The following is a 43,610-nucleotide window of genomic DNA, read 5'->3' as shown; positions in this document are numbered from 1 at the left end:
TCGTTCGGCGCCTTCGTCGAAATCGAGCCGGGCATCGACGGCCTCATTCACATCTCCGACATGTCCTGGACCAAGCGTGTCCAGCACCCGTCGGAAGTCGTGAAGAAGGGCGACGCCGTGGACGTGGTGATCCTCAACATCGACAGCGAGAACAAGCGCATCTCGCTCGGTCTCAAGCAGGCCGAGGAAGATCCGTGGCTTCGCATCGGTGAGACCTACCCGGTGGGCACCGAGCTCCCGGCCAAGGTCGTGCGCCTCATGGATAAGGGCGTCGTCATCGATCTCGGCAACGACATCGAAGGCTTCGTGCCCGTGAGCCAGCTGAACCCGGAAGGCACGGTTACGAACCCCGCCGATTTCGCGTGGGAAACGATGAACCTGAACACGCGGGTGCTCGAGGTCGATCCGATCCACCGCCGCATCGTGCTCACGGTGACGTCGGTGCCGGAAGAGCAGCCGCCCAAGCCGGCCGAGCCGAGCAAGGTGCACAGCTCGGAAGACGAGCTGGGTCTGTAAGCTCGCTTTGTGACAGTGCTGAAAACGAAGGCCCCGACAGCGATGCCGGGGCCTTCGTGTTTCTGTGATCTTGTGGCGCGATCCTCACAGGCGTTTCGGCACGGCTGCGGATGGGATGAGATGCTCAGCTCAGTGCGATCACGACTCGCCGGGATCGTCAGCCGTGCCCGGAGACCGAAAGTGAGCCGACCACATGAAGGTTGCGGTCGGAGCACACGTGGCAGAGACACGAAGGCAATCCATCGTCCGCGGTTCGCCAGCGCATTGAGCTGCCACACAAATCCACTCCCGCTAAGGCTCGTCCGCGAAACATCGAGCATATGGCCAAAAGAGAAATCATTTCGCATCAGTGTTCACAACCTGCAATTCGGCACTCTTGGGGATGGGACGAAGCGAACGCGGGGAACCTCATCAGATCAGCGGTCTAGCCAAGCTGAGCCATCCGCTCTTGAGGCGAGTCATCGAAAAGGCTTCGCCTTAAAGAAGTCGACAAAGCGCTGTTGCGACCTCGGCTGTGTGATAAATCGCTCTTGACATAATTCAGACTAGGGCGAATGGTTGCGCCGCCGCGGCGAGAGGAAATGCCCCTGCTCGGAACGTTTTTTCCATTTCTCTTGGGAGGTTTGTATGAGAAGGAATCTCTTTCGCCTGTTCGGCCTCGGCATCATCGCGATGGCGGCAAGCACCTCTGACGCGTCAGCGAAGGCATCGACCACGGCGCTGACCCCCTGTACAGACGCGTGTTTCAACCAATACATCGAGTGCCTGCAGTGGCACTCTGCCGGAGAGTGTTCGCAGGTGTGGTCGATTTGCACGAAGCTTTGTGGAGATACGTGATCTTTGAATTGTGTTGCGAATCCGTGCCTAGACTCTTCGGCCAGCGCTAACGGATTCTAGACCAAGTACATCATGGCGGGATCGGCACATGTAGCCGGTCCCGCCGCGATATCGGCGAGTCAATTGACTATCTCCTGATGCGAGGGATGTGATCGTGCGTAGTCGACTCGAGAGTGCCACTAATGTGGTGCTGATCGCTGGCGTCATTGTCGCTATCTGGACGATGCTCAAACCAACTGGCGATCCTCTCAGGCTTGAACTGACGAAGGTGGACTCACCGCTATACGAGAAGGCGCTCGAACTCGCCGAGATTCCAGAGAGTTCGCATTCCAAGCTGCTCGTAGTCTCGGACTATCAGTGTCCAGGGTGTCGTGCGATCGAGCCGACGCTCGACTCAATCGCGCGTCGAGGTGCTACTAGCATTGGCGTTATCCATCTTCCACTCAATCAGCATCGGCGCGCCTTTGACGCGGCACGACTCGCGGAGTGCGCCAGGAACGCGGGGAGATTCCGCGAAGTGCACACTCGACTGTTCGAGAGACAGGCGGACCTAGATACGCTTGATCTGCTCTCGCTCCTGTCTCCTACTGACGAAGCGACGCGACATTGCTTTGAAGCAAATAGCAGTGCCGACGTTGTGAAGGCACATACGGACTTGGCTACTCAGCTTCACGTCTCGGCGACCCCTACGATAATCATCAACGGTCGGCGCCTAAGTCGACTGCCTTCGAAGGATGAGCTAATACGACTGTTAGCAGATTAAGTTTGCCCGGGATTCCGGGAAACATCACTTCGAGAGAAGCTGGAATCATGGAAACCGGCTCACGGTTCTCGCCAGATGTACACGAGCGGGCTGCCCAGGTGGTCCTCGAGCAGGCGGATGAGCATGGAGCCCAGTGGGCTGCGATTCGGTCGGTAGCGGGCAAGATCGGCTTCTCAGGGACGCGCCGCGAAAGTCGGTCCACCGGCGCGATCGGGATCTCGGTACCCAGCCGGGATTAACGACCTACGATCAGGCGCTGGAACGAGCGTAGACGCCCCCGTCGGGCACACCGTCGGAAACTAGATGGCAGCGTTGGTGGGTCTCGGGAGGAAGATCCGTTGCGGCAGGTTCCCGAGGCTTTCGTGCGACCGAGCGGTGTTGTATCCGTACCGCAACTTTTCGCTGACGACACGTACCCCTGCGAGTGAAATTAACAACCACATATCGAGCACCTCCTCCCGAAAGCTGCGGTTGAACCGCTCGATGTGGGCGTGCTGATTTGGTTTCCAGGGGCCGATGTAGGCGAGCGTGAGGCCGTGCACAGTACACCATGCTCGCACGGCTTCGCCGATACACCCCGGGCCGTTGTCGCCGCGCAACTGCCGCGGCGCGCCATGCTGTGCGACGAGATCGTTGAGAACGTCGACCACGCGAGTGACTTTGTTAATGATCGTCCGATTCTCCCCACCGGTGATTGGTTCAAAGTCCCTACTCCGTGAAGATCACCGCTCCTCGTGAGCCGTGACAGTCGACCGCACCAACCCGGCTTTGCGCTTCTCTCGGAGCCGGTACGAGTCGCCCTTGATGTGGATCGTGGTGGCGTGATGCAGGAGTCGGTCGAGGATGGCGCTGGCGATGACGGCATCGCCGAAGACATCACCCCACGCGCCGAGGCTCTGATTGCTGGTCGGGAGGATCGCCCCGCGCTCGGAGCGTCGGCTGACGAGCTGGAAGAAGAGATTCGCCACATGCCGATCAATCGGGATGTAGCCGATCTCATCGATGATCAGCAGCTTCGGTTGGGTGAGCAGCTTGAGCCGTTCGTCGAGGCGATTCTCGTAGAGCGCCTTGCCCAGCGTGGTGATGATCGCCGTCGCCGTCGCAAACATCACGCGGAGCCCGGACGACACGCTTCCAGACCGAGCGCGACGCTGAGGTGCGTTTTGCCGACGCCTAGGTGTAGATGCTAAGGAGGTTGTTCACAGGGGATAGCAGTTACAAGCTGAGGTTGTCGAGGCCGTCACTCACAACCGCCAGAGCCTCCATGAACACCCACAAAAATGCCCGCCTCATCGCGTGGGCGCGACAGGAGATCGTGACCCGCGTGGAGGCGGGCGAGACGCAGGGCGCCATCGCCGCGGCGCTGGGCGTCTCGCGCGAGACCGTGAACAAGTGGTACCGCCGCCTGTCCCAGGCCGCGGAGCCGGCGCAGGCGGCCCCGGATCGCTCCTCACGCCCACAGACGTCACCGACGCGACTGCGACGTACGAAGCGGCGTCAGATCCGCAAAGCCCGTGAGAAGCGCTGGAGCAACCCGCGCATCGCGCAGCACCATGACATTCCGCTGTCGACCGTCACGGCCGAACTGCGTCGCCAGGGGCTGAACACGCTCGCCGCCCTCGAGCTGCCACGGCAGGTCGTGCGGTATGAACGGCCGCGGCCCGGAGAGCTGGTCCATCTCGACATCAAGAAGCTGGGGAAGATCGGGCGCGTCGGCCACCGGATTCACGGCAATCGCCGCACGCGGGTGACGGGCATCGGGTGGGAGTTCCTGCACGTCGCCATCGCCGATCACTCGCGCCTGACGTACGCCGAGGTGTTGCCCGACGAACTGGGCGAAACGACGGCCGCGTTCTTCGTGCGGGCCGTCGCCTGGTTCGCCAGCCACGGCATCACGGTCGAGCGGCTCCTGACGGACAACGGCAGCGCGTACCGCTCGCTGACCTTCGCCACCACGTGTCTTGAGCTCGGGATCAGTCAACGCCTTACTCGCGCCTACCGGCCCCAAACCAACGGCAAAGCCGAACGTGTGATCGGTACCCTGCTCACCGATTGGGCCTACGCGCGGGCCTTCGGACGCTCGTACTTGCGCACCCGCGCCCTCGACGACTACCTGCTCTTCTACAACTTTCAACGACGTCACAGCGCGCTGTACTATCTTCCCCCAGCCTCACGCCTACCTGCTGCGCTGTGAACAACGTCCATAGCAATTACATCTAGAGCACGCAGCGCATGCATCGCACAGGCAACTAGACCTGGCGCACCCTATCGCGACTCTTTTGCGAGGTACGCCGACGCTTGTCTTAAAAATCGCTTTCTCTCGGTTGAGCACCTCGACCTCGCGCTCGAGCCGACGGTTCTCTTCATACAGCGTCTCGCTACTCGGCGCGGCGCCGCGCCTCCGGATCCCGCTCGCGCACCAACGCGCGCAACTGATCCACGGTTACGTCGAACTCGCGCCCGACCTGCGCGAGCGGCACGCCTGGCTCGCGCCTCTCGTCCATCCGGACCGCCTCACGCTTGAACTCGTCGCCAAAAGTCCGGCGTGACTGGCGACCGCCTTGCTGATTCCGTTTCGTGAACTGCCGCTCGATGTAAACTAGGGAGAGGTAGTAGTCCACGAAATCGCGTCAAATCCACCGCACGTAAACGTGGCCGGAGTCGACCTGTGTCTGCGCCCCGTGCGCGGTTATGGACGAGCGAGGTCGCTGTTTTCGTGCGCGTCACCTGCAGCAGTGCCACGGACCTATGAAATAGCACAATCCGGCGCAAAAGTGGCGCTCCAACGGCTCGTTCGCGCTAACGTTCCCACAATGCCTGGATGCCGGGTCGCAATCGTAAGAAATCAACTAGGCTCTACCTTAGCGACTCGCGCTCGTCGTTACCATCCTCGGAAAGCGTGGACAAGGCGAGAGATGCGACAAAGCACTTGTCGCGACAGCCGCGAAGGTTTGCAAAGCTGCAGAGATCCAGTAGCGTGATCCGCCGAGGCTCGACTTGGTGGCGATCGCTTTGCGAAGAGCCGATGCAGACGCGCAACCGCCGTTCCACTCGGCCCCTTCAGCGCTAACAGAGGGGAGGACTAACTGCGTATGCTTCCAAGTCGGTCACAATAGGAACTGAAGAATCACGTATCGGAAACAGGAGTCGGTCCACTCGCCTGAGACTTCGAAGGACGGCGAAGTGCACTTCCCATCTTGGAAAAGACGCGAAGGTCTACCGATAACTGTAGCGGCTGCGCGACACCTGAGGGGGCATCGCCTCCACCAAACAAGAGCGCAGGTACAGACGATGCCACTCTCGGTTCAAGAGGGCCGACGCCGACTAACGTCCGACGATAAGCCCTGGCGAATCATCAGCGGTAGCCGCCGAATCCCCACCCCGCGCCCGACGACTCGGTCCGCCAAGAGTTCGTTCGGAACGGGAGTGGGAGCGGAAGCCCGCCAACGCCAATACGAGGAAGGACATTACAAAGAGAACGGTAGTAGCAGCTACCCTCAACGCGGACGCCTTGAACTGCGCCTCCTGCTGCGTACTCACAATCGTTTTCAGTTGTAAGGCATCGAGCAGGAAAACCACGAATGATGCTGCCAGGACGGCTGCAAATATCCCCGAGAACACACCCACGGTTTTGGACATGCCGCCACTCTCTAGCGAGCGGGACATTACAAGCAAAAGTAGCAGGCCTAGGAACGGAAGTAGAAGCACCGCCGAGAGCGCTCCGGCGGCATAGAATCGCCACTGAATATTCGAGAACTGCAACGGCCACAGCTGGGAGCCGGCCTGCACGAACGGCACGACAATCAGCAGGATGGCGCCCAGGAACAGGACGCGACGCAGGGACGGATCGTCGTGCAGATCGAGGAAATCAGACATGGAGACTTGGGGGTGACGTCAGGAAGGAATGAAGACTCAATACCCGGGGACCATGCAAACGACGTTCCAGCGAGCTCAGCCGAAACAAGCTCAGCCTGCGGGGCCCGCGTGCCAGCAGTGTGACAATGTAGCAGGACGGCGTGAGGAACGCTTCAGCTCGAGCGGGTGGCGGCCGATACACGGCTTTGTCCCGTGTTTCGCCCGGCATGGTCCGAATTGGCCGGGAGCGAAGGACCTCCGACGCAGGAGGACGCGGCCACGCTTCATGTTCGTTGCTGAGGATTGAATCCCATATGATCAAGACGAGCCGTCTGACCCTGCTCGCCATCGCGTTTGCTGTCACTGGCCCCTTCGTCCGCACGGCTCAGGCCCAGGACGAGAAGGTCTACCCCATCGCTGAAGTCACCGACAAGCCGAAGTTCGCCTCGTCGATCCGCGCCGCGGAGCTGATCCAGCAGTCGTATCCGGCCGACCTCAAGTCGCGCGGTGTCGGCGGCATGGTCGAGCTCCAGTTCGTCGTGGACTCGAAGGGCAAGGTGGATCCGGCCTCGGTCGAAGTCGTGGATGCGACGCAGACGGCCCTGGGTGAAGCGGCCAAGCGCGTGGTGGCCAAGCTGGACTTCCAGCCGGGCAAGGTGAACGGCGCGGCGGTGAAGACGAAGGTGGTGCTGCCGATCATCTACAAGCCGCAGTAATCAACGCGGCAACGCATAGCCCGGAGGGATTCCTCCGCGGCGCTCCAAAACGCCGATCCGATTGGGTCGGCGTTTGGCGTTTCGGGGACGGCGACCGTCCCCCTGCGCCGTTCCACGTGCTAGCTTGTCGCGCCATGAGCCAGTCATCCACCATGCGCGACAAGCTCGATCGGCTGTCGCAGGCCCGCGAGGCCGCGGAACAGGGCGGGGGCGCCGCGCGCGTCGCCCAGCAACATGCCAAGGGCAAGCTCTCGGCGCGCGAGCGCCTGGACGTCCTGCTCGACGAAGGCTCCTTCGTGGAGATCGACCGCTTCGTCACCTCGCGCTCCCTCGCACCGGGCGAGGCCCCGATCTACGGCGATGGGGTCGTGACCGGGCACGGTCGCATCGAAGGGCGCATGGTCTATGTCTTCTCGCAAGACTTCACCGTATTCGGCGGGTCGCTGTCCGAAGCGCATGCGGCCAAGATCTGCAAGATCATGGATCTCGCGGTCAAGAACGGCGCCCCGGTGATCGGGCTCAATGACTCGGGCGGCGCGCGCATTCAAGAAGGCGTGGTCTCGCTCGGCGGCTATGCCGACATCTTCCTGCGCAACACGCTCGCGTCCGGCGTCATTCCGCAGATCTCGGCCATCCTGGGCCCGTGCGCCGGTGGCGCGGTGTACTCACCGGCCATCACCGACTTCATCTACATGGTGCGCGGCACGAGCTACATGTTCGTGACGGGTCCCAACGTCGTGAAGACGGTGACGCACGAAGACGTCACCATGGAGCAGCTCGGCGGCGCCGACACGCACGCCGGCACAAGCGGCGTCGCGCACTTCGCCTGCGACTCCGAGCTTGCCTGCCTCCAGCACATCCGGGACCTCTTCCGCTATGTGCCCAGCAACAACGTCGATGATCCACCGCGCGGTCGCGGCACCGATCCGCGCGACCGACGCGACGAGTCGCTCCTCAGCATCGTCCCCGACAATCCGAACAAGCCGTATGACATGCACGAAGTCATCGGCCGTATTGTCGACGACGGCCACTTCTACGAAGTGCAGCCGGATTATGCGCCGAACATTCTCGTCGGCTTCGCGCATCTCGGCGGCTTCAGCGTGGGCATCGTGGCCAATCAGCCGGCCGTGCTCGCCGGCGTGCTCGATATCAACGCGTCCATGAAGGCCGCCCGCTTCGTGCGCTTCTGCGACTGCTTCAACATCCCCATTCTCACCATTGAGGATGTGCCCGGGTTTCTCCCCGGCGTGGCGCAGGAACACAACGGCATCATCAAGCACGGCGCCAAGCTGCTGTATGCCTACTGCGAAGCGACCGTGCCCAAGCTCACCGTGATCACGCGCAAGGCCTACGGCGGCGCGTATGACGTCATGAGCTCCAAGCACATCCGCGGCGACTACAACATTGCGTGGCCGACGGCCGAAATCGCCGTCATGGGTCCGAAGGGCGCGGTGGAGATTCTCTACCGCAAGGAGATCGCCGAGGCCGAGGATCCACAGGCCGCGCTGGACGCCCGCGTGGCGGAGTACACCGAGAAGTTCGCGAATCCCTACATCGCCGCCGCGCGTGGCTACGTCGATGACGTGATCGACCCGCGCGACACGCGCCCGCGCCTCATCGAGGCGCTCGAATCGCTGCGCGGCAAGCGGGACAAGAATCCGCCCAAGAAGCACGGCAACCTTCCGCTCTGAGCCTGCCCATGTTCACGAAGGTGCTGGTTGCCAATCGCGGCGAGATCGCACTGCGCGTCATTCGCGCGTGCCAGGAGTTGGGCGTCAAGACGGTCGCTGTGTACTCCGAGGCTGACGCGCACGCGCCGCATGTGCGCGAAGCCGACGAGGCCGTGCTCGTGGGACCGCCGCCGTCGAGCCAGAGCTACCTGCTCGGCGACAACCTCATCGCGGTGGCCAAGCGCGTTGGCGCCGAGGCCATTCACCCCGGCTACGGCTTTCTCTCCGAGCGCGCGTGGTTTGCGCGCGCCGTCCGCGAAGCCGGGTTGGTCTTCATTGGCCCGCCGGCTGAGGCCATCGAAGCCATGGGCTCGAAGACGGCGGCGCGTCAGCTCGCGATCGCGGCCGGTGTCCCCGTCGTGCCCGGCAACACGGAGGGCGTGAAGGATGCCGACGAGGCCATCGCGATTGCCGAGACCTACGGCTTTCCCGTGCTGCTCAAGGCGGCGGCCGGCGGCGGCGGGAAGGGCATGCGCGTCGTTCGAAGCAAGGACGAGCTGTCCGCCGCCCTCGACAGTGCCCGCCGCGAAGCCAAGAACGCCTTTGGCGATGACGCGGTGTATCTCGAGAAGTACATCGAAGGCCCGCGACACGTCGAGATCCAGGTACTGGCCGACCAACACGGCACGGTGCTGCATCTCGGCGAACGCGAATGCTCGGTGCAGCGTCGGCATCAGAAGATGATCGAGGAAGCCCCAAGTGTTGCCGTCTCGCCGGAACTGCGCGCGCGCATGGGCGCGACCGCGGTGGCCGCCGCGAAAGCAGCCGGCTACGTCAATGCGGGCACCTGTGAGTTCCTCCTCGACAAGGACGGGCAGTTCTACTTCCTCGAGATGAACACGCGCATTCAGGTGGAGCATCCGGTCACCGAGCTCGTGATGGGGCTGGATTTGGTGCAGTGGCAGATCCGCATCGCGGCGGGGGAGAAACTGCCGTTCGCGCAGAAGGACTTCGCGCCGCGCGGATGGGCCATGGAGTGCCGGATCACCAGTGAGGACCCGACGAACGGCTTTCTGCCGAGCACCGGGCGGATCGAGTACCTCCACCTGCCCAGCGGCCCCGGCGTGCGATGGGACGGCGGCGTGGAGGCGGGGAGCACCATCGGGCTCCACTACGACCCCATGCTCGCCAAACTCATCGTGCATGCCCCCACGCGCGCGCTGGCGATCGCGCGCATGCGGCGCGCCCTGCTCGAACTCACGATCGACGGGATCGAGACATCGCGCGGCTTTCATCTGCGCGTGATGGATCACCCGGACTTTCAGCGCGGCGACATCAGCATTCAGTGGCTGGAGCAGAATCTGCCGGCGCTCACCGGGCCACGCGCCGACGCGTCCGCGCTCGAGCTCGCGGCCATCGCTGCGGCGCTGGTCGCGCACGAAGAGCGCACGAGCGGCCACAGCGCGGCACCTGTGGCCGGGGCGGCACCAGTCACGAGCGCGACGTCCGGTCCCTCGTGGGCCGCGGTCGCACGCCGTGAGGGGCTGCGCGCCACGTGAAGCGACGTCCGGCACGCGTGCCTCGCCGCACGGCCCAGCCAGCGCCCAGCGAAGAAGCCGTCGCCACGTTGACCATCGACCGCCTCGCGGCCGGTGGCGACGGCGTCGGACGCCTCGATGGCCTGGCGGTCTTCGTGCCGCGCACCGCCCCCGGCGATACCGTGCAAGTGGCATATCGGGTGCACGGGCGGCTGGGGCGGGGGCGCGTCCTCCAGACGCTCACGCCATCGGCAGACCGTATAGCGCCCGCCTGTCCGCATTACGTTGCCGACGCGTGCGGGGGCTGCCAGCTGCAGCATCTCAACGCCGATGCCCAGCGCACAGCACGCCGCCAGATCGTGCAGGAGACGCTCGCCCGGCTCGCGCGTCGTGACGTACCGCTGCCGACGCTCACGTCGGACATTCAGTGGGGCTATCGAGGGCGCCTGACGCTCACGATTCAGCAGCGTGGCGGCCGATGGATCGGCGGACTGCACGCGCACGACGATGCGAAGCGGATCTTTGCGTTGGAGCAGTGCCCGATCGCGCACCCGGACCTCGTCGCCGCCTGGCATCATGTGCGCTCCCGCCTGCGGCTGCAGGCCATGCCGCTCGCCAACACGTTGCGGCTAAGTCTCCGCCTCGATGCCGGCGACGACGGCCGCGGGGTGGCGGTCGTGGTGCAAGGCGGGCTGGCCTGGCCCTCCGCCGCCGCGTTTGCCGAAGCGGTGATGGTCACGCCGAAGGACGGTTCCGCGCCGCCCATCACGGCCGTGTGGTGGACGAATGAGGCGGGGCAGACCACCTGGTGCGGCGGTCGCGCTCGCACGGAGACGCCCCTGGCCGACGAGACCGCCGCCGACCCGACGTCGACGAGCGACGGCGCCGAGTTCGCCCCGAGTGCCACGGAAGCCCTGGCCTTTGCGCAGGTGAACCCGACCGTTGCCGACGCGCTGCGCGCGCGCGTGCTGGCCGCGGTGATGCAGTTCGCGCCGCGCCGCGTCCTCGATGCCTATGCCGGTACGGGGCCGCTGGCGGAGGCGCTGGCGCTCGCCGAGGTGGACGTCCTGGCGATCGAGGCCGACCGCGCGGGCGCGAAGGCGGCCGTGGCGCGACTCGAGCCGCACGACCTCGCGATCCGTAAGCGGGTCCGCGTCGTGTGCGATCTCGTGGAGCGGGCGCTGCCCGCGCCAACCGCGCGGGATCTGCCCGAGGTCGTCGTCGTCAATCCGCCTCGGCGCGGCGTGGATGCGCGAGTCACGACGTGGCTCGAGGCGGTGTCCGACACGGTGCGGGGCATTGTGTACATCAGTTGCAACCCGGCGACGCTAGCGCGCGATCTCGCGCGCCTCCCCGGATGGCGCATCGCCAGCGTCGAATGCTTTGACATGTTTCCGCAGACCGCACACGTGGAGACCGTGTGCGTCCTGCGCCGGACGACCGACCCAGAGGGTGCATGAAGTACATCGTGGACGTGAACGGCGAACGGATCACCGTGGACCTGGATGGCACGCACGCCGAGGTCAATGGCGTCCGGCACGAAGTGGCACTGTCGGCGGTGCCCGGGACACCGGTGCGCCTCGTGCGCCTCGGTGAGCAGGTCCACCGGGTCACTGCGCGCCGCGGCGCCGGTCGTGGACAATGGGTGCTCGATGTGGATGGGCAGCGCGTGGCCGCCGAGGCGCTGGACGAGCGGATGCGCGCGATTCGCGATCTCACCGCCGCGTCGGAGGCGGCGTCCGGTCCGGCGCCCCTCATTGCGCCGATGCCGGGGCTCGTGGTGCGAGTTGCCGTCGGGGTGGGCGACGAGGTGGCTGCCGGGCAGGGGCTCGTCGTGATCGAGGCGATGAAGATGGAGAACGAACTGCGCAGCCCGTCGGCCGGCGTGGTGACGGCGGTGAAGGCCGTGCCCGGTCAACCAGTGGAAAAGGGGGCCGTGCTCGTCGAGCTCGGCCCCCTGGCTGGCTGATCCATCGCTGGCGCCCCCGGCGGTCCCGGGGGTGTCGCCTTACGCGGCCGGCGCGTTCCGGCGCATGCGGTTCACACCCTTGATGACGAGGAACAGGGTGAAGGCCACGATCAGAAACGTGAGGATCTGATTGAGGAACGTGCCGTAGGCCAGGACCGGCGCGCCGGCCTTTTTGGCGTCGGCCAGGGTCGCAAACGGCCCGCCCGAGAGGGCGACGAAGCGGTTGGTGAAGTCGATGCCGCCGGTGAGCAGTCCGACCACCGGCATGATGATGTCATTCACCATGCTGTCGACGATCTTCTGAAAGGCCCCGCCGATGACCACGCCGATGGCGAGGTCCATGACGCTGCCCTTCATGGCGAATTCCTTGAACTCCGACATCATCGACATGGCCAATCCCTGGCTGAAAGGTGGAGAGTGGGCCCGCCGTCGGACCGACCCGTAGCGGCAGAGTGCGCCCCGGACCAGCGGTTGGCAAGGCATGGCGGGGTCCGGTGAGGTCGCCCCGCGGCCCCGCGGCTGGGCTGAGCCTGTGTCCCAGCTCCCGCGAGAAGGTCCAACCCTTGGATTGACAGCGACTTCAAGGCTGAGTAAGCTACGAGTCTGTCCCGTTTTCCCGGGATTTTTGCTTCTTTTTTCGCCGCTACCCGTCGGAGACCTGGCGACAGGTCGCACCGGCAGCCATTCGGCAGCCTTTTCATCACGCACCGCCACCCGGTTGCCGGGTCGGCGTAATTCGTACGGATCACGTCAGCATGAAGACCTACAGCGCGACCCCGAAGGATATCGACCGTCGGTGGTACATCGTCGACGCGGAAGGAATGGTCCTGGGCCGGCTCGCGTCGGAAGTCGCGAAGATCATCCGCGGCAAGCACAAGCCCATGTACACGCCGCACATGGACACGGGTGACTTCGTCATCGTGATCAATGCGTCCAAGGTGCAGGTCACCGGTCGCAAGGCGGAGCAGAAGACCTATTTCAGCCACACCGGCTACATGGGTCACGAAAAGCACACGCCGTTCGCGTCGGTGCTCGCCAAGCACCCGGAGCGCATCATCGAGAAGGCGGTCTACGGCATGCTGCCGAAGACGGCGCTGGGTCGTCAGGTGCTCCGCCGCAAACTGCGCGTGTTCGCCGGTGCCGAGCATCCGCATATCGCGCAGAACCCGGCCAAGCTCACCTTCGAAACCGCCGAGGCCAAGTAATGTCGGAACAGATTCAGGCCGTCGGCCGTCGCAAGGAGGCGGTGTGCCGCCTCTACCTCACGCCCGGCTCGGGCAAGTGGGATGTCAACGGCCGGACGCTGGGTGATTACTTCCCGCGCCCGACGCTCGTGTCGGCCATTCAGCAGCCGTTCACGCTCACCGACACGCTCGGCCGCTTCGATGTGAAGGCCGTGCTCGATGGCGGTGGCATGTCGGGTCAGGCGGGCGCGGTGCGGCTCGCCGTGGCGCGCGCCCTCGTCAAGCTCGACGAGAGCAACCGCAAGAAGCTTCGCGAGTTCGGCCTCCTCACGCGCGACGCGCGCGAGGTCGAGCGCAAGAAGCCGGGCCGCGCTGGCGCCCGCAAGCGCTTCCAGTTCTCCAAGCGCTAATCGACACCGCCCGGCGCCTCGTGCGCCGGGCCGTCGAGCAGCACCGGGCTTCGGCCCGCATCTCACACGCCGTCTGAGCCCTTCGCGGGTGCCGCGCTCCCCGAGCCGGTCGCGCAGGGCCACGACGACGGCGGACGAATTCTCAACCTCACGCACTACACCACATGTCGAGTCCGTCCCTCGAGCAGCTGCTCGCCGCGGGCGTCCACTTCGGGCACCAGACCCGTCGCTGGAACCCCAAGATGCGCCGGTTCATCTTCGCCGAGCGCAATGGCATTCACATCATCGACCTGCAGAAGACGCTCCGCCAGATCGAACTGGCGCAGAAGCTCGTCCGCGAGGTCGTCCTGCGCGGCGAAAACGTCCTCTTCGTCTGCACCAAGCGCCAGCTGGCCGCCATCGTCCGTGACGAGGCCGCGCGCTGCGGCGGCATGTTCGTCACCGAGCGCTGGCTCGGCGGCATGCTGACCAACTACCAGACGGTCAAGAAGCAGGTCAAGAAGCTCAAGGAGCTCGAGGCCGGCAGCGAAGACGGCTCGCTCGCGAACTACACGAAGAAGGAACAGCTCCTCATGTCGCGTCAGCGCGAGAAGCTGTCCAAGTACCTCTCGGGCATCAAGACGATGAACCGCCTCCCGGGGCTGCTGTTCATCATCGACTCGAAGAAGGAGCGCATCGCCGTCTCCGAGGCCAACAAGCTCGGTGTGCCGATCGTCGCCATCGTCGACACGAACGCCGATCCGGACCTCATCACGGTGCCGATCGCCGGTAACGACGACGCGATCCGTTCGGTGGAGCTGATCACGAAGGTCATCGCCGACACGATCGACGAGGCGCGCCGCGAGGCGCCGGCCCGTCCGTCGGAAGAAGAGCAGGAGACCTACACGTTCTCGAGCGATCGTGGCGCGGAGCGTGCCGACCGTGGCGATCGTCGCGATCGCGGCGGTGACCAGGGCGGCCGCGGTGGCGACCGTGGCGGAGACCGCGGCGGCCGTCCGCGCCGTCGTCGGGCCAAGCCCGAGGCGATCGCCGCCCGCCTGAAGCCCGGCGCTGATGCGCCCGCGGGCGACGAAGGCGAGCCGAGCGCCGAGTAAGGCCCGGCGGACCCCTCGCAGGAACGCGACGCCGCCGGGTTGATTCCGGCGGCGTTTGTGTAGGACGCAGTAGCTGACGCAGTACCTTTCGCAGGCATCCAGACACGTCCCGATAGACAGGAAGAATCGATGAGCACCCCGATCACGGCCAAGGCCGTCGCGGAACTCCGCCAGCGCACCGGCGCCGGCATGATGGATTGCAAGAAGGCGCTCGAAGAGAACAACGGCGATATGGACGCCGCGGTCGAGTACCTCCGCAAGAAGGGCATCGCGAAGGCCGAGAAGCGCGCCGACCGCTCCACCAGCGAAGGCATCGTCGGCGGTGAGGTGTTCAACAACGGCCAGTCGGCCGGCCTCGTCGAAGTCGCCTGCGAAACTGACTTCGTGGCGCGTAACGAAGACTTCGGCAAGATCGTCGCCTCGCTCGTCGCGCATCGCGTGGCGTCGACCGCGGCCGACATCGACGCGTTCCTCGCCGAGCCGATGACCGGCAGCCCGAACGAGTCGGTGGCCGAGTACGTGAAGGCCGCGGCCGCCAAGACGGGCGAAGCCGTCAACATCAAGCGCACCGTGCGCTTCGATGCGGGCGCGACCGGCCTCGTCGGCATGTACCGCCACCACAACGGCAAGCTCGCCACGCTCGTGCAGATCACCGCGTCCTCGGCCGAGGTCGCGCAGCATGAGGCGACGGCGGAGCTCGTGAAGTACATCGCCGAGCACGTCGCCGCGGCGGCCCCGATCGCCGTCGATCGCACCGGCGTTCCCGCCGAGAAGATCGAGAGCGAGCACCGCATCGGCCTCGAGCAGGCGCGCGAAGCGGGCAAGCCCGAAGCGATGCTCGAGAAGATCGCCACCGGCAAGGTCGAGGCGTTCCTCAAGGACGTCACGCTCTTGCCGCAGGCGTGGGTCCGCGACCCGGCCCAGACGATCGCGCAGCTCGTCGCCGAGCATGGCAAGAAGGCGGGCGGCACGATCACGGTCGACAAGTTCGCGCGCCTGCAGCTCGGCGCCGAGTGACCCCGATGAGCGCCAGCGAGGGCGAGCCCCTCAAGTTCCGGCGCATTCTCCTCAAGCTCTCCGGCGAAGCCCTCGCCGGGGAGCGTGGGGTGGGGTTCGATTTTGATCGCATCGGCTTCTTTGCCGATCAGATCGTGGATGTGGCGCGCATGGGCGTCGAACTCGGGCTCGTGATCGGCGGTGGCAACATCGTCCGCGGCTCGCAGCTCTCGCAGATGGGCATGGACCGCGTGGGCGCCGACTACATGGGCATGCTCGGCACCGTCATCAACGCGATGGCGCTGCAGGACGTGCTCGAGAAGAAGGGGCTCGATACCCGGGTCATGACGGCGATCCGCATGGAAGAACTGGCGGAGCCGTACATCCGCCGCCGGGCGCTGCGCCACTTCGAGAAGGGGCGCACCGTCATTTTTGCCGCCGGCACCGGGAACCCGTACTTTTCCACGGACACGGCCGCCGTCCTGCGGGCCATCCAGATCAAGGCCGACGTCATCATCAAGGCGACCAGCGTTGATGGCGTCTACTCGGCCGATCCCAAGAAGGACCCGAACGCCACGATGTACGAAACGATCAGCTACCGCGACGTCATGCTCGAGGAGCTGCGCGTGATGGACCAGACGGCCATCACGCTGTGCAAGGAGAACCAGTTGCCACTGGTTGTCCTCAACCTCCACCGCCCGGGCGCCATCGCACGTGCCGTCCGGGGCGAACGCGTAGGGACACTGGTTTCATGAGCACCATTGCGCAGTTTCTCAAGGACGCCAAGGGTCACATGGAGAAGGCCATCGAGAACTCGAAGCGTGAGTTCTCGGGCATTCGCTCGGGCAAGGCGTCGCCCAACATGCTCGACGTGGTGAAGGTCGAGGCGTACGGCTCGTTCGTACCGCTCAACCAGGTTGCGTCGGTCTCGGCGCCCGAGCCGCGCATCCTCCTCGTCACGCCGTTCGACAAGGGGCAGGCGAAGGCCATCGAGAAGGCGATCCGGGAATCGGATCTCGGCCTCGATCCGGCGCATCAGGGGGGCGTGATCCGCGTGCCGCTGCCCAGCATGAACGAGCAGCGTCGCAAGGAGCTGGTGAAGGTCCTCCACAAGCTCGCCGAAGACGGGCGCATCGCGATCCGTCATGCGCGCACCGAGGCGCGCGACAAGGTGAAGAAGCTCGATGGCGTGTCGGAAGACGACAAGAAGCACGCCGAGAAGGACCTGCAGAAGGCGCATGATGAGTTCATCGCCAAGCTGGACGGCCTCCTGAAGGCGAAGGAAGCCGAAATCATGGAGGTGTGAGCCTCCTCGTGGACGGACCGGTTCCGCGCCACATCGCCATCATCATGGATGGCAATGGCCGATGGGCTCGCGCGCGTCACATGCCGCGGCCCTTCGGCCATCGTGCTGGGATGAAGGCCGTCCGCGCCGTCGTGGAGGGCTGCCTGGAGGCGGGCGTCGAGTGGTTGTCGCTCTTCGCCTTCTCGCAGGAGAATTGGCAGCGCCCCGAGCAGGAAGTCTCGGCGTTGATGCTGCTGCTCGAGGAATACATCGCCCGCGAAGCCGCCGAATTGCGCGCGCAGGGCGTGTGCGTGCGGGTGCACGGCGATCTCGAGCGCCTGAGTCCGGCCGCGTCCAGTGCCGTGCAGCGCGTCATGCGCGACACCGCCGGCGGCACGAAGCTCGGGCTCAATCTGTTCATTTCGTATGGCGGGCGGGCTGAGCTGGTTCGGGCCACGCGCCTGATTGCGGCGGATGTGCAGGCCGGAACGCTCACCCCCGACGCCATCGACGAAGACACCATCCGGCGGCGGCTGTACACCGCCGAATGCCCCGATCCCGATCTCCTGATCCGGACGTCGGGGGAGCAGCGGCTGTCGAATTTTCTGCTCTGGCAGGTCGCGTATGCGGAGATCTACATCGCCGACGCGCTCTGGCCGGACTTCGATCAGGCTGCCTTGCAGTTGGCCATTCAAGATTTTCAACGCCGCGATCGCCGCTTCGGCAAGGTGACCACCTGATGTCGCACCCCGCGTGAACGAACTCGGACGTCGCGTCATCGTGGCGCTGATTGGCGCCCCCATTGCCCTCGGGGTCATTTGGTTGGGCGACTACGCGTTGGCCACGCTCGTGGCTGGTCTCGCGGCGCTGGGCGCGTGGGAGTTCTATCGCATTGCCACGGCGGGCGGCTCCACCCCGATGAGCGGCGTCGGCATCGTGCTCGCGGCCGCGTTGCCGCTCGTCGTGCACGCGCAGGTGCTGGGGCTCGTCCAGGTACATCCGGTGGTGGCCGTCCTCGCGATCATCGCGGTGCTGGCCCTCGCGATCTGGCTGCGTGGTGTGGACCGCCGCCCCCTCGGCGCGGCCGCCACCACGGTCTTCGGCGTGCTCTATACCTCGGCCACGCTCTCCTTCGCGTATGCGCTGCGTTATCACAACTACGCCGTTGGCAACACCGCCGGCGCATTGGCCGTGATCGTGCCGGTGCTGCTGACCTGGGCGAGCGATACCGGCGCCTACTTCAGCGGGCGTCTGATTGGCGGGCGCAAGCTCATTCCCTCGGTGAGCCCCGGCAAGACGGTGGCGGGCGCCGTGGGCGCCCTGGTGTTCACCGTGGCGGTCACGTGGGTACTCGTGCATCAGGTGCTCGTGCCGTATGCGCAGCTCGCGTTCACCACGTGGGGGCTCGTGATCTTCGGGCTCGCGATCAGTGTCACCGCGCAGATCGGTGATCTGGCCGAATCGCTCCTCAAGCGCGAGGCCGGCGTGAAGGACAGTGGCACACTCTTCCCGGGACATGGTGGTGTGCTCGATCGCCTCGACTCGCTCTACTTCGTGCTGCCGATGGCGTACGCGCTGTATGACTGGCTGCTGGTGCCGGCCCCGAGCGCGCTGGGAGGCGTGACGCAATGACCGCCCCGGTCGGTGTCGCCCTGTTGGGCGCGACGGGTTCGATCGGCACGAGCGCGCTGCGCGTCCTGGCGCGGCAGCGTGATCGCTTCCGTCCGGTGGCGCTCACGGCCAACGGCCGCTGGCAGGCGCTGGCGGAGCAGGTGGCCCAGTACCAGCCGGCGTATGCCGGTCTCGTGCAGCCGTGCGACGACGCGCCGTCCTCCTGGGGCCGTGGTGCGGAATGTCTGATCGAGGCCGCGACGCATCCCGACGCGCAGATCGTCATCAACGCCGTGGTGGGGGCCGCCGGGTTGCCGGCGACGCTCGCCGCGCTGCGGCAGGGCAAGCGCGTTGCGCTGGCCAACAAGGAAACGCTCGTCGTCGCCGGATCGATCGTGACCGACGTGGCGCGGGCGCACCACGCCGAGCTCGTCCCGGTCGACAGCGAGCACTCGGCCATTCTGCAGTGTCTCGCCGGTCGGCAGCCCCACGAAGTGCGGCGGCTGATCCTGACCGCGTCGGGCGGGCCCTTCCGCACGTGGCCGGCGGAGCAGATCGCCGGCGCGACCCGTGCGGATGCGCTCAAGCACCCCACTTGGCAGATGGGGAGCAAGATCACGATCGACAGCGCCACCCTGGCCAACAAGGCACTCGAAGTTATCGAGGCACATCACCTGTTCGGGGTGCCCTATGACCGCATCGACGTGGTCGTGCACCCGCAGAGCATCATCCACTCGTTTGTCGAATTCGTGGACGGCAGTGTGCTCGCCCAGATGGGGGTGCCGTCGATGGAGCTCCCCATCCTGTACGCGCTCACGTGGCCGGAACGCGTCCCCGACAGTGGCGTACCATCCTTTGATCCGGTCGCGCTGGGCGGTCTGACCTTTGAGTCCGTCCGGCACGACGCGTTTCCGATGCTTGGCCTGGGGATCCAGGCCGGCAAGACCGGCGGGGCAGCACCAGCGGTGTTCAATGCGGCCAATGAGGTGGCGGTGGCCGCATTTCTCGAGGGGACGCTCGCGTTCCAGGGGATCGCCGCACGCGTGGCGGCCGCCCTTGACGCGCTGGGGTCGATGCCGGGCGAGACGTTGGACGACGTGTTGGCGGCGGATGCCGCGGCACGGGAGCATGTTCTGTCGCAGGTGAGGTCCTGATCGCATGGCTGGTTTGTCGGTGTACATCGCGCCATTGCTCGTGTTCGGTCTCGTGGTGTTCGTCCACGAGCTCGGGCACTTTCTCGCCGCCAAGCTCACCGGCGTGTATGCGCCGGTCTTTTCGCTGGGCTGGGGGCGCCGCATCTGGGGGATTCGCCGCGGCGAGACGGACTACCGGCTTTCGCTGATTCCGCTCGGCGGGTACGTGCGCATGGCGTCGCGCGACGACGAGTCGCTCGCCGGCATCGAAGGCGCGGCCGATCGCGGCAGCTTCGAGGCGTCGGCCCAGCGGCCGCCCAATGTGCCCGAGGCGCTGTGGGATCCGAATGCGATGGCCCCGTTCGGCCCCAAGCCGGTGCCGGCCAATCGGTGGAGCGAAAGCAAATCGGCCTCCGCCCGCGTGTTCATTCTCTCCGCGGGCGTGCTGATGAATATCCTCCTCACCTTCACGGTGAACACGGGGATTTCGCTGCAGCTCGGCCGCAACTACACCCCGGCGGTGGTCGACTCTGTGGTGACCGATGCGCCGGCCGCCCGTGCCGGGCTGCAGTCGGGCGATCGCATCACGGCCATCAACGGCGAGCCCGTTGCCGCGTGGAATGACGTCGTCGATCGCATCTCCGCGGTGACCAGCGGGGTGGTACGGGTGAGCGTTGCGCGCGGCGACAGCGTGATCACGCGCGAGATCGCGCCCCAGGTCACCGATGGCATCGATCGCGTCACGGGCGCCACGAAGAAGGTCGGACGGATTGGTGTGTCCGTGCGCGATTCCGTGGTGCACGAGGCGCTGGCGCCGCTGGCGGCGGTGCGGGAAGGCTGGCAAGGCACGCGGCGCATGGCGGACAACGTCTTCACCGTCCTCACGGGGCTCTTCAAGGGCGAAGTGTCGGCCAAGAACCTCGGCGGCCCGATCGCGATCGCCAAGACGTCGGTGCAGGCGGCCCGCGGTGGCGCCGACATGCTCTGGGCGCTCATCGCCTTTCTGAGCATCAACATCGCCATCCTAAACATGGTGCCGATTCCGGTGCTCGATGGCGGCCAGATCCTGATGGTGGTGGCGGAGCGGATCAAGGGGAGCGAGTTCAGCATGCGCACGCGTGAAGCGTTCGCGCGTGTCGGCGTACTCGCCGTGCTGGCGCTGATCGTGCTGGTCACGTTCAACGACGTGCGGTCGTTCTTCACCCGATGATGCCGTGAGGCGGGAGCGACGCCGCGCGTTGGTGGCGCTCGTGGTGGCCGCGATGGCGGCCGGCTGTCACCGCGCGCCCACGTCGCGGGTGGCCGCCTCGCCGCTGCCGCGCATTCCCCGCGATGCCCCGCGATTCGAGATCGACAGCGTGACCGATTCCACGGCGATCTTCCGCACGCGCGAGGCGCGCTGGGTCCGGCGCGGAGCGATCGCGTACGCCGTGGATCCCCTGCAGCGCGACGCGATCATTGCGCAGCTGCGCATCGTGATGCGCGACAGTGTCCGTGCGGTGGGCCTCGTCACCTCGCAGGTGAGCGGGCTCAAGCCGACGCACGTGCTGCTGGTGTTGCATCCCGACGCGCCGTGGTGGCGCCGCCGCGAGTTCTGGTCGGGCGCGGGGGTGGGCGCTGCGGTTGGTGCGGGTGCCGCGGCGCTGACGCGCTGAGTCACTCCGCCTACTGCGGACAGAACATCTTGAGCGGCTTGGCGTCGGCGCTGCCGCCACGCTGCACCACAATGGTGTCACTGAACGCAATGCAGCGCGGCGCGGTCGCGCGCAGGACGTAGCGTCCGATCGGCACGAGCACCGAGATCGCACTATCGGCGCGCGTTTCGATGTTCGGGCCACCATCGAGCGACTGAAAGAGCACGCGGGCATCACGCGGCTGCACGTTGTAGCGCACCGGCACGCAGCCGCGGACGGCGAACGTGATGGCCACGTGCTCGCCAGCCTTGAGCCCGCTCAGCACCGTATCGCGGCGTGCCGTACGGCAACTGGTCGGCGCGTCGGCCACCACGGCGTGCAGCTCGAGGCGATCGCTGAGATCGACATCGCCGGCAAATCGGCCGGTGCCCACCTGCCGATTGTTGAGGTAGAGCTCCGCGCTGTCGGAGGCGCTGAGCTCGAGCGTCACCTGCTTGGGCGTCACCCGCGGGGGGCGAGTCCCGGCCGGCAGGGTCGGGCGCGCCGCCGCCGCACGGGCGGAATCGATGGTTTGCGTCGAGTCGATCGGCGTCACCGCCACCGGTTGCGGCGCCGCGGTATCCGCCATGGCGCTATCCACCCGTTGGCCGATGACCGGGAGCCCCACGCCCCCGCGGGTGAGCAGCCAACCGACGAGGCCGAGGAGCAGCACGAGCACCAGCGCCGCGGCCCAGCTCGTGCGCCGCTTGCCGGGGAGTCGGAACGCTTCGATGGTGTGCGACGCGAGCCGGGGCAGGTTCACACTGCGCTCCGGCGCCGTGGGCAACGCCGCGAGCGCGTCCACCGCCTGCACGGCGTTGGCGAACCGATCGCCGGGCTCCTTGGCGAGCAGCCGCAGCACGAGCGCGTCGAACTCGGGGGTGAGCTCGGGGACAACCGATCGCGGCGACGGGGCGGGGACCTCGATGTGCTGACGGGCGACGGCGTACCAGTCCTCGCCATCGAACGGCAGCTTACCCGTGGCCGCCCGGAAGAGCGTGACGCCCAGGGCGTAGAGATCACTCCGCCCGTCGAGCTCGAGGCCGCGGGCCTGCTCCGGGCTGAAATACTGCGGGGTCCCGAGCACCTGATTGGTGGCACTGATGCTGGACGCACCGGCGAGGGCCCGCGCGAGGCCGAAGTCCGCGACGACCGCTTCGCCGTCGGCATCGAGGAGGATGTTGTCGGGCTTGATGTCGCGATGGATCACTCCGCTCGCGTGCGCCGTGGCGAGCGCGGCGGCGATCCCGAGACCGAGGCGCACCACCTCCGTTTCCGGGAGCCGCCCCATGAGCGACAGGCGCCGGCCGAGCGTGAGGGGATGGAGGTCCATCGCCACGAAGGCGGCCCCATCCACCTGGCCGACGTCGCGGACGGTCACGATGTTCGGGTGGCGCAGCCGGGCCGCGGTGGCGGCTTCGCGCTTGAAGCGGATCTCGGCGGCGTCCTGTCCGGCGAACTCCGGCCGGAGGACTTTCAGGGCGACCGGGATCTCCAGATCCTGATCGACGGCCTCATAGACCCACGAATACGCCCCCGCGCCGAGCAGGCGGGTGACCCGGTACTTTCCGATGGTTCGTCCCAGGTAGCGATCGGGCACGCGCGGCGGATAGGGGGCGAGGGATGGCCGGTCCGGGGCGAACCGGGAGCCGGGGGTCCTTTACAGCGTCGTTCGGCTGGGATAAGTTACCGTGCTACCTACAATTGCGCGCATGACCGTTCAGCACAACCGCTGTGCACAACGCGCTGAAGACGGCTGAGAATACTACGACGATGGCGTTCGACAAGGCTTCCACGATCGACAAGTACCGGGCCCACGAAGGGGACACCGGCTCGACCCGCGTGCAGATCGCGATCCTCACGGAACGGATCAACTACCTGACGGGTCATTTCCGTACGCACGCGAAGGACCATCATGGTCGCCGCGGCCTCCGCATGATGATCGGCAAGCGCCGCCGGCTGCTCGACTATCTGAAGCGTACGGACGTGCAGCAGTACCGCACGCTCATCCAGGACCTTGGAATCCGCTACTAAGCGGGCAATCGTCACGTCGTCGCGCGGGGGCACCTCTTGCCTCCCGCGCGATTTGCGTTCTCATGAGGCTTAACAGCAGATGATGCACAAAATCGAGCGGACCTTCGCGGGCCGCCCCCTGGTGATCGAAACCGGGCGCATGGCCAAGCAGGCCGCCGGCTCCGCCGTCGTCACCTTCGGCGAGACGATGGTCCTCGCCGCCGTGACGGTGAGCGAGAACCAGAGCCCCCTCCCGTTCTTCCCCCTCACGGTCGAGTACAAGGAAAAGACCTACGCCGCGGGCAAGATCCCGGGCGGCTTCATCAAGCGCGAAGGGCGCCCGCACGATCATGAGATCCTCGCGGCGCGCATCATCGATCGCTCGATCCGCCCGCTCTTCCCGGAAGGCTTCAAGAACGAAGTCCAGGTCTTCATCTACGTCATCTCCGCCGACCAGGAGAACGATGCCGACGTGCTGGCGCTCGTCGCCGCCTCGTTCGCCCTGAACGCGTCGAAGATTCCGTTCCTCGGCCCCATCGCCGGCGTTCGCGTCGGTCGCGTGCAGGGCCACTGGGTGCTCAACCCGACGTTCCAGCAGCTCGCGTTCTCCGACATGGAGCTCGTGGTCGCCGGTTCGCAGGACTCCATCGTGATGGTGGAAGGCGGCGCGCTCGAAGTGTCCGAAGAGGACGTGCTCGAGTCGCTGCGCCTCTCGCACGACGGGATTCGCGAGCTCATCGGCATGCAGAAGGAGCTGCTCGCCAAGGTGCAGCAGCCCAAGATGGCGTGGACCAAGGCCGAGACGCCGGAAGCCGTCGCGACGCGCGTGAAGGACGCCGCGTCGAGCGTGATCCGTGCCGCGCTCAACCAGAAGGACAAGCACACGCGCATCGAAGCGGTCGAGAAGGCCAAGAAGGACCTGGCCGAAGCGCTCGTCGTGGAGTTCCCCGACAACGCGAAGGACATTCACAGCGTGCTCGGCGACGTGGAGTACAACGAACTCCGCGCGCAGGTGCTCGACACGAATCTCCGCGTTGACGGCCGCAAGCCGAACGAAGTGCGCGCCATCAGCATCGACAGCACCGTGCTGCCGCGCGCGCATGGCTCGGCGCTCTTCACGCGTGGCCAGACGCAGGCGCTCGTCGCCGCGACGCTCGGCACCGCGAAGGACGCGCAGCGCCTCGACTCCATCAAGGAGGCGGGTGAGGTCACGCGGTCGTTCATGCTCCACTACAACTTCCCGCCGTTCTCGACCGGTGAAGTGCGCCCGATGCGCGGCACCAGCCGTCGCGAAATTGGCCACGGCAACCTCGCCGAGCGCGCGCTGCAGGGCGTGCTCCCCGACTTCGCCGACTTCCCGTACACGATCCGCATCGTCTCCGACGTGCTCGAATCGAACGGCTCGTCGTCGATGGCCTCGGTGTGCGGCGGCTCGCTCGCGCTGTTCGATGCCGGCGTGCCGATGAAGGCGGCCGTCGCCGGTGTGGCGATGGGGCTGATCAAGGAAGGCAAGAAGTACGCGATCCTGACCGACATCCTCGGCACCGAAGACCACCTCGGTGACATGGACTTCAAGGTCGCCGGGACGAAGGATGGCATCACGTCCATCCAGATGGACATCAAGATCGAAGGGCTCGATCTCAAGATCATGGAAGAGGCCCTCGCGCAGGCGAAGGAAGGCCGTCTCCATATCCTCGGCGAGATGGACAAGGCGCTGGCCGCCCCGCGTGGCGACCTCTCGAAGTACGCGCCGCGCATCATCACGGTGCAGATCCCGGTCGACAAGATCGGCGAGCTCATCGGCCCGAAGGGCAAGAACATTCGCGGCATCCAGGAAGAGACCGGCGCCGAGCTCACCGTCGATGACGATGGCACGGTCACCATCGCCGCCGTTGGCGGCGAGAGCATGGAGCGCGCGAAGCAGATGGTCATGGCCATCACGGCCGAGCCGGTGGTCGGCGAGACGTACGAAGGCACGGTGAAGACCGTGACCGCCTTCGGCGCGTTCGTCGAGATCATGCCCGGCACCGAAGCGCTGCTGCACGTCTCCGAGATGCGCTGGGAGCGCGTCGAGAAGCCGGAAGATGTCTGCAAGAAGGGCGATCGCGTCACCGTGAAGCTCGTCGATCGTGACGAGCGCGGCCGCCTGCGCCTCTCGATGAAGGCGCTGCTCCCGAAGCCGGAAGGCATGCCGGAGCAGGAAGAGCGCCCGCGTCGTGAAGAAGGCGGCGAGCGTTCGGATCGTGGCGACCGCGGTGGTGATCGCGGTGGGCGTGGTGGACGCGGTGGTCGCGATCGGCGCTGACGCTTCGGGCGCCGTCGCGCCCTCGTTGCACCGCACGGATCTCCCGAATGGACTGACCGTGCTCTCGGAAGCTGTTCCGGGAGCGCGGTCGGTTGCTTTCGGTGCGTGGGTGCGTGCGGCTACGCTGCACGAACAGGCCAGCGAGATGGGCGTGTCGCATCTTCTTGAGCACATGGTGTTCAAGGGGACGCGCTCGCGCACGGCGCAGCAGATCGCGCTGTCGCTGGAGACGCTCGGTGGCTCCCTCGACGCCTATACGGAGCGCGAGCACACCTCGTATCAGGCGCGCGTGCTCGATGAGCATCTCGGCGAAGCCGCGCACGTGATCGGGGAGCTGATCTTCGCGCCGCTGCTGCGTCCCGAGGACCTCGCGCTCGAGCGCAAGGTGATCCTCGAAGAGATCAGCATGGTCGAGGATACGCCCGACGACATCATCTTCGACGTGCACAATCGTGCGGTGTGGGGCGATCATCCCCACGGCTTCGCGATCCTCGGCACGCGCGAGACCGTGAAGGCGCTCGACATCCCGCACCTGCAGGCGCTGCATGCCCGGGCCTATCACCCAGGGCGCGTGGTCGTCGCCGCCTCCGGACGTGTGGACCACGAGCAGCTGCTCGATGTGCTCGACAAGGCCGGATGGATGGCGGTCCCCAAGGGGGACATGACGCCGTTCGCGCTCGATCCGGCCGAAGCGGCGGGCGCCCATGCCGAGCATGTGAAGCGCAAGGACATCGCCCAGACGCATGTGGTGCTGGGCGGGCAGGGGATCGCGCACGGCGATCCGCGGCGCTACGCCTTTGCCCTCCTCGACATGCTGATTGGCGGGGGGATGAGCTCCCGGCTGTTTCAGCGTGTCCGGGAGGAGCTCGGGCTCGCCTACAGCGTGCACACCTTCAGCAGTGCCTTCGCCGACACCGGCACCCGCGGCGTGTACCTCGCCAGCGCCCCGGAATCGGCCCAGGAAGCCCTCGACGCGGTGCGCGAGGTGCTGCGCGACGTATCCCAGCATGGTCTCTCCCCCGAGGAGCTGGCCGCCGGGAAGCGCCAACTTCGTGGACAGCTGGTATTGTCCATGGAGGGGGTCTCGTCGCGGATGTACCGGGCGGCGGCGACCGCCCTGTATGGAGAGCCGTACCGTGGCATCGACGAGCTGATGGCGCTCGTCGATGCCATTACCGAGGAGCAGGTGCGCGAGATTGCGCGCGACTTCTTCGATCCCGATCGACAGATACTCGTCAGTCTCGGCCCCAAGGCCGTACGCTGACGCCCAACCTCCCCAGAGATCCCACCATGCGCATCGGCGTACCCAAAGAGATCAAGACGAACGAAAATCGCGTCGCGCTCGTCCCGGCCGGGGCAGAAGCGCTCGTGTCCGCAGGCCATGAGGTGTTCATCGAGACCGGCGCCGGGATTGGCAGCGGGTTCGAAGACGCCGACTACGTCGCGGTTGGTGCCCAGATCGTGCCCGACGCGGCGACCGCGTGGGGCAAGGCCGAATTGCTGATGAAGGTGAAGGAGCCGATCCAGGCCGAGTGGCAGTTCCTGCGCCCGGACCTCACGCTCTTCACCTACTTCCACTTCGCGGCCGACGAAGCGCTCACGCATGCGCACCTGAAGAGCGGCGCGACGTGCATCGCCTATGAGACGGTCGAGATGCCGAATCGCGATCTGCCGCTGCTCATCCCGATGTCGGAAGTCGCCGGCCGCATGGCGGTGCAGGAAGGCGCGAAGTACCTCGAGAAGCTCTATGGCGGGCGCGGCGTGCTGCTGAGCGGCGTGCCGGGCGTGGCGCCGGCCAAGGTGGTCATTCTCGGCGGCGGCATCGTGGGCGTCAACGCGGCCAAGATGGCGGCGGGTCTCGGGGCCAAGGTCGTGGTGCTCGATCTCTCGCTCGAGCGTCTGCGCTATCTCTCGGACGTGATGCCGGCGAACGTGCAGCTGATTCACTCGAACCGGCACAACATTCTCGAGCAGATCACCACGGCCGATCTCGTGATCGGTGGCGTGCTGATTCCGGGCGCGAAGGCACCCAAGCTCGTGCGTCGCGCGGATCTCGCGCGTATGCGTCCGGGCGCGGTGATCGTGGACGTGGCCGTCGATCAGGGCGGCTGTGTGGAAACCATCAAGCCGACGACGCACGAGAACCCGACGTACGTCGTGGATGGCATCATCCACTACGGCGTGGCCAACATGCCGGGCGCCGTGCCGCGCACGTCCACGCTCGCGCTCACCAATGCCACGCTGCCGTACGCGCTGCAACTGGCGAACAAGGGCTGGAAGCAGGCGCTCAAGGACAACGGCGCGCTCCTCAAGGGGCTCAACATGTCGGCCGGTCAGGTGACGTATAAGGGCGTCGCCGAGGCCTTCGGCATGGCGCTGGCCGACGCGGCCTCGTTCGTGAACTGACCTGCCGGGCCGCCCCACCGGCGGCCGCGGGGATTGGCCAGGCGGCCCGGGTGCTCTCGCGAGCACCCGGGCCGTCTCGTTTCCCAGAGGGGGCGTCACGTTGCTGGCCTATGTTGTCAATTCCGCATGAATATTCTTGTGGCGTAATAGATGAGGCTGGTATCTTATGGATGGGTCCGCTTGCTCATCCTCTCGGAGGCGATCGTCGATGAAGGTGCTCGTCCTGTCCGTCGGCAGTTTCGTACCGTCCCACGCCGCCCGGCGTCTCATCGAAGACGGCAATGCCGTTTTTGAACTCGACGCGCGGGAGATCGTGCGCGGCGCCCTTGGCGAAACCGGTGCGCGATTCCTGCTGAATGCGCTGACCAGCCAATGGTGCGCCAACCGGAAAGGGTCATCGCGTGATGACCGATTCCAGGCCGTGCTCTACGTGCACGAGCCGATGCAGACGGAAATGGCCGACGTGGCCCCGTTGCCGAGCGGCCTGGCGCCGATCGTTCCGGTGAGCTTGCAGGCGGCGCTGTCGTTCGCGCTCGATCACTCCGCGCGCTTTGTACTGGCCTCGGTCTGCGGGCGCCGTCGCGACGATCTGCCGGTCATCATGGCCGCGGAGTCCATCGTGAACAGGTTCGTGGCCGAACACGGGCTGCACGCGGGGATGGCGCGCCTGCTCGAGGTCTATGGGCCGCGCATGCCCGTCACGGGCGATCTCTCGCTCGTGGGCGAGTTGATGGAGGCCGCCGTCGGGCAGCAGGAGGTCGCGCTGGACACCGAGCTCGACGCCTGCCACTGGCCCGTGCACGTGCAGGATGCCGTGGATGGCGTCGTCCGCCTGTTGTACAGCGCCGAGACGCGGTTGATGACCTTCGGCGGGGCGACGCCGTATCGCACGCGCGACCTGATCGCGACCGTGGAGCATGTGGCGCGGGCCGATGTGCCGGTGCGGGTCACCGGGGAGTTTCCGATTGCCGATCGCCGCCAGTCGGCGCAGCCGCTGATCGGCGAGGCGCGCGGGGCGCTCGGCTGGCGTCCGCGCACGGGGCTGCACGCGGGAATCGAGGACTTCGCACGGCACGATCCGCGGTACCAGCGCGAGGTTCCGGTCACCACCGATCGGTAGCCGGACCCGGGGACCGTTTGACGAGCGGACGGGCGGTGGTTCCAGTGGCCTAGGTCACGGTTTCACAACAGCTTGTCCGCTCTGGCGTGCGCCGATACCTTACCGCTTCACGCACCGCCGGCGCTCTTCAGGCGAACGCCCCCTGTACCGGCTCCGCCGCCCCGATCTCCCCGGATGTTCTGGCCCTTCAGCAAGTCGAATTCGTTCTTCCCGGCGAATGCCATCGCCGTTGACCTTGGCACCGCCAACACGCTGATCTACGTGAAGGGCGAGGGGATCGTGCTCAACGAGCCCTCGGTCGTCGCGCTCGATCGCGAGACGAAGAAGATCAAGGGCGTGGGGCTCGAGGCGAAGCGCATGTTGGGGCGCACGCCCGATGGCATCATGGCCGTGCGGCCGATGAAGGACGGCGTGATCGCCGACTTCGACGTGACGGAAAAGATGCTGCGCTACTTCCTCACGCTCGTCATCGACAAGCATGTCTTCAAGGTGAAGCCGCGCGTGATCGTGTGCGTGCCGAGCGGCATCACCGAAGTGGAGAAGCGCGCGGTGCGCGACTCGGCGCTCGGTGCCGGGGCGAAGGAAGTCTTCATGGTGACCGAGCCGATGGCCGCGGCGATCGGCGTGGGGCTGCCGGTGGAATCGCCGACGGGCAACATGGTCATCGACATCGGCGGCGGCACGACCGAAATCGCCGTCATCGCGCTGAGCGGCATCGTGAGCGATACGAGCATTCGCACCGGTGGTGACGAGCTCGATATCAGCATCGTGCAGTTCATGCGCAAGAACTACAACCTGCTGATCGGTGAGCCGACGGCGGAGCAGATCAAGATCCAGATCGGCTCGGCGTATCCGGTGGGTGAAGAGCGCGAGATGGAAGTGAAGGGGCGCGACCTCGTCTCGGGCATTCCGAAGACGGTGCGTGTGCACTCGAGCGAAATTCGCGAAGCGGTGCAGGAGCCCATTCAGCAGATCGTGGACGCCGTGCGTCGCGCGCTCGAAACCACGCCGCCGGAACTCGCGTCGGACATCGTCGATCGCGGCATCGTGATGACCGGTGGCGGCGCGCTCATTCGCGGGCTCGATGTACTCCTCTCGCAGGAGACCGGGTTGCCGATTCACGTGGACGACGATCCGCTCACGTGCGTGGTGCGCGGCACCGGCAAGATCCTCGACGACGAGGAGAAGTACTGGTCCGTTCTTACCACGTGATCGGCGGTGGCCCGTCGCGCACGTGGTGAGGGACGCCTCGACACCGCGCTCGTGGTCGCGTGTGTCGCCCTCGCAATCCTGGCCCTGATTGCCCCGCGCAGATCGCGCGAACAGCTCGCGAGCACGTTGCGCACGCGCGTGCTCGCTCCGCTGGTGACACTGGAAGGTCAGGCGGCCACCGTCCGCGCCGCCGTCACGTCCCGCAATGCCGTGCTCATGGCGCGCGGTCGCGGCGCCATCGACACGCTCAGTGTGCGCGCGGTTGCCGATGAGAACGCGACGCTGCGCAAGCTGCTGGGGCTCGCAGCGCGCCTGCAGGATGGCTTCGTGCCCGCCGAGCTGTTGCCCGCGCCGGGGGGTGATGAGTTCACCATCGCGTTGACAGCGGGCGCGCAGACCGGCATTGCGCCATTTCAGCCGGTGGTGACCGCCGATGGGCTCGTGGGGATGGTCGAGAGTGTGGATGCGACGACCAGCTACGCCATCACCTGGGCGCACCCCGACTTTCGCGTCAGCGCGATGAGCGTGGACCAGAATGCGTTCGGCATCGTGCAACCGCATCTCGGGAGCGGCGCCGAACGGTGGCTGCTGGAGATGCGCGGCGTCCCGTTCCGGGCCAAACTCGACAGCGGCACCCTGGTCGTGAGCTCGGGGCTGGGGGCGACGTATCCACGCGGCATTCCGATCGGGACCGTGCTCGGGGAGATCACCACGCCGGAGAAGTGGGCGCGCACCTATCTGCTCAAGCCGTCGGTGCTGCCGGAGGCGATTGGCCCGGTGCTGGTCATGCTGCCCGCGCGGGCGCAGCGTGGGGTGAACGGCGTGTGGACCACTGTCGCTGCGGCCGACAGTGCTGCGCGCGCCGTCGCGCAGGCGGGCGATTCGCTCGCCCGCAAGGCGGCCTTCGACGAACTCGCGGCCCGACGCGCCGCGCTCGACGCGCAGGCGGCGGACAGCCTCGCCGCGGCCGATACGATTGGCGGTGGGCTGGGGAACCGTCCCCCGGTGAAGGCCGACAGTGTGCGGCCCGTGGTGAAGCCGCCGGTTTCCGCACCGGCGGCCCCCCGGCGTGACTCGATCAAACCCCCGGTTCGGCCGGGCCCACCGCCAGCGCCGGAGCTGCGGTGATGCGTCGGCAACCCACGGCCCCGTCGGGAATCGGCAGCGCGGTGCGGGCGTGGCTCGGCTTCGGGCTGCTCCTCGTCGCGCATTTCGCCGTGCGCCCGCTGTTCACCGGGCCGGTGGCGGTGGACTTCGCGCTGATCGCGCTCCTGTTCGCCGCGGTGCGGATGCGCTCCGGGTTCGCGGCGGTCACCGGTTTTCTTCTCGGAATCGCGCTGGATGCGTTGGCACCCGGCAGTTTCGGCGCGGCCACGCTGGTGCTCACGCTGCTGGGCTTCGGCGCGTCCTGGCTCAAGGCGGTGTTCTTCGCCGACAATCTGTCGCTGACGGCGTTGTTCCTCTTTGGGGGCAAGTGGCTGTTCGACGTGGCGATGACGCTGCTGGTCGGCACCAAAGGCGGTGCGTCGATGCTGGTGACGCTGTTGCTCTGGTCTCCGCTGTCGGCGGCGGCCACAGCGCTGGTGGCGCTGCTGCTGCTCACGCTGTTCCGTCCGCTGTATCGCCCCGCGGTGACCTGACGTGGTGCTCGACGCGTGAGCTACCATCCGAATTCCGTCCTTCGGCGCGCTCGGGTAGCCCGGGTGCTGCTGGTCGCCGCCTTCGTGGCCCTGGCCGGGGCGTTCTTCCGCGCGCAGGTACTGCAGAACGAAGAATACGTGCTGCAGTCGGAGTCGAACCGTTTGCGCGAGGTACCACTCCCGGGCGCGCGCGGCACGATCTACGATCGCAACGGCCAGATCATCGCCGAGAATCTGCCGGGGTACACCGTTTCGATTCTGAGCCCGACTGAGGACTCGCTGCGCAGCGCCCTGCGCACGCTGTCCAAGGTGATTCCGATCGATTCCTCGCAGCAGGATCTGGTGGTGCGACGGTTTCGGCGCACGAAGCCGCGCCCCACGGTGATCTTCAACGATGCGAGCTTCCAGGTCGTCTCGGTCCTCGAGGAACGGCGTATCGAGTTCCCCGGGCTCATCATTCAGAGCTCGCCCAAGCGCTACTATCCCGATGGCGAGGCCATGGCGGCCCTGGTTGGGTATACCGGCGAAATCTCGGAAGACGAGTTGGCGAACGACCGCTACGCGGGCTACAAGGCGGGGCAGCAGGTCGGCAAGCAGGGGATCGAGAAGCAGTACGAAGCCCAGTTGCGCGGGCGGGAAGGGCGTCGCTTCGTGGAGGTCGATGCCAAGAATCGTGTGGTGCGCGACAATGGCGTGCGCCCCGAGGAGCAGCCGGAAGCGCCCCCACCGCTCCGCACGAACATCGATCTGGATCTGCAGCGTTTCGCGCACGACTACTTTGGCGACTCGCTCCGCGGCGCCGTGGTGGCGCTCGACCCGCAGACCGGTGGCGTGCTCGCGCTCTATAGCGCGCCCAGCTACGACGTGAACGAGTACATCGGCGGCGCGTCCGCGTCGTTCATCAATGCGCTGCGCGAAAATCCGCATCGGCCCATGGTGAACCGCGCGCTGAGTGGCCGGTATGCGCCGGCGTCCACGTTCAAGCTGGCGACGGCGGCGATGGGGCTCCAGATGGGGCTGGTCACGATGGACTCGCGGATGGAACAGCCCTGCACGGGCTCGTACTACTACGGCCGCCAGTTCAAATGCTGGGACCACAAGGGCCACGGCGACATCACGCTCGCGCAGGCGATCGCCAAGTCGTGCGACGTGTACTTCTACCAGCTCGGGCTCAAGATCGGACTCGCCAAGCTGCTCGCCGGCGGCGTGAAGCTGGGCTTTGGTGACAGCACCGGGGTGGACCTCCCGAACGAACGCAAACCGACCTGGCCCGACGGTGTGGCGTACTTCGACAAGAAGTACGGGCCGCGCGGATGGAACAAGTCGGTCGTTCTGAGTCTCGCGATCGGCCAGGCCGATGATGCGCAGACGCCGCTCAGCATGGCCCGCTTCTACACGGCCCTCGCTACCGATGGCGCGGCCGCCACGCCGCAGATCGTGGCGCGGACCCCGGAGCGCAAGCAGATCCTCAACCTCAAGCCCGAGCAGTTGCAGGGGCTGCAGGATGCGCTCGCGGATGTGGTGTCCCGCGGTACGGCGGCGGGGGCCCAGATCAAGGGGCTCACCATCGCCGGCAAGACCGGCACCGCGCAGGTCGGCGGCCAGAAGGACAACGCCTGGTTTGTGGGCTATGCGCCGGCGGACAAGCCGAAGATCGTGCTGGCGGTGCTGATCGAAGAGGGGTTGCATGGCTCGGCGGCGGCGAAGGTCGCCACCAAGCTGATGGAGCGATTCCTGAAGGTTCGGTTGTCCATGACGACTGTCACCAACGACTGAGCGGAGCGACGCATGGCCAACATCAGTGTGCTGCGGCGCCAGAGTATCGACTTTCCGTTGCTGCTCATCGCGCTGCTGTTGACCGGCTTCGGGATCGCCATGGTCTTCTCCGCCGGCCAGATCGATGGGCCGAGCCGGACCATCGCCACCGCCTGGGAGCGGCAGCTCGCGTTCTTTGGCGTCGCCCTCGCAGCGACCTGGGTGGTGACGCGCGGCTCCGTGCGGCTGATCGAATGGACGGCGTGGCCGCTCTATGCGGTGAGCTGTGCGATGCTCGTGCTCGTGCTCTTCGTAGGCACCGGCTCCGGTACGGCGGCGAGCGTGAAGGGATGGTTGGCCATCGGTGGCGTGCGCATCGGACAACCGTCAGAGTTGGCCAAGCTCGCCACGATTCTCATGCTCGCGCGCGTGCTCGCGGCGCAGCGCGAAAGCATCACGTCGCTCATCGATCTCTGGAAGCCGCTGCTGGTGGTGGGCGTGCCGTGGCTGCTCGTGATGAAGCAGCCGGACCTGGGCACGGGCATCGTCTTCATCGGCGTGTGCTTTGCGATGCTCTTCTGGGCTGGTGTGCGCTGGCAGCTGCTCCTGATGCTGGCCAGTCCCGGCATCAGTCTCATCCTGGCCTTCAGCACCGGCGTCTGGGGCGCGTGGTTCCTGCTGCTCATCGCGCTGGTGCTGTGGTACCGCCCGTATCTGGTGGAAGGCGTCGTGGTGGTCGTGGCGAACGTCATCACGGGCGTGGTGGCGCCGCTGCTCTGGGACAAGCTCAAGCCATACCAGCAGAAACGCCTGCTCGTCTTCCTCGATCCGAACATCGATGCCAATGGCGCGGCGTACCACGTGCGCCAGTCGAAGGTGGCGATCGGCTCAGGCGGCATTTTCGGGCAGGGCTACACGCTGGGCAGTCAGAAGCGGCTGCAGTTCCTCCCGGAGCGCCATACCGACTTCATTTTCTCCGTGGTTGGTGAGGAGCTGGGCTTCATTGGTGTCTGCGTCGCCCTGGCGCTGTTCCTCGCACTGCTGCTGCGCAGCACGCGGGTGGCCTCGCGCGCGAGCGACTCGTTCCCGAGCCTCGTCGCCTTTGGGCTGGTGTCGGCGTGGTTCGTACACGTCATGGTGAACGTCGGGATGACGCTCAACCTCATGCCCGTCACCGGTATTCCACTCCCGTTCTTCAGCTACGGACCGAGTTTTCTGCTGGTCTCGTGGCTCGCCGTGGCCATCCTGTTGCGGATCTCCGCCGAAGGCCGGGGCCAGCCCGACGCGATCGAGCTCTGACGGGTGGCCTCGCCCGAGGCGCCCTTTACGGATGAGCTCGCTTAGTACGGTGTGACAGCCTCGGCTGTTCGCAAGGTCTAGCCTTGGACGCCCCATCTCCCGATCTTTCCCGTCTATGGCCTGGTTCCGGAAGGAAAAAAAGCCCCGCCAACCGCGTCGCGAACGCCTCGAGATCCCACCGGATACGTGGGAGAAGTGCGAGGCCTGCGGGCATACCGACATCCGCGACAAGTTCTTGCGGAACCTCAACGTGTGCCCGGAATGCGACTTTCATCGCCGGCTGCGCGCGTGGGATTTTGCGTCGTTCCTGCTCGATGACGGGACGCTCAACGAAGTGGGCGGCGAACTGCGGTCGGTCGACCCACTCGGGTTCCCCGACTACCCGGCGCGCCTCAAGAAGGCGCTCACCAACGCTGGCGACACCGACGCCATTCTGACCGTCACCGGACTGCTCGAAGGCATGCCCTGCGGGATCGGCGTGATGGACTTCGCCTTCATGGGCGGGTCCATGGGGTCAGTGGTCGGCGAGAAGATCGCCCGCCTCGGGCAGCGCTCACTCGAGAAGAAGCATCCGCTGGTGATCGTCTCCAGCTCGGGCGGCGCGCGCATGCAGGAAGGCATCCTGTCGCTCATGCAGATGGCGAAGGCGTCGGCTGTGCTCTCGCAGCTCGCCGAGCGCCGCATTCCGTACATCTCGGTCCTCACCAACCCCACGACGGGCGGCGTGAGTGCCAGCTACGCCATGCTGGGCGACGCCATCCTGGCCGAGCCCGGGGCTGTCATCGGCTTTGCCGGCCCGCGCGTCATCAAGCAGACGCTCGGGCAGGACCTGCCGGAGGGGTTCCAGACGGCCGAGTTCCTCCTGGAGAAGGGGATGGTGGATCGCGTGGTCCACCGGAAGGAGCTGCGTTCGACCCTTTCGCGGTTGCTGCGTCACATGACCGGTCGCCCGGCCGCGGCGGCGCACGCCGAACAGGAAAGCTGACCTCCAATCCGCTGGCGCCGCCGGCGGTGACTCCGGCTCCCGCCGGTGGCACCGCAGCTCCGGAGTCGGGTGAGGCCCACGCAGCCTACCTCGCCGCCCTCCGCCGCCTCTACGCGCGCACCGGCGGCGCGTGGCGCCTCGGGCTCGAGCGGGTCGCCGAGCTGCTCGAGCGGTTGGGGAATCCGCACCGGGCGTATCCGGTCTTTCACGTCGCGGGCACGAACGGGAAGGGAAGCACCTGCGCCACACTCGACGCCATGCTGCGTGGCGCCGGCCTCCGCGTCGGGCGATATACGTCGCCGCATCTCGTGGACTTTGCCGAGCGGGTCGTGGTCAACGGGGCGCCCATGTCGCACGAGGCGATCACGCGGTGGCTCACCGCGCATGAACCGCTGCTGACCGAACTGGGCGCCACCTTCTTCGAGGCGACGACGGCCATGGCGCTGTCGCACTTTGCTGCCGAACAGGTTGAAGTGGCCGTGGTGGAAGTTGGCTTGGGTGGCCGACTTGATGCGACGAACCTCGTGCAGCCTCTGAGCGCCGGCGTCACGCAGATCGGCTTCGACCATCAGGAGTTTCTCGGCGATACGCTCGAGGCGATCGCCGGCGAGAAGGCCGGCATCTACAAGCGCGGCATCGCCGCGGTGGTGGGCGAGACCGATCCCGTCATTCGCGAGCGACTGCGCGAGCACGCCGAGGCCGCCGGGGCGGCCCCGATTCTGGTGACCGGCCGCGATTGGCAGGTGCGCGACGTCGAGGTGCACCCGGCCGGTACCAGCTTCACGCTGGACGTGGGGTCGTCGTCGCGGCGGCTGACCACCCCGTTGGTCGGGCACTTCCAGGCCCACAATGCCGCCGTGGCGCTGGCCATGCTACGCGCCGCCGGGGGGCCGTGGGCCGAGATCGAGGCGCGAGCCGACACCCTGCTGGCCGACGTGCGGTTGGCCGGCCGGTTCCACCGCGCCGCGCCGTGGCTGTTCGATGTGGCCCACAACGCCGATGGCGCGGCGACCGTCGTGGCCAACCTGCTGGCCGTGGGCGTGCCCCACCCGATCACCGCCGTCGTCTGCGTGCTGCGTGACAAGGACTGGCGGGGGATCCTCCAGGCCGTCGCCCGAGCCGCCGAACGCATCGTGGTCACCATGGCCCCGACAGCGCCGGTGAATCGGATGTGGGACCTCCACGAGGTCGAGGCCTGGGCCCAGGAGGTTGGCCTTCCGGTCACGCGCATCGACGATTTCACGACCGCGCTGGCCGACGCGCGCGCCGAGGCACAGACGGTGCTCGTGACCGGGTCCTTTCACACGGTCGGCGATGCGATGGAACGGTTGCAGGTGCATCCGTTGGCTCGGTAGCTTTCCAGGATGTCACACAAGCCGCTGCCGGGTTTCCGCGACTTCTATCCCGATCAATTCGCCGAGCGAGCCCACATCTTCGATACCTGGCGCCGCGTCGTGCGGCGCTATGCGTTTCAGGAGTACGATGGGCCGCCGCTCGAGCCGCTCGAGCTGTACACGCAGAAGAGCGGCGAGGAGATCGTGACCCAGCTCTACAACTTCGTGGACAAGGGCAATCGCGAGGTGGCGATGCGCCCCGAGATGACGCCGACGTTCGCCCGCATGGTGGGCGCCAAGGCCCAGACGCTGCGCAAGCCGGTCCGGTGGTTCTCGCTACCCCAGCTGTTCCGCTACGAACGCACGCAGAAGGGGCGGCTCCGGGAGCACTATCAGCTGAACGTCGACATCGTCGGCGAAGCCGACGTCTTGGCCGACGCCGAGCTGCTCAGCGTGGCGGTCAACATCATGCAGGCGCTGGGCCTCACGGCGCAGCAGGTGCGGGCCCGGGTGAGCGACCGGCGGCTGCTCAACGGGCTGCTCGATCATCTCGCGATCGCCGAAGCGGCGCGCACCGCCGTCTACGCGGTGTTGGACAAGCTGGAGCGGCAGCCCCGTGAGATCTCGGCCGAGAAGCTCACCGAAGCGGGACTCGATCCGGCCACCGTGGAGACGATTCTCGGCTTCGCGACGCTCGACTTCCCCACGCTGCAGGCGCGCTACGGCGACGCGCCGGCAGTAGCCGAGCACGCCGCGCGCTTCGCGCAGTACATCGCGCACTGCGACGCGCTCGGGATTGGCGACTTCCTGCACTTCGATCTCACGATCGTACGCGGCCTCGCGTATTACACCGGCATCGTCTTCGAGCTGTTCGACAGCGTGGGAGAGTTCCGCGCGATCTGCGGCGGCGGTCGCTACGACAACCTGCTCAAGGCGCTGGGTGGTGCCGATCTCCCGGCGCTCGGTTTTGGCATGGGTGATGTGGTGCTGGGCGAACTGCTGCGCGAACGCGGCCTGATGCCGGCGCCGCCGGCGAGTGTCGGCCTGTGGGTCGCGCAGGCGCCGGATACCCCCGACGCGCCGGCGGCGACGCTGCGGACCGCGGCCGCCCTGCGTGCCGCGGGGCTGGTGGTCGAGTACGCCTTCAAACCACAAAAGCTGGACAAGCAGCTCGAGGCTGGCCGCAAGGCCGGCGCGGGCGCATTCGTGATCGTGGACCCGTCGAGCAGCGAGGCGCCCTGGCGCCTGCGGCGCGCCGGCTCCACCGATGCAACCTTTACCTCCCTGGACGCCCTCGTGGCGGCCGCTTCAACGCAGACCGGATCCGCAACATGAGCGACGACAAGAAGCTGACCTCCCGCGCCGAGAACTTCAGCGACTGGTACAACGAGCTGGTGCTCCGTGCCGAGCTCGCCGACTACTCGCCGGTGCGCGGTTGCATGGTCATCCGCCCGCTCGGCTACGGCATCTGGGAGCGCATGCAGCGCGCGCTGGATGACATGTTCAAGGCCACGGGCCACGTGAACGCGTACTTCCCGCTGTTCATCCCCGAAAGCTTCCTGTCGAAGGAAGCGGAGCATGTCGAAGGCTTTGCGCCGGAATGCGCGGTGGTCACGCATGGCGGTGGCAAGCAGCTCGAAGAACGCCTGGTGGTGCGCCCCACGTCGGAGACGATCATCTACTCGATGTTCGCCAAGTGGGTGCAGAGCTATCGCGACCTGCCGTTGCTCTACAACCAGTGGGCCAATGTGGTGCGCTGGGAAATGCGCACGCGGCTCTTCCTGCGCACGATGGAGTTCCTGTGGCAGGAGGGGCACACGGCGCATGCCACGCACGATGAGGCTGAAACGGAGACGCGCCGCATGCTGGGCGTGTACCGCGAGTTCATGGAAGGCTACATGGCGATGCCCGTGATCACCGGCCAGAAGACCGACAGCGAGCGCTTTGCCGGTGCGCTGCGCACCTATGCCTGCGAAGCACTCATGCAGGACAACAAGGCGCTGCAGGCCGGCACCTCGCACAACCTCGGCCAGAACTTCGCCAAGGCCTTCGATCTCAAGTTCCAGAGCGAGGCCGGCGTTGAAGAGTACGCGTGGAACACGTCGTGGGGCGTATCCACGCGCATGATCGGCGGTCTGGTCATGACGCACGGCGACGACGCGGGGCTCCGCCTGCCGCCCAAGCTCGCGCCGATTCAAATGGTCATCGTGCCGATCTGGAAGACCGACGAAGAGCGCGCGGCCACGGTGGAAGCGGCGAAGCGTATCGCCGAGGATCTCGGGAGCTTCAAGCGCCCCGACCACGAGCGCATCCGCGTGCACGTGGACGAGCGCGTTGGCATCAAGCCGGGTGCGAAGTATTACCACTGGGAAATGCGCGGCATTCCGCTGCGCATGGAGATCGGGCCGCGCGATCTCGCGCAGCAGAGCGGGCTGGTGGTGCGTCGCGACACGCGCGAGAAGAAGCCAATGGCGTTCGACACGCTGCGGGCCGAGCTGCCCGTTGTGCTCGATCAGATCCAGGCGGATATGCTCGCCGCGGCGCGGGCGCGCCTCGAAGCGAACAGCATTCGCGAGCGCATCTCGTACGACAAGTTCAAGGAGATCATGGACGGCCCCGGCGCGTTCGTCTACGCCGGCTGGAACGGTGATCCGGCCGTCGAGGCCAAGGTGAAGGAAGAGACCAAGGCCACGATTCGCGTGATTCCCGATCCCGAGTTCCGCTCGCCGACGGCGCCCACGACGTGCATGGTGACGGGTGAGCCGGCCAAGTACGAAGTGATCTGGGCCCGCTCGTACTGAGCGCCGGCGTGTCGGACACTCTATCGGCAGCCACTGTGGGCTTTGCCCGCGTCGGGGGCGTCCTCCAGGCGGAGGGGGTGCCGCTCCCGACGCTCGCCGCGGCGGTGGGCACGCCGGCGTATGTGTACAGCGCCAACATGATTCGCGCCCGCTACGCGCGCCTGCACGCGGCGTTCGCGGGGGTGCCGCATCGCATCCACTTTGCGGTGAAGGCCAACTCGAACCTCGCCGTGCTCGCGCTGCTCCAGTCGTTGGGGGCCGGCGTGGACATCGTGTCGGGCGGCGAGCTGTATCGGGCGCAGCAGGCTGGCTTCACCGGCGCCGACGTCGTCTTCAGCGGCGTTGGGAAGACGGTGCGCGAGATCGCGCAGGCGCTGGACGCGGGCGTCCTGCTGATCAATGTCGAATCGGAAGCCGAACTGCTCACCATCGAGGCCGTGGCGGCCCGCAAGGGCGTCGTGGCGCCGATCGCGCTGCGGGTGAACCCCGAAGTGACGGTGGACACGCCGCACGACTACATCAAGACTGGCGAGAAGGGCGGGAAGTTCGGCATCCCCCGCGACGACGTGTCGCGTCTCGTGTCATTCATCACGACGCTGCCGCATCTGGCGCTGCGCGGGCTGGGGATGCACCTCGGTTCGCAGATCAGCAACGCCGATCCGCTGCGCGATGCACTCCCGCGCCTGGTCGCGGCGCTGGCCCATGCCCGCAGCGAAGGCCATGACATCCGCTACATGGATGTTGGGGGCGGCCTGTCGGTGCCGTACGAAGCGCACGAGCGCGACGCCGATGTGGAGGATTACGCGGCGCTCGTTCGCACCGCGCAGGCAGAGACCGGGCTATCGCTCGTGCTCGAGCCTGGCCGGTTCCTCGTCGCCGAGTCGGGCGTGCTCCTCACTGAGGTGCTGTACCGCAAGCACGCCAACGGGAAGGAGTTCATGGTGACCGATGCCGGCATGAATGATCTCATCCGGCCGTCGCTCTACCATGCCTACCATCAGATCGACGCCGTGACCGAGACCGACGCGCAGACCACCGCGGACATCGTGGGGCCGATCTGCGAGTCCGGTGATTTCTTTGCCAAGGGGCGCGCGATGCCTGACGTGCCGGCGGGGCAGTATCTCGCGGTGCGCACGGCGGGCGCTTACGGCTTCACGATGTCCAGCAACTACAACTCACGTCCCCGGCCGGTGGAAGTTCTCGTGGATGGCGCGCGCTTCGCGGTCATCACCGAGCGGGAACAGTTTTCAGACCTTGTGCGCCTCGAGCGGGCGCACCCGGAGTGGAGAAACCCCTGATGCGCGTCGGCCTGTTGTCGGATACCCATGATCGCGTCCCTGCCGTACGCGCCCTGCTGGAGCAGATGGTCGCGGGCGGTGTGTCGCTGGTGATGCACGCGGGCGATTACTGCTCGCCGTTCTCGCTTCAGCCCTTTCACGACCTGTCGCTGCCGCTGCTCGGCGTTTTCGGCCGCAACGACGGCGATCGCGATGCGCTGCAGGCGGCGGCCAAGGTCGGCTTCGGGGCCCTCGAGCTGTACGAGTCGCCGCACAGCTTCGAGATCGGTGGCAAGAACGTGCTGCTGATCCACGATCTGGCCGATGTCCATCAGCGCTCGATCGACGGGCACGAAGTGATCATTCATGGCTTTACGCACATCCCCGAAATGAAGGCGCGTGGGGACTCCCTGCTGGTCAATCCCGGGGAGGCGTGCGGCTGGCTGCACGGCGCCCCGACCGGCGCCATCCTCGACCTCGAGACGAAGGCGGTGGAGTTCCTCAAGCTCACCGGCCCGGAGTGGAAGAACTGATGCAGAACCCGACGACCAGCCGCATTCTCATTCTCGACTGCGGTTCGCAGTTCACGCAGCTCATTGCGCGCCGCGTCCGCGAGGCGCGTGTCTACTCCGAGATTCACCCGCCCACCAAGTCCCTCGAGTGGATTCGCGAGTGGAAGCCCACCGGCATCATTCTCTCGGGTGGTCCGAGCTCGGTGACGGACGAGGGCGCGCCGACGGTCCCGCGCGAGCTCCTCGATATCGCGCCGGTGCTGGGCGTCTGCTACGGGATGCAGCTGATCGCGCACCTCGAAGGCGGGGCGGTGGTCGGTGGTGGTCGCAGGGAGTACGGCCGCGCGGAGGTCACGGTCGATGAGGCCGCGGGGCTCTTCGCCGGCTTTGGCGCCGGCGAGAAGACGACCGTCTGGATGAGCCATGGCGATCATGTGGAGCAGGTGCCGCCTGGCTACGTCGCCACGGCCCACAGCGGACACACCTGCGCCGGTTTCCGCCACACCACGAAGCCGATCTACGCGATTCAGTTTCACTCCGAAGTGCACCACACGGTGCGCGGCGCCGAGATCATCCAGAACTTCCTCTTTGGGGTGTGCCATTGCACGCCGGATTGGACGCCGGGGCACTTCATCGACATGGAAGTCGAGAAGATCCGGGCACTCGTCGGCGACAAGCAGGTGATTTGCGGCTTGTCGGGCGGTGTGGACTCGAGTGTCGCGGCCGCACTGGTGCACAAGGCGATCGGCGATCAGCTCACCTGCATCTTCGTGGACACCGGTCTGCTGCGCTTGCACGAGCGTGAGCAGGTCGAACGCACGATGGGTGAGCATCTGGGGATCCGGCTCATTACGGTGCGCGCTGAAGAGCGCTTCCTGACGGCGCTGGCCGGCGTCGGCGAACCGGAGCGGAAGCGCAAGATCATTGGCGAGCACTTCATTCGCGTGTTCGAAGCGGCGTCGGCGGACGCCGGCAAGGATGCGGCGTTCCTGGTGCAGGGCACGCTGTATCCGGACGTGATCGAATCGGTGAGTGCGAAGGGCGGCCCATCGGCCACGATCAAGACGCACCACAACGTGGGCGGGTTGCCGAAGGACATGAAGTTCCAGCTCATCGAGCCGCTGCGTGAGCTGTTCAAGGATGAAGTCCGCAATGTGGGGCGCGAACTCGGCCTGCCCGAAGAGATGGTGGGTCGCCATCCGTTCCCGGGACCGGGGCTCGCCATCCGCGTGCTTGGTGAGGTGTCGCCGCATGCGCTCGACATCCTGCGCCGCGCCGACGCGATCTACCTCGAAGAGATTCGCGCGGCCGGATTGTATCCGGAGATCTGGCAGGCCTTCGCGGTGTTCCTGCCGGTGCGCTCGGTGGGCGTGATGGGCGATGGCCGCACGTACGAGCATGTGATTGCCTTGCGTGCCGTGACCAGCACCGACGGCATGACCGCCGACTGGTACAACTTCCCACACGACGTGCTGGCGCGCATCTCGAACCGCATCATCAACGAAGTTGACGGCGTGAATCGCGTCGTCTACGACATCAGCTCCAAGCCCCCCGCCACCATCGAGTGGGAGTAACTCCGATGCGCCCTCTGCGTTGCGCCGTTGCGCTGTTGGCTGTTCTGAGCGTGAGCCCGCTCGTGCCATCACCTGCGCTGCGCGCGCAGGGCGGGGCGGGTCGCCCGTCGGCTGGTCGCACGACGGC

43 protein-coding genes (1 of these 43 running past the window's edge) are annotated in these 43,610 nt (G+C 66.5%); 37 read left to right on the top strand and 6 right to left on the bottom strand.

From position 1 onward, the window contains the following. Both K2R93_04975 and K2R93_04970 read left to right on the top strand, forming a co-directional pair. The coding region (locus K2R93_04975; GenBank protein MBY0489172.1) for a S1 RNA-binding domain-containing protein at positions 1-516 on the top strand (516 nt) is incomplete at its 5' end. A 991-nt stretch (positions 517-1,507) separates the two neighbouring features. After that, positions 1,508-2,116, top strand: coding sequence for a DsbA family protein (locus K2R93_04970; GenBank protein ID MBY0489171.1), 609 nt, complete (start codon positions 1,508-1,510; stop codon positions 2,114-2,116). 299 nt (positions 2,117-2,415) lie between these two features. Here K2R93_04970 and K2R93_04965 read toward each other — a convergent pair whose 3' ends face one another. Together K2R93_04965 and K2R93_04960 are read right to left on the bottom strand one after the other, a co-directional pair. After that, positions 2,416-2,766 carry a transposase gene (locus tag K2R93_04965; protein ID MBY0489170.1) on the bottom strand — a complete coding sequence of 117 codons (351 nt, stop codon included), beginning with the start codon at positions 2,764-2,766 and terminating at the stop codon, positions 2,416-2,418. A gap of 72 nt (positions 2,767-2,838) precedes the next feature. Then, positions 2,839-3,225: an ATP-binding protein gene (locus K2R93_04960; protein MBY0489169.1), complete on the bottom strand. Its 387-nt coding sequence runs from the start codon at positions 3,223-3,225 to the stop codon at positions 2,839-2,841. Between the two features lie 155 nt (positions 3,226-3,380). On the opposite strand from K2R93_04960, the gene K2R93_04955 reads away from it, so the two are divergent. Further along, positions 3,381-4,310, top strand: a complete 930-nt coding sequence (locus K2R93_04955; protein ID MBY0489168.1) for an IS481 family transposase — start codon at positions 3,381-3,383, stop codon at positions 4,308-4,310. A gap of 184 nt (positions 4,311-4,494) precedes the next feature. Here the strand turns inward: K2R93_04955 and K2R93_04950 are convergent, their stop codons facing one another. Both K2R93_04950 and K2R93_04945 read right to left on the bottom strand, forming a co-directional pair. Continuing rightward, positions 4,495-4,737, bottom strand: coding sequence for a hypothetical protein (locus K2R93_04950; protein MBY0489167.1), 243 nt, complete (start codon positions 4,735-4,737; stop codon positions 4,495-4,497). Between the two features lie 703 nt (positions 4,738-5,440). Further along, positions 5,441-5,992 carry a hypothetical protein gene (locus K2R93_04945; GenBank protein ID MBY0489166.1) on the bottom strand — a complete coding sequence of 184 codons (552 nt, stop codon included), beginning with the start codon at positions 5,990-5,992 and terminating at the stop codon, positions 5,441-5,443. A gap of 293 nt (positions 5,993-6,285) precedes the next feature. Here K2R93_04945 and K2R93_04940 point away from each other — a divergent pair, with 293 nt between their 5' ends. The 5 genes from K2R93_04940 to K2R93_04920 all read left to right on the top strand — a co-directional run bounded on the left by K2R93_04940 (position 6,286) and on the right by K2R93_04920 (position 11,864). Then, positions 6,286-6,687, top strand: coding sequence for an energy transducer TonB (locus K2R93_04940; protein MBY0489165.1), 402 nt, complete (start codon positions 6,286-6,288; stop codon positions 6,685-6,687). Positions 6,688-6,839: 152 nt separating this feature from the next. Further along, positions 6,840-8,378, top strand: a complete 1,539-nt coding sequence (locus K2R93_04935; protein ID MBY0489164.1) for an acyl-CoA carboxylase subunit beta — start codon at positions 6,840-6,842, stop codon at positions 8,376-8,378. An 8-nt stretch (positions 8,379-8,386) separates the two neighbouring features. Next, positions 8,387-9,916: an acetyl-CoA carboxylase biotin carboxylase subunit gene (accC, locus tag K2R93_04930; GenBank protein MBY0489163.1), complete on the top strand. Its 1,530-nt coding sequence runs from the start codon at positions 8,387-8,389 to the stop codon at positions 9,914-9,916. After that, a complete protein-coding gene (locus K2R93_04925; GenBank protein MBY0489162.1) occupies positions 9,913-11,355 on the top strand; it encodes a hypothetical protein in 1,443 nt (480 codons plus the stop codon). Before accC ends, K2R93_04925 begins: the two co-directional genes overlap by 4 nt. Beyond that, positions 11,352-11,864: a biotin/lipoyl-binding protein gene (locus K2R93_04920; protein ID MBY0489161.1), complete on the top strand. Its 513-nt coding sequence runs from the start codon at positions 11,352-11,354 to the stop codon at positions 11,862-11,864. The genes K2R93_04925 and K2R93_04920 overlap by 4 nt, the downstream gene beginning before the upstream one ends. 39 nt (positions 11,865-11,903) lie before the next feature. Here K2R93_04920 and mscL read toward each other — a convergent pair whose 3' ends face one another. Continuing rightward, on the bottom strand, positions 11,904-12,254 hold the full coding sequence (gene mscL / locus K2R93_04915) for a large conductance mechanosensitive channel protein MscL (protein MBY0489160.1): 351 nt from the start codon (positions 12,252-12,254) through the stop codon (positions 11,904-11,906). 365 nt (positions 12,255-12,619) lie between these two features. Between mscL and rplM the strand changes: the two genes are divergently transcribed. The 11 genes from rplM to K2R93_04860 all read left to right on the top strand — a co-directional run bounded on the left by rplM (position 12,620) and on the right by K2R93_04860 (position 21,232). After that, positions 12,620-13,069 (top strand): 50S ribosomal protein L13, encoded by a 450-nt coding sequence (rplM, locus tag K2R93_04910; protein MBY0489159.1) that lies wholly within the window; start codon positions 12,620-12,622, stop codon positions 13,067-13,069. Then, entirely contained in the window at positions 13,069-13,458 is a 390-nt protein-coding gene (gene rpsI, locus K2R93_04905) for a 30S ribosomal protein S9 (protein MBY0489158.1), read from the top strand. Before rplM ends, rpsI begins: the two co-directional genes overlap by 1 nt. 164 nt (positions 13,459-13,622) lie before the next feature. Beyond that, on the top strand, positions 13,623-14,552 hold the full coding sequence (gene rpsB, locus K2R93_04900) for a 30S ribosomal protein S2 (protein ID MBY0489157.1): 930 nt from the start codon (positions 13,623-13,625) through the stop codon (positions 14,550-14,552). Positions 14,553-14,681: 129 nt separating this feature from the next. After that, on the top strand, positions 14,682-15,569 hold the full coding sequence (gene tsf / locus K2R93_04895) for a translation elongation factor Ts (protein MBY0489156.1): 888 nt from the start codon (positions 14,682-14,684) through the stop codon (positions 15,567-15,569). Between the two features lie 5 nt (positions 15,570-15,574). Beyond that, positions 15,575-16,303, top strand: coding sequence for a UMP kinase (pyrH, locus tag K2R93_04890; GenBank protein ID MBY0489155.1), 729 nt, complete (start codon positions 15,575-15,577; stop codon positions 16,301-16,303). Then, positions 16,300-16,854 (top strand): ribosome recycling factor, encoded by a 555-nt coding sequence (frr, locus tag K2R93_04885; protein ID MBY0489154.1) that lies wholly within the window; start codon positions 16,300-16,302, stop codon positions 16,852-16,854. The genes pyrH and frr overlap by 4 nt, the downstream gene beginning before the upstream one ends. Before the next feature lie 44 nt (positions 16,855-16,898). Continuing rightward, positions 16,899-17,573, top strand: coding sequence for a di-trans,poly-cis-decaprenylcistransferase (gene uppS, locus K2R93_04880; GenBank protein ID MBY0489153.1), 675 nt, complete (start codon positions 16,899-16,901; stop codon positions 17,571-17,573). 13 nt (positions 17,574-17,586) lie between these two features. Next, positions 17,587-18,465, top strand: coding sequence for a phosphatidate cytidylyltransferase (locus K2R93_04875; GenBank protein MBY0489152.1), 879 nt, complete (start codon positions 17,587-17,589; stop codon positions 18,463-18,465). Further along, a complete protein-coding gene (dxr, locus tag K2R93_04870) occupies positions 18,462-19,598 on the top strand; it encodes a 1-deoxy-D-xylulose-5-phosphate reductoisomerase (GenBank protein MBY0489151.1) in 1,137 nt (378 codons plus the stop codon). Before K2R93_04875 ends, dxr begins: the two co-directional genes overlap by 4 nt. 4 nt (positions 19,599-19,602) lie before the next feature. After that, positions 19,603-20,787, top strand: a complete 1,185-nt coding sequence (rseP, locus tag K2R93_04865) for an RIP metalloprotease RseP (protein ID MBY0489150.1) — start codon at positions 19,603-19,605, stop codon at positions 20,785-20,787. Between the two features lie 4 nt (positions 20,788-20,791). Beyond that, positions 20,792-21,232, top strand: coding sequence for a hypothetical protein (locus K2R93_04860; GenBank protein MBY0489149.1), 441 nt, complete (start codon positions 20,792-20,794; stop codon positions 21,230-21,232). A 10-nt stretch (positions 21,233-21,242) separates the two neighbouring features. On the opposite strand, the gene K2R93_04855 is transcribed toward K2R93_04860, so the two are convergent. After that, positions 21,243-22,850, bottom strand: coding sequence for a serine/threonine protein kinase (locus K2R93_04855; protein MBY0489148.1), 1,608 nt, complete (start codon positions 22,848-22,850; stop codon positions 21,243-21,245). A gap of 173 nt (positions 22,851-23,023) precedes the next feature. On the opposite strand from K2R93_04855, the gene rpsO reads away from it, so the two are divergent. The 18 genes from rpsO to K2R93_04765 all read left to right on the top strand — a co-directional run. Next, on the top strand, positions 23,024-23,284 hold the full coding sequence (rpsO, locus tag K2R93_04850) for a 30S ribosomal protein S15 (GenBank protein MBY0489147.1): 261 nt from the start codon (positions 23,024-23,026) through the stop codon (positions 23,282-23,284). 82 nt (positions 23,285-23,366) lie between these two features. After that, positions 23,367-25,568 carry a polyribonucleotide nucleotidyltransferase gene (locus K2R93_04845; protein MBY0489146.1) on the top strand — a complete coding sequence of 734 codons (2,202 nt, stop codon included), beginning with the start codon at positions 23,367-23,369 and terminating at the stop codon, positions 25,566-25,568. Further along, positions 25,507-26,832 (top strand): insulinase family protein, encoded by a 1,326-nt coding sequence (locus tag K2R93_04840; GenBank protein ID MBY0489145.1) that lies wholly within the window; start codon positions 25,507-25,509, stop codon positions 26,830-26,832. Before K2R93_04845 ends, K2R93_04840 begins: the two co-directional genes overlap by 62 nt. 26 nt (positions 26,833-26,858) lie before the next feature. Further along, positions 26,859-27,974, top strand: coding sequence for an alanine dehydrogenase (gene ald / locus K2R93_04835; protein MBY0489144.1), 1,116 nt, complete (start codon positions 26,859-26,861; stop codon positions 27,972-27,974). Positions 27,975-28,182: 208 nt separating this feature from the next. Then, entirely contained in the window at positions 28,183-29,094 is a 912-nt protein-coding gene (locus tag K2R93_04830) for an NAD(P)-dependent oxidoreductase (protein MBY0489143.1), read from the top strand. A 174-nt stretch (positions 29,095-29,268) separates the two neighbouring features. Further along, complete coding sequence (locus tag K2R93_04825) at positions 29,269-30,306, top strand: rod shape-determining protein (GenBank protein ID MBY0489142.1); 1,038 nt, start codon at positions 29,269-29,271, stop codon at positions 30,304-30,306. Positions 30,307-30,312: 6 nt separating this feature from the next. Then, positions 30,313-31,434 carry a rod shape-determining protein MreC gene (locus K2R93_04820; protein MBY0489141.1) on the top strand — a complete coding sequence of 374 codons (1,122 nt, stop codon included), beginning with the start codon at positions 30,313-30,315 and terminating at the stop codon, positions 31,432-31,434. Further along, a complete protein-coding gene (mreD, locus tag K2R93_04815) occupies positions 31,434-31,946 on the top strand; it encodes a rod shape-determining protein MreD (protein ID MBY0489140.1) in 513 nt (170 codons plus the stop codon). Before K2R93_04820 ends, mreD begins: the two co-directional genes overlap by 1 nt. A gap of 15 nt (positions 31,947-31,961) precedes the next feature. After that, positions 31,962-33,722: a penicillin-binding protein 2 gene (gene mrdA / locus K2R93_04810; GenBank protein ID MBY0489139.1), complete on the top strand. Its 1,761-nt coding sequence runs from the start codon at positions 31,962-31,964 to the stop codon at positions 33,720-33,722. Between the two features lie 12 nt (positions 33,723-33,734). Continuing rightward, the gene (rodA, locus tag K2R93_04805) at positions 33,735-35,000 is read left to right on the top strand and encodes a rod shape-determining protein RodA (GenBank protein ID MBY0489138.1); all 1,266 of its coding nucleotides are present in this window, start codon (positions 33,735-33,737) and stop codon (positions 34,998-35,000) included. 115 nt (positions 35,001-35,115) lie between these two features. Next, entirely contained in the window at positions 35,116-35,985 is an 870-nt protein-coding gene (gene accD / locus K2R93_04800; GenBank protein MBY0489137.1) for an acetyl-CoA carboxylase, carboxyltransferase subunit beta, read from the top strand. Positions 35,986-36,011: 26 nt separating this feature from the next. Next, on the top strand, positions 36,012-37,340 hold the full coding sequence (locus tag K2R93_04795; protein ID MBY0489136.1) for a bifunctional folylpolyglutamate synthase/dihydrofolate synthase: 1,329 nt from the start codon (positions 36,012-36,014) through the stop codon (positions 37,338-37,340). Positions 37,341-37,349: 9 nt separating this feature from the next. After that, the gene (hisS, locus tag K2R93_04790; protein ID MBY0489135.1) at positions 37,350-38,654 is read left to right on the top strand and encodes a histidine--tRNA ligase; all 1,305 of its coding nucleotides are present in this window, start codon (positions 37,350-37,352) and stop codon (positions 38,652-38,654) included. Continuing rightward, positions 38,651-40,120 carry a proline--tRNA ligase gene (gene proS / locus K2R93_04785; GenBank protein MBY0489134.1) on the top strand — a complete coding sequence of 490 codons (1,470 nt, stop codon included), beginning with the start codon at positions 38,651-38,653 and terminating at the stop codon, positions 40,118-40,120. The genes hisS and proS overlap by 4 nt, the downstream gene beginning before the upstream one ends. A gap of 8 nt (positions 40,121-40,128) precedes the next feature. Continuing rightward, positions 40,129-41,418, top strand: a complete 1,290-nt coding sequence (gene lysA / locus K2R93_04780; protein MBY0489133.1) for a diaminopimelate decarboxylase — start codon at positions 40,129-40,131, stop codon at positions 41,416-41,418. Continuing rightward, positions 41,418-41,930, top strand: a complete 513-nt coding sequence (locus K2R93_04775) for a metallophosphoesterase (protein ID MBY0489132.1) — start codon at positions 41,418-41,420, stop codon at positions 41,928-41,930. The genes lysA and K2R93_04775 overlap by 1 nt, the downstream gene beginning before the upstream one ends. Beyond that, the gene (gene guaA, locus K2R93_04770; GenBank protein MBY0489131.1) at positions 41,930-43,483 is read left to right on the top strand and encodes a glutamine-hydrolyzing GMP synthase; all 1,554 of its coding nucleotides are present in this window, start codon (positions 41,930-41,932) and stop codon (positions 43,481-43,483) included. The genes K2R93_04775 and guaA overlap by 1 nt, the downstream gene beginning before the upstream one ends. Positions 43,484-43,488: 5 nt before the next feature. Further along, a protein-coding gene (locus K2R93_04765) for an amidohydrolase family protein (GenBank protein MBY0489130.1) crosses the window boundary here: on the top strand, positions 43,489-43,610 show its 5' end (the start). It continues 1,414 nt past the right edge of the window; the window shows 122 of its 1,536 coding nt (coding positions 1-122); it begins with the start codon at positions 43,489-43,491; the stop codon falls past the right edge of the window.

The organism is Gemmatimonadaceae bacterium, from assembly GCA_019752115.1.
In the GTDB taxonomy this organism is placed as follows: domain Bacteria; phylum Gemmatimonadota; class Gemmatimonadetes; order Gemmatimonadales; family Gemmatimonadaceae; genus Gemmatimonas.
The sequence above is the reverse complement of the archived record's forward strand: the minus strand, read 5'-3'. Positions and strand labels throughout refer to the sequence as shown.

Coding starts and splice junctions, on each gene's coding strand:
- K2R93_04960 (MBY0489169.1), bottom strand. CDS start 3,225: ATGTTTGCGACGGCGACGGCGATCATCACCACGCTGGGCAAGGCGCTC.
- K2R93_04955 (MBY0489168.1), top strand. CDS start 3,381: ATGAACACCCACAAAAATGCCCGCCTCATCGCGTGGGCGCGACAGGAG.
- K2R93_04945 (MBY0489166.1), bottom strand. CDS start 5,992: ATGTCTGATTTCCTCGATCTGCACGACGATCCGTCCCTGCGTCGCGTC.
- K2R93_04940 (MBY0489165.1), top strand. CDS start 6,286: ATGATCAAGACGAGCCGTCTGACCCTGCTCGCCATCGCGTTTGCTGTC.
- K2R93_04935 (MBY0489164.1), top strand. CDS start 6,840: ATGCGCGACAAGCTCGATCGGCTGTCGCAGGCCCGCGAGGCCGCGGAA.
- accC (MBY0489163.1), top strand. CDS start 8,387: ATGTTCACGAAGGTGCTGGTTGCCAATCGCGGCGAGATCGCACTGCGC.
- K2R93_04920 (MBY0489161.1), top strand. CDS start 11,352: ATGAAGTACATCGTGGACGTGAACGGCGAACGGATCACCGTGGACCTG.
- mscL (MBY0489160.1), bottom strand. CDS start 12,254: ATGTCGATGATGTCGGAGTTCAAGGAATTCGCCATGAAGGGCAGCGTC.
- rplM (MBY0489159.1), top strand. CDS start 12,620: ATGAAGACCTACAGCGCGACCCCGAAGGATATCGACCGTCGGTGGTAC.
- rpsI (MBY0489158.1), top strand. CDS start 13,069: ATGTCGGAACAGATTCAGGCCGTCGGCCGTCGCAAGGAGGCGGTGTGC.
- rpsB (MBY0489157.1), top strand. CDS start 13,623: ATGTCGAGTCCGTCCCTCGAGCAGCTGCTCGCCGCGGGCGTCCACTTC.
- tsf (MBY0489156.1), top strand. CDS start 14,682: ATGAGCACCCCGATCACGGCCAAGGCCGTCGCGGAACTCCGCCAGCGC.
- pyrH (MBY0489155.1), top strand. CDS start 15,575: ATGAGCGCCAGCGAGGGCGAGCCCCTCAAGTTCCGGCGCATTCTCCTC.
- frr (MBY0489154.1), top strand. CDS start 16,300: ATGAGCACCATTGCGCAGTTTCTCAAGGACGCCAAGGGTCACATGGAG.
- uppS (MBY0489153.1), top strand. CDS start 16,899: ATGGATGGCAATGGCCGATGGGCTCGCGCGCGTCACATGCCGCGGCCC.
- dxr (MBY0489151.1), top strand. CDS start 18,462: ATGACCGCCCCGGTCGGTGTCGCCCTGTTGGGCGCGACGGGTTCGATC.
- rseP (MBY0489150.1), top strand. CDS start 19,603: ATGGCTGGTTTGTCGGTGTACATCGCGCCATTGCTCGTGTTCGGTCTC.
- rpsO (MBY0489147.1), top strand. CDS start 23,024: ATGGCGTTCGACAAGGCTTCCACGATCGACAAGTACCGGGCCCACGAA.
- K2R93_04845 (MBY0489146.1), top strand. CDS start 23,367: ATGCACAAAATCGAGCGGACCTTCGCGGGCCGCCCCCTGGTGATCGAA.
- ald (MBY0489144.1), top strand. CDS start 26,859: ATGCGCATCGGCGTACCCAAAGAGATCAAGACGAACGAAAATCGCGTC.
- K2R93_04830 (MBY0489143.1), top strand. CDS start 28,183: ATGAAGGTGCTCGTCCTGTCCGTCGGCAGTTTCGTACCGTCCCACGCC.
- K2R93_04825 (MBY0489142.1), top strand. CDS start 29,269: ATGTTCTGGCCCTTCAGCAAGTCGAATTCGTTCTTCCCGGCGAATGCC.
- mreD (MBY0489140.1), top strand. CDS start 31,434: ATGCGTCGGCAACCCACGGCCCCGTCGGGAATCGGCAGCGCGGTGCGG.
- rodA (MBY0489138.1), top strand. CDS start 33,735: ATGGCCAACATCAGTGTGCTGCGGCGCCAGAGTATCGACTTTCCGTTG.
- accD (MBY0489137.1), top strand. CDS start 35,116: ATGGCCTGGTTCCGGAAGGAAAAAAAGCCCCGCCAACCGCGTCGCGAA.
- hisS (MBY0489135.1), top strand. CDS start 37,350: ATGTCACACAAGCCGCTGCCGGGTTTCCGCGACTTCTATCCCGATCAA.
- proS (MBY0489134.1), top strand. CDS start 38,651: ATGAGCGACGACAAGAAGCTGACCTCCCGCGCCGAGAACTTCAGCGAC.
- K2R93_04775 (MBY0489132.1), top strand. CDS start 41,418: ATGCGCGTCGGCCTGTTGTCGGATACCCATGATCGCGTCCCTGCCGTA.
- guaA (MBY0489131.1), top strand. CDS start 41,930: ATGCAGAACCCGACGACCAGCCGCATTCTCATTCTCGACTGCGGTTCG.